A 57671-nucleotide genomic window follows, 5' to 3' on the forward strand; every position below is an offset into this window, starting at 1 on the left:
CCGGGCTTCGCATCGGTTCGGCTCCTATTCACTCTCCACTGCTGACTATTGTCCCGAGATTTGTCGGGTTTTTCAGCAGCGCCCTAGAGGATTAAAAATGGTTGGCTTGGCGCGTTCGGTCTGAACGCCTCCGTAGTCTCCCGGATTCTTCGCCAAACGGCGCATTGAACGGGTTTCGGGGGCGTGCGATTTTCGATTGAAATTCGCGCCGGCAGCGCCGGCCGCCATCCAAGGAGAACACGCCATGCAGGCGTTCAATTGCGACGTCATCGTGCGGCGCCCCCAGCGTGTATCCGCCCCCGATGCCTCGCTGGCCCGAGAGGCGGGGCTGAGGCTCGCCAAGCCCATGCGCGTGAGCCGTGCTTGGGTCGTCGGGCCTGCGGGCGATGCCCGGCATCCCGCACAGCGGCGCTGGGTTTCGGGCTGTCCGTCCATGGGGGAAGAGACGTCAGCTTCGCCCGACAACGCCGAGGAGACGCGCCATGCCGCTGGTTCTCGGTGAAACGGCCCGTCCCCCGCCACCCGAATTGATCGATGTCAGCAGCGGACGGCGTTTCAACGTCGATGCGCTGGCACGGCATCTGGCCGCGCGCGGTTTCGACTGTGGTCCATTGTCGGTACAGCAGTTCGCGGGTGCCAGATCCAACCCGACCTTTCTCGTGTCGTATGGGCGCGGCGCCAGGGCGTCGAAGTTCGTTCTGCGCAAGAGCGCAGCGGACGCCCCGATAGCGGCGTATGCGCTGGATCGGGAGTATCGGGTGATGCAGGCGCTGGCCGACACCCCGGGCGTGCCGGTACCGGCGATGCACGCTTTCTGTGTCGATGAATCGGTGCTGGGCGCGCCGTTCTACATCATGGACTACGTGGCCGGGCGCACCCTGTCCGATTCGAAACTCGACGGCCTCTCGTGTGATGAGCGCGGGGCAGTTTATCGCGGCATGATCGATACGCTGGCGGCCTTGCACAATGTCGATGTCGACACGGTCGGGCTGGCGGAGTTCGGCCGACCGCGGGGCTATCTGGGACGACAAGTCACGGCCTGGCGGCGACAGTACGAGCATACCGCCGGTGACCCGGATCCGGCGATGATGGCGCTGGCCCAATGGCTGGAACAGAATCTGCCGGCGGACGCCGCGCCCGTCATCACGCACGGCGATTATCGCCTGGCGAATCTGATGCTGGCCGCGGAGGGGGCCGAACTGGTCGCCATACTGGATTGGGAGTCGGCCACGCTGGGCCATCCTCTGGCTGATCTGGCCTATGCCTGTCTGCCTTATTACCTGCCGCCGGACATCGATGTGCTGCCCGGCATCTCGGGGCTCGATCTGGTGGCGTGGGGCATTCCCGATGAATCGGAGCTACTGCGGCGTTATAGCCGCGCCCGTGGATTGGCCCCGATCGAACAATGGCCGGCGTTCATCGCCTTTGCCTTGTTCGGTATCGCGGCCTTCGCCCAGGCCGGGCAGGCCCGCGCGCCGGGCGGTCGCCATGGCGACCAGGCCGCGCGTGTGGCCCGTCAGGTCGGTGAACTGGCCGAACTCGGTTGGCAGATGGCCCGTTATTACGACACCGCCTGCTAGGGCCTGTTGCCGTTTCGTGCGCGTCCGCGCCAAGCGCTTCCTGAAAAATTACTAGGGGCGGCAAGACGAGGCGTAGCGAACGTCGCGTAGTCGTTCTACGTGAGAGAGCACCAACGCTGGATTGCGGCAAAACAGCGCTTGTCCCTTCGGGTTGGGCCGCCCATAAAATCAACCAGGGCGCCGATACGGCGTTGCGCGTCTTGATCGTGGCACGCCACGACCGGCGACGCGCGCGTTGTCTCGACCGATTTGCGGTCTCCAACGCGGCACGTGTACGAAACGGCAACCGGCCCTTGTGTCCCGTCACGTCAATTCATCGCCCGACTTCGGCGCCGCGGTGCTTTGCCGTATTCCCTGTCACGGTTCACCGCCGCGACTTGCTTGGCGTGAAAAAACACGCGAAATACAGGGTGCTAATTGGCGCTAGCCCGAAGGCTGGGTAAAGCGATCGTTGAGACGCCGCACCATGGCTTCCTGTTTGTCGCGGATCCTGGCCACGCGGCGTCGGGCGAAGAGGTGCCAGCCCTTGGGTTGCAGACTGAACAGGCCGCGCCACCAGCGGGTATTGCGCCGGAAGGCGCGTCGCAGGTCGAGGCTGAAGGCCTGTTGCGAGGCCGGATCGATCCGGCGCGCGATCTGCTTCGCTGCCAGCGAACGGCTGACGAAATGCAGCGCTCCGAGCAGCACCGCGACGACCGCCACGATCAGCCAGCCGCTGATGGTGTTGCCGAATACACGATCGACCACGCCCATGGCCACGCCATGCGCCCAGATCAAGGCGGCGCCGCAGGCCAGCACGATCGGCAACAGCATCAGGCCGTCGTAGAGCAGCGTGCGCTGGCGCCAGCGCCGCAGATAGCCCTTGAGCCGCCCGACGCCGGCCTCGCCGGCCAGGGTATCGGCCGCGCCGGTCATCAGTTCCACCACGCGATAGGCGCGGTCGACTTCGACGCCTTTCATGCGCCGATGAATCTCGGCGATGTCGGCATCCTTCTTGGCTTTGAAGCGGGCTGCGAGTGATTCGTCCGGGATGGCCTCGGCCGCGCCCTCGTCGTAGATACGCAGGAATCGCCCGGCGGTAAGGCCCGCCGACGCCAGCGCCCGCTGCCAGGCGGCAACCACGTCTTCGGGGTTGTCTTCGCTGGCGGTGGTATCGATCTGGTTAAGCACGAACAGGAACTTGCTCGCGTCGTCACGGTTGATGGTGTCCGAGACCAGGTGCTGCAGGGTGTCGCGCATGGCGCCGGGCTCGGGATGGCGCGCGTCGAAGAACACCAGTACCAGGTCCGACAGATCGATGATGCGATCGGTGATCTGCAGCGTCGCCGAGCGTTGGCTGTCGGCATCGAAGCCGGGCGAATCGAGCAGGATCTTGCCGCGGATCTGTTCGGAATTGCAGGTCTTGAGCTGTAGATAATTGTTGATGCGCCGTCCTTCGCCAGCCGCGACATCCTCGATGTCGCCACTGATCCGGTAGAAGGGAAAGCGCAGATCCGCGTCCAGGGCCGAGCCGGGCAGGGTGCGCGGCTCCTTGTCCTCGCTGTAGCAGATCACCGAGAAGCGATCATCGACCGCCTGGTTGCCGGTGCGTTGCAGTGTGGTGCCGAGATAACTGTTGATGAAGCTCGACTTGCCGGCCGAGAAGGTGCCCAGCAGTGAAACCACGGGCCACCACGGCACGCGCCGGGTGAAGCTCTCGCTCGGCGCCAGCAGCCCCATGCGATGCGCGATGCGATCGAGTCGGCGGAACTCCGCCAGCGGCTCAAGCAGCAGCGGGTTCTCGCGCTTGAGATGGGTTTCGAGCGAATCGGTACGCGTGGCGTGTTTCGAGGATTGACTCATAAGCCCCCTGAGGCTGGCATGCACCGGCGCAGCGCGCCGCGACTTTCATCATAGTATGCCAGCGGCCGCGGCTGTTTCGCCGTGACGTCGGCCGCTGGCCTCCCGGGCAAGCCAACGCCCATGCGCGATCGCGCGCCCGGCCGGGCGCGGTAGCGCAAAGGCTGGCGGATACGGCCCGGGGCGCAACGCCGGAGGACACGAACCCGCGCCGAAAATATGCGATTAGTTTTGTTCGCTCGGGGTCTTGCGCGTCGACGTGCCGTCGCCGGCGTCATCGCTGTCGTTGCTATTGCGCGGCGATGACGCGGTGTCGTGTTGGGGATGCTTGACCACAGGGGACTGCCCCTTGTAGCCGCCGGCGGAATCCTTTTTCACTGGTGACTGCACGTCATAGCCGTGCTTCTTTGCCTCGTAGCCGCCTGCGGCGCCGGCCGCGGCGCCGGCCGCCAGAACACAGCCCTGGAGCGAGGCGCCGAGCACGACAATGGCAGCGGCCAGGGCGGAGGAATGCAGTACTCGTTTCATGACAATCAACCGGTTTCGGCTTGTATCGGCGAGTATAGGCGGCGCGGATGAATACCGACAGAACCCGGCGTGGGTCGGCCACGGGCCACTGTTCTGATGCGCGGCGCGCTGTGAACCGGCAATGCGACCCGGGGAAGCCCGATTCCGGGCAGCCGAAACGACACGGCCCGGATGATCCGTGGGCCGCGGCAGTAGTACACTGCCCGCCTTTGCATTCTACAGTGATTCATCATGAGTGATTCCACCGAGTACACACCCCCGAAGGTCTGGACCTGGGAAAAGGAAAGCGGCGGCCAGTTTGCCAGCATCAACCGGCCTTACGCCGGGCCCCGCTACGAAGCCGAGCTGCCCGTTGGCAAACATCGCTATCAACTGTATTCGTTGGCGACGCCGAATGGCGTAAAAGTCACCACCCTGTTCGAGGAATTGCTTGAAGCAGGCCACGCCGAGGCCGAATACGACGCCTGGCCCATCCGTATCGGTGACGGTGAGCAGTTCTCCAGCGGCTACGTCGCCGTCAATCCGAACTCCAAGATTCCGGTGCTGGTCGACCACAGCCTCTCCGAGCCGCGGCGGGTGTTCGAATCCGGCGCCATCCTGCTTTACCTGGCCGAGCGTTTCGGCGCATTTTTGCCCAACGATCCGGACATCCGCACCGAAACGCTGAACTGGCTGTTCTGGCAGATGGGAAGCGCCCCTTACCTCGGCGGCGGTTTCGGCCACTTCTACAACTACGCGCCGGAGAAGATCGAGTACGCGATCGATCGCTTCACCATGGAAGTCAAGCGCCAGCTCGATGTGCTCGATCGGCGCCTGGCCGATCATGCCTACCTCGCCGGCGACCAATACACCATCGCCGATATCGCCACCTGGCCGTGGTACGGCGCGCTCGCGCTGGGGCGGCTCTACGACGCCGGCGAATTCCTGCAGGTGGCGGACTACGAGCACGTTCAGCGCTGGGCCCGGGCCATCGATGCACGCCCGGCCGTGGTGCGCGGGCGCATGGTCAACCGTCTGTGGGGCGACGAGTCGGAACAGTTGCCGGAACGGCACGACGCCAGCGATTTCAAGCGCCGTCGCTAGACCACATGGATTGCATCGCAATCCATGATGGCCCTGGGATGGGCCAAAATTCGCGCCAAAAAAGTCTTTTTGGCACGGATGGTTGCGATGCAATCCATATCAGCGTCCTGTCTCGTGAGTTTCGTATCAAACGAGCGAGAGCGGTCGGCGTGGCCGGCAAGGCGAGAAACCCAGTCGTATCGGATCATACGGCTGGGTTTCGCAACGCCGCCCGACGCGGTGACGGCCGCGCGCGCTGTAAAATGAGTCCTCTCGTATGGCAGTCGGGGCGGACCGCCACACCGGTCGGTTTGCCAGCAAGGAGGTCGTCGTGAAGATCGGAGTGCTCGGGCTCGGCCGCATGGGCGGCAACATCGCATGCCGTCTGATGGATGATGGCCATGAATGCGTGGTCTTCGACACGCATGCGCAGGCGGTGTCGCGTATCGCGGATGCCGGCGGCGAGGCCGCCGAATCTCTGGCCGGAATGATCCGGGCCCTGCCTCAGCCCCGCACGCTGTGGCTGATGCTGCCCGCGGGCGAAGTCACCGACAACACGGTCGCCGAATTGGCGCCGCTGTTGGCGCCCGGCGATACCCTGATCGATGGTGGCAACGCGAACTTCAAGGACGACGTCCGCCGTGCCCGAATGCTCGCCGAACGCGATATCCGTTACATGGATGTCGGCGTCTCGGGCGGTGTCTGGGGCCGGGAGCGCGGCTACTGCCTGATGATCGGCGGCGACAAGGACACCGTGGAGCGACACGATCCGATCTTCGCCACGCTGGCCCCCGGCCCCGGCGATATCGACGATACGCCCGGGCGCGAGACACTGGAGCCGCGGGCGGCACAGGGTTATCTGCACTGTGGTCCGGTCGGTGCCGGGCATTTCGTGAAAATGGTCCACAACGGCATCGAGTACGGCATGATGGCGGCCTATGCGGAAGGCTTCGATATCCTGAAGAACCGCGCCGCCGATTTCCTGCCCGAGGACGAGCAGTTCGACCTCAACCTGGCCGATATTGCCGAGGTCTGGCGGCGGGGCAGCGTGATCTCCTCGTGGTTACTGGATCTGACCTCGATCGCGCTGGCCGAGGACCAGAGCCTGGCGGCGTTCACCGGCGAGGTCTCCGACTCCGGTGAAGGCCGCTGGACGATCAATGCAGCGATCGAGCAGGCGGTGCCCGCCAACGTGCTGTCGGCGGCGTTGTTCGCCCGCTTCCGCTCGCGCAACACGCCGAGCTTCGGCGACAAGCTGCAGTCGGCGATGCGCCACCAGTTCGGCGGCCATGTCGAGACGCATAACGAATAGGGCCGGTGTCATGGCCCGGCTCCGCGCCGCGGCGCAAAACCCGCCGGTCCCGGGTAACAGGCCCCTAGTGGTCGGGCGATCACGCCCGCAATGAGCGGCGACGTGACCGGCTGATCGATCGGGACGGGTGCAACCCGCGCCGGGTGTACGTTCGTTTTCAAGTCCTGTAATTCGCGGCCGATAAGGTAGCGTACTACCGCGAACTGGCACGCTGGAATGCAGATTCCTGGTCGAGACATCACGATCCATCGGCAGCTCGTTGACGGACTGAGCGATCACGCGATCTATATGCTCGACCCCGAGGGCCGTATTCTTTCGTGGAGCGCGGGCGCCGAGCGTCTGACCGGGTATGCCGAGCGCGAAGCAATCGGCGCCCCCGTGTCCATGCTGCACGAACTCGGGCCGCCCCCGGGAGAGGTGCTGACGGCGGCGCGCCAGCACGGTCGCCGCGAAGGCCGGGTCTGGCGCCGGCGCAAGGACGGCGGCTGTTTCCCCGCTTACAGCGTGACCGAAGCGGTGTTCGATGCCGATCGCCTGACCGGCTTCGCGGTGGTCGAGCGTGCATGCGGCGAGACCTGGCGCAACGGTCACGCGCGCCTGGCCGAGCGCCAGTTTCGATTGCTGTTCGAGGGGGTGACGCTCTACGCCATCCTCATGCTCGATCGCGAGGGTCGGGTCACCAGCAGCAATCCGGGGGTGGCGGCGATCGAGGGGTACGCGCCCGACGAAATCATCGGTCGGCATTTTTCCATCTTCTACAGTCCGCATGATCGCGAGCGCGGCCGGCCGGACGAAATGCTGCGCTGTGCGCGCGAGAATGGACGCCACCAGGCCGAGGGCTGGCGCTACCGTCGTGATGGTACGGCCTTCTGGGCCACCGTGATCGTTATACCGATTCGTGAACACGGGCATTTGATCGGCTATGCCCAGATCACGCGTGACATGACCCGTCGCAAGGAACACGAGAACGAAATCCTCAAGGCCAAGCGAGCGGCGGAGCATCGCTATCGCGAATCGCGCTCGATGTCGGCATTCCTCGACAACGTGATCGGCAATATTCCGATCCGTGTGCTGGTCGAGGATAGCCAGACCGGCCAGATTCTCATGGACAACGCGGCGCGCTCGGCCTCGAGTACGGCGCCGGCCATCGACGCCGATACCATCGTCCGGCGGCTGCGCGGGGCGGCCGCCAAGACGCTCGACGACGACGAGATCCGCGAGATGCGGATCGGCATCGATACGGCCGAGGGCACGGCGCGTCTCAAGTGCCGCGTGTTGCGCGTCAATGACGATGCGGCCGGGGGCGCGGCCAACTTGATGTATCTGGTCGAGGACGTCACCGAGGAGCACCGCGCCCACGAGAAGATTCATTTCATGGCGCATCACGATGCGTTGACGCATCTGCCCAATCGCACCCTGTTCAACAAGCGTCTGAGCCAGGCCCTGAAAGCCACCGAGTACGACGGCACGAGCGTCGGCCTGCTGCTCATCGACCTCGATAACTTCAAGAACATCAATGATGTGCTCGGTCACCCCGTCGGCGATCAGCTGTTGATCCAGGTGGCCTGCCGGCTACGGGCCGCGCTGGATGACACGGCCATGCTGGCGCGCATTGGCGGCGACGAATTCTGCGTGGTGTTGCCCCACTGCAGCAATGCGGGCGAGCTGGAGGCGGTCGCCCGGCGTCTGATCGCCGACATGCACGAGCCGCTCCTGGTGGGCGAGCATATCGTGCAGTCCGGCGTGAGCATCGGGTTGGTGCTTTCCAGCGCCGATGTCGACAACACCGAGGAATTGCTGCGTTGCGCCGATCTCGCGCTCTACGACGCCAAGCGCGGGGGCAAGGGCACCTGTTCGGTCTTTCATCCCGAGCTGCACCGCGCCGCGCGCCAACGACTGGAGATCGAGACCGACATGCGTCGGGCCTACGACGCCGACGAATTCGTGCTGTACTACCAGCCGATCATGGACTCGGACAGTCTGACCGTGTCGGGCATGGAAGCCCTGCTGCGCTGGCATCATCCCGAGCGCGGCGTGGTGCCGCCGCTGGAATTCATACCGGTCGCGGAGGAGACCGGCCTGATCCGGGCCATCGGTGCGCGCGTGCTCATGCAGGCCTGTGCCGAGGCGGCGGACTGGCGCGGCGAGGCAACGATTGCGGTCAACCTGTCGACGGTGCAGTTCGACGATCACGCGCTGGTCGATCACGTGCGCGATGCGCTGTCGAACTCCGGGCTGGCCCCGCATCGCCTGGAACTGGAAATCACCGAGTCGATCCTGCTCGATGCCTCGCGTAACAACATCCGCCTGCTGGAAGCGCTCAAGGCGCTGGGCGTGAAGATCGTGCTCGATGATTTCGGCACCGGCTATTCGTCGTTGCACTATCTGCGCTCGTTCACCTTCGATCGCATCAAGATCGACAAGAGCTTCGTCAAGGAGATCTGCCACGATGCCGAGGCGCAGGCGATCGTGAAGGCGATCACCACGCTCGGTCACAGTCTGCGGATCCAGATCACGGCCGAGGGGGTCGAGCATATCGATCAGGCCACCCGGCTGCGCAGCGACGGCTGCTCGCATCTGCAGGGCTTTTACTTCGGCCGGCCGGAACAGCAAGCCAGCGCCGCATTCACCGCGCCGCTGGAACGACGCGGCTGAGCGTCAGCCGGGCGCCAGCGCGCCGCGCAGGGCGTCGGCCACGCGATCGAGCATGGCGGTGGTGACCGACAGCCAGGCATACATTTCGATCGAGCCGTGAATCACGCCGGGGAAATGAGCGTGATCGCAGGCCACGGCATCATCGCGCAGACGCGTCGCGTAGAGCGCGCCCTCGTCCATGAGCACGTCGGCGCCAACGGTCAGCACCAGCGCCGGGGCGACACCGGCCAGCGAGCCGGCCAGTAACGGTGACACGCGCCAGTCGCCGGTGTCGGTGGCTTGATCGGTGGTATGGCGGCCGAACCATGCCATGAGTTCCGCCGTCAGCGGCGGGATGTGGCTGTTGCGCAAGCGCGAGGGATAGTGCCGGGTGACACCGCGCAGGTCGGTCGCCGGATAGATCAGGGCCTGGAAGGCCAGCGGCCAGCCGTGATCGCGCGCCGCCAGCGCGACCACGGCCGACAGGTGTCCGCCGGCGCTGTCGCCGGCCACGGCCAGGCGCTTCGGGTCGATGTCGAACTCGGCCGCGTGGGTGGTCAGCCATGCAAAGGCCGCGATGGCATCCGCGCTCGAAGCCGGCAATGGGTGCTCGGGTGCCAGGCGGTAGTCCACCGCGATCAGTTGGCAGCCGCAGCGCCGGGCGATCTGCCGGCAGATGCGGTCATGCGAGTCGAGATCGCCCAGCACCCAGCCGCCGCCGTGATAATAGATCACGGTCGGAGCGGCGGCGGTGCCGAGCCCCTCGGGCCGGTAGCGGCGGATGGCGACATCGCCGGCCGGACCGGGTATCCGATGATCCTCGACCGCGCCCATGGCTACGGGCTCGCCGCCGGATCGCGCCAGCGTATCCACGTAGAGCTGGCGCGCCTCGGGCACGGTCAGATCGGTGAATGAAATCTCGGCGCCGTTGAGCTTGTCGACCACGGCCTGTACTTCGGGAAGCAGTGTCATGGAGCATTCGCAGATGGGACAAGGCCACAACGTAGCGCAAAAGCAACGGGCACCATAGTCGACGGGGTGGCAGGCCGAGCGGCCCGGGCCGTCGCCGTGACGGGCCAGACACCCGGTTGACCGCGTCGCCGACCCGCGGTGCCCGGTTCCGGAGCGACGGCATAAGCCACACCCCGGCGGTTGGCGCCGCATGCGACACCCGTCTTCGGCGAGCGATCAGACGATGTCTGCCCAGCGAAAGCCGCGTGCCCACTCCAGCGCCGCGCCGGCGGGCAGGGGGCGACTGTAGAGAAAGCCCTGGCCGTACTCGCAGCCCATCTCGATCAGGCGATTGTGGGTGGCGATATTCTCGATGCCCTCGGCCACGGTCCGCCGCTTGAAGCTCTGGGCCAGACTGATGATGGCGTCGACGATCATTTCGTCGTCGCCATTGTCGCGCATGTCCTGGACGAAGGAGCGGTCGATCTTGATCTCGTGGGCCGGCAGGCGGCGGAAGTAATCGAGCGACGAATAGCCGGTGCCGAAATCGTCCAGCGAGACCTGCACGCCGAGCTCGCGACAGGCCTGCAGCGTTTCGATCACACGATTGGAGTCGTCCAGCGCCGTGGTTTCCAGCAGTTCGAGGATCAGGCGCCCACGCAATCGGACCGGGCAGTCCTGCAGTGCGTGCCAGAGGTCGCTGCAGAAGCCCGGGCTCAGGAAATGGGACGGGCTGAGGTTCACGCTGATGGTGAAATCGAGCGCTTCGTCGTCGAGCCGCTGCAACTGGGTGATCGCGCGCTCGATCACGAAGCGCCCGACCGCCCCGGCGAAATCGGTATATTCGAGATGGTTGAGGAACGAACCCGGCGCGATCAGTCCGTCGGTAGGGTGATTCCACCGCAGCAGGGCCTCGAAACCGGCCACGCGCCGGCCGATGAGGTCGATCTTGGGCTGATAGTGCAATTCGAACTGCGACTCGCGCAGCGCCTCGGCGATGCGGTCGAGCACACGTCCGCGTTCCTGGCGCGAAAAATAACGCGCCAGATCGAAATGCTCATAACGATTCTTGCCCAGTTCCTTGGCGGCGCACATCGCCTGGTCGGCATGACGCAGCAGCAGATCGACGCTCGCATCGTCGTCCGGATAGACCGTCAAGCCCATGCTGGCGCTGATCTGCAGCGTGGTTCGGCGATATCGGATCGGCTCGTGGATCGTGGCCAGCAGATGAGCGTAGGCGCGCTCGTCTTCGACGTCCCGCAGGATGACCACGAATTCGTCGCCACCCAGCCGCCCGACCAGATTCGGTTTGCGTACGCTACGGCGGAGCCGTTCCGCCACGGCGCAGAGCACTATGTCGCCGGCGGCACGGCCATGGGTGTCGTTGATCGTCTTGAAATCGTCCAGGTCGAGCAGGCCGACCGTCAGCCGTGTATTGCGCCGCGCAGCCGCGACCAGCGCGCAACCGAATAACTCGCTCAGGCGATAGCGATTGGGCAGGCCGGTGAGGGCGTCATAGTGGGTGGCGCGCGCCAGGTTTTTCTCCTGTTCGCGTTTTTCGCGATACAGCTGGTCACGCTCGATCAGGTTGCCGACCGTCTGCAGCAGGGGCTCGAGTTCCTGGGCCAGCCCCAGTTCGTAGTCGATGTCGCGGTTGGCCAGGCCCACGAGCCCGATCTGGCGCTCGCCCGAGAACACCGGAATGCCGATGTAGGTCGACATCGGCGGGTGCTCCGCGGGCAGTCCGATGCTCAGCGGTTCGGCGTCGAGGTCTTGCGAGATGACGACCTTGCCGCTGGTCATGGGGGCGCCGACCAGGTTGTCCAGGCGTTCGAAGCGGATGCCGTGCTCACGCACACGCTGGTAGAGCGCCTGGGTGTCCGGCGTCCAGTCGAGGTTGTGAATGGCCTGCACCTTGAGATACGGATTGCCCGCCGCGTCGTGCCGCATCTCGCCGATGAAACCGAACCGGCTGCCGGTCAGCGTGATCAGGTCATCGAGCACCACGGCGTAGGCGCTGCGCTCGTCCACGCCGGCCAGAAATGCGTGCTGGGCGCGCTGGATCGCCGCGGTGAGGTCGGACTGCTGCATGTATCGCCCGCTTGCCGTGGGCGTGGGCCGGTGACGCGCGAGTTCCTCCTCGATGATCGCGCCCAGGCTGTAAAGCACGTCCAGTTCCACCTCATCAAGACGGCGCGGTGCGGTATCGATCACACACAATGTCCCGACCTTGAAGCCGCCGGGTGCGTGTACCGCGACGCCCGCGTAGAAGCGGATGCCGGGCGCGCCGGTCACCCAGGGGTGGCCGGCCAACGCCGGATCGAGGCGGGCATCGGGCACGACGATGGCCTGCCTGTCACGCAGCGCCTGATTGCAAAAAGAGGCCGAACGCGCCACCTCGGATTCGCTGACGCCGGGATGGGACTTGAACCACTGGCGGTCGGCGTCCATCAGCGTGAACAGCGCGATGCCGGTGTGATAGGAGCGCCGGGCGATTCGGGTGAGCCGCTCGAAGCGTTCCTCGGGCGGCGTATCCATCAATTGCAGGCGATCCAGCGCGGCCAGTCGTCGCGTTTCGAGCGTGGATGAATCCATAGAAATGCCCCGGCGTGTTGGCACCGACGCGGCTCGGGTGTCGTATGCGTGTCGATTGATGCCGCTACGTTCGCCAACGCAACACGCCGTCGTTGCAACGCGAACGCCCTCGGTTTCCATGCGTTGATAAACGAATACGGCCGGGACTTGAAGTAAGTTCCAGAACCAGTCCAAATGGTGCGCAATACAATTGCTGCGATAAAAAAGGATGCGCCTGTTATCAACCCGTTGTTATTGAATGGTTTTAATCTCTATTTTCAAGCCATGAAGTTATGGTTGCGAGCCATGGTGTGGCCGGTGAAAGCATCGTCTAATAATTACTGGTCTTCGATTGTTGCGACCTATCGTCGTCGACCCGGACGAACACGGGCGGCGCGGTGCCGCCGGGCGATTGCGGCGGCACCTGCGCGCCGGTCGTGGCACACTGCAACGCCCGTCGTGAACCGAGGATCCCCGGCCGGCGGTACTGCCAGGAGCGCCCCGTGACGCCACGCCCGTCGCCATCGCCTTTTTCGCAACCCACCCTGGGCCTGGGGGCGGCTCTCGGCGCCTTTCTGACCTGGGGCGTCCTGCCGCTGTATTTTCATTTGATCGATCCATCGGTTTCGCCGTGGGAGATCCTGGCGCATCGCATTCTGTGGACGGCGGCCCTGCTCGGGATCGCGGTCGTGCTGTTGCGCCGCACGGACCGGGTGTTGGCCGTGTTCGCCGATCGTCGACTGCTGTCCATGCTGGTGTTGAGCGCGGCGCTGGTGGCCACCAACTGGGGCACGTTCATCTGGGCCGTGGTCAACGATCACGTGATCGAGGCGAGTCTCGGTTATTACATCAATCCATTGCTGAATGTGGCATTGGGCTTCGCGGTCCTTGGCGAGCGCCTGCGCCGACTGCAGTGGGTCGCGGTGGCAGTGGCCGCGGCGGGGGTCGTGTTTTCGGTCGTCGCCTATGGACAGGTGCCCTGGATCGGGTTGATCCTGGCCGGCTGTTTCGGCTTCTATGGCCTGATTCGCAAGCGGCTGTCCGTCGACAGCGTCACCGGCCTGCTGGTCGAGACGCTGCTGTTATCGCCGCTTGCGCTGGTGTGGCTGGGCTGGCTGTACGCCCACGGCGGGGCCGCGTTCGGTGTCGACGGCATGCGTACCGATGCGCTGCTTTTCGGCGCCGGTGTCCTCACGATCGTGCCTTTCACCCTGTTCGCCGCCGGGGCCCGGCGTCTGCCGCTGGCGACCATCGGCATCATTCAGTACATCACGCCGACCCTGCATTTTTTGACCGGTGTCGTGCTGTTCCATGAGCCGTTGACGACGGCCGATATCACGACCTTTGCCTGTATCTGGCTGGCGCTGTCGATCTATACCGTCGATATCGTCCGTGTGCAGTGGGGCGCGTGGACCATGGCTCGCGCGGGATGACGGCTACACCGGGCGCCGCGTCCAAAACCGGTTCGTTCGCGTTTAATGCCATGCCGCGCGCCCCGGGGCGGGCGTGTCCTCTCGGGGCCCGCGACTTATCGCCGATGGTCGCGTTGGCAGCTGGCCAGTACGGAAGGCGGGCCGCGCGTGCGCCGACGTATGTTTTGTTTCGACCCGGTGTGCCCGGCACGTCGTCCGCTGTATCGTCCGAGCGCTGGACCAAATGGATTGCATCGCAATCCATGATGCCCTTGGTATAGGCCTGAATCCGTGCCAAAAAATATTTTTGGCACCGATGTTTGAGATGCAATCCATACCAGTGTTCTGTCGCGTAAGTTTCTTATCAAACGAGCGTGGGCCTTCGGCGTGGCCGGCCAGGCGCGAAACCCGGTCGTATCGGATCATACGGCCTGGTTTCGCAACACCGCCGGACGCGGTGACGGGCGCGCGCGGTGTAAGGTTACTCGCGAGATAGGACACTAGATCGCCATGTCTTTACGTCATCTATCCAGTGGAGACGATACGCGCCGCGCCGCGGTTCTGCGTGTGGTGTTGATACTTCCGATGTTGTTCGGCCTGGTGTTCGTGCCGATCAACCTGCTTCAGGACCGGCGGGCGCTGGCGTTGGCCGAGGTCGGCATGATGATCTACGCGGGCGTGATCTATGGTTTGCTCGGGCGTGGGCTGTCGCTTCGGTCTGCGACCTGGGCCTATCTGGTTCCGTTTTTGTCCGTGCTCGTTTTTGCGCTGGCCACGGCGGCGAATGTGTCGGTATTCGTTTGGGCGCTGGTGATCCCGCTGGTCTCGCACCGCCTGCTCGGGCGCCGAGACGGGTCCATTGTCGGGCTGGTTTTTCTCGCGCTGGCGGCCGCGCTCATGCTCCTGCGTTTCGGCTTCGCGCCCACGGTCGTCGAATGGGCCGAGATGAGCGACGTGCTGCTGTGTGCCGCGGCGCTGTTCGCGATCTCGCTGGCGCACGAGACCGAGATCACGCGCGCCGATCATCAGTTGCGTCAGCGTGCCGATCTCGACAGTCTCACCCATCTGGTCAGCCGCGCGCGATTCCGAGAACTGTTCGATCAGGCCCGACGGGCCGCCCGGCGTGGCGAACCCGGGGCGCCCACCCGCGTCTCGATGGTGCTCGTCGACCTGGACCATTTCAAAAGCATCAACGACCGCTATGGCCACGATATCGGCGACATCGTGCTGGAAGCGGTGGCGATGCGGTTGCTCCACCAGTGTCGCGAGGTCGATATCGTGGGCCGCGTCGGCGGCGAGGAGATGGCCATTCTGCTGTTCGATCTCGATCATGCCGACGCGGTCCAGCAGGCCGAACGGTTGCGTCAAACCGTTGCAGAACCGCCGGTGGCGGCACGCGATCATGCGGTCGCGGTGACCATGAGTCTTGGTGTGGCGAGTTTTTCGCTGGCCGGGCACAGCTTCGAGGAAATCTTCGCCGAGGCCGATGCGCGGATGTACCAGGCCAAGCGCGAGGGGCGGGACCGTACCCAGAGCCAGCCGGTTGCCCCGCAGGCGCGTCAACAGCGCCTACTGGAGCCGTCGCCGGAACGCCGGGACTGATGCGCGCCGAAATGGCAATTACGCCCGACAATACGGCCCCGCCACGCCGGGCAGCATGCGCCCGGCATTCGGGTTTCCCCGCGTCTTGAACGTCCAGAGTTCAGGCAAAGGCTCGATGACGCGATTGCTCGCGCACCTGAAGCAGCAATGCCTTGGTCTGCGTTCTTGTTTGCGCGCATTCGCGTGCATTGGCGGACAGAATGCCCCTGCTTATCCAGCACGCTGCGTGTCGTACGGGATCAAGTTTCGCGTCAATTCATTTTATGATCGCTATCGACATAATCGACCACGCGCCGTAGCGGAAACCCGGGCGCGCCATAATGGCTGTGGTTGCCGTGTGCCTTGGCGACCGCGTCGGGTTCATCGGGCACATGGTCGCCGAATCGGACCGGCGCGAGCTTTTGCGCGGCCGTGTGGATATGCATTACGTATCGCCGCGCCGCGGCGCGAGACAGGGGCTGCCCGGCGGGCGCGCAATGATAGCCGAAGTAAGCCCGGCTCGGTCGTCGCCTTGGGTCGTCGGGCGGGATGTCCCAGGCGCGCACGAAGGCGACACACTGGCGCAGGGCCGCAGACGCCGGCGCGGGCGCCGAGCGTGTGAATCGGGCCAGGATCGCCTTGGCATGGACAGCGCCGTTGCCGACGGGTACCAGATGTTTGCTGTGCCAGGTCAATTGTGCCGGGTCGCGGTTGAATCGCCATTGCTTGGCGGTCAGTGCATGCAGCCGATACACGGAAAAATCGAGCGCGGTCTGGATGCCATTGGCCTCCAGGTACATGGCTTCGGTGATCGCGCCTTGCCGCCGGCGGCGGTGATATTCGTCGTAGCCGCCCGGCGTCCGATACGCAATCGCGATGTTGTGCCCATGGGGGCCGCCAGGCAGCTGCAATTGCCCGGCTGAATGGAGGGGGGCCGTGCCCGTGGCGGCGCTTTGCATCAGCGCGCATCCCGACAACGCCAGCAACCCCAGCATTCCCAGCCAGACCCCGTGGCGGACTCTTATCGTCATCGGTGGACCCATTGGTGTGCCCTATCGCCATGATACGACTGTGCCGAGGTGCCCGGATGCGCTGCGTTGTCAGGCGGCCTCGGCCGCGGCGCGCTGTGTCGGCGCGTGCTCAGGGCGCGCGGGGCTCGGAGGGCGATTACTGGCCCGTGGCAGACTGTGGGTTCTGGGCGGGCGCGCCGCCGTCATGGGCCGGTCGTCGACACGGAAGATCGACACGCTCTTGCCGAGTTCGCCAGCCTGGACACTGACCGACTGTGCCGCCGCAGCGGATTGCTCCACCAGTGCGGCATTCTGCTGTGTCATTTCGTCCATCCGGGTGACCGCCTGACTGACCTGCTCGATGCCGGATTTCTGTTCATCGGCGGCCATTGAGACCTGTTCCATCAGCCCGCTCACCTCGCGAATGGCGGACACGATCTGATCCATGGTTTCGCGGCTGTTGCTCACCAGCGTATTGCCGGCTTCCACCCGGCTGCTGGATGCCTCGATCAGGGTTTTGATCTGCTGCGCCGATTCGGCGGTGCGCCCGGCGAGAGCGCGCACCTCGCTGGCCACCACGGCAAAGCCCCGGCCGTGTTCGCCCGCGCGCGCCGCTTCGACGGCCGCGTTCAACGCCAGCATATTGGTCTGAAAGGCGATGTTGTCGATCATGCCGACAATGGCGCTGATCTCGGTTGACGACTCGTGGATCGACTGCATGGTATGCACCATGCGCCCGATCTCCTCGCCCCCGCGCTCGGCTGTGTCAGAGGCCGTGCGCGCCAGTTCGGAAGCCTGCCGGGCGCTGTCTGCGCCCTGGCTCACGGTCGCCGTGATTTGCTCCATGCTGGCCGCCGTCTGTTCCAGTGAGGCGGCTTGTTCCTCGGTTCGTCGCGCCAGGTCGTTGTTGCCGGCGGCGATCTCGGTGGTGGCCGGCGCCACGATGCCGATACCGTGTTTGACGTCGGTGACGACATGCGTCAGGCCGGCGCGCATGACGTTGAGCGAAGCCACCAGGGCGCCGATCTCGTCGTCGCGGTGCGCTTCGCTCGCGGCGACCAGATTGCCGGCGGCGATCTGACGGCTCAGCGTGAGCGCCGAACGCAACGGCCGGCGGATGCTGAGGCCGAGCTGTACGATCCAGCCGGTCAACACCAGTCCGGATATCGCCGCCAGGGCGATCTGAATGGTGAGCGCGTGCGTGCCGAACACGCCCGACCCCGGGCCGTGGTCCGGGGCCATGGGCGCGATGGAAGTGGTCAGTTCATGCAGTCCGAGCGCACCCGCCGCCGCGGTAGCGCCCAGACCAAGCCATGTCGCCAGCAGCAACAGGCCGAGACGCCAGCCGAGGGTGATATTGCGCAGCCGCGCGACGCGGGCGCGCAAGCTGTGCTCGATAATGACGCCCTGGTCGAGGTGGGCTTTCGGCTTCTCGCCAGCGCGCAGCCGAGCATACACCCGGGTTGCGGTGGCTTTTTCCTCGTTCGTTGCGCCACGCCGAACCGATGCATAGCCCACGGCCCGGCCGTTCTGCATGACCGGTATCACGGTGGCGTGAACCCAATAGAAGTCGCCGTTCTTGCGCCGGTTCTTGACGATGCCGGTCCAGGTTTCGCCAGCGCGTATGGTGGCCCAGAAATCAGCGAACGCTTCCGGCGGCATGTCGGGATGGCGGATGACATTATGCGGCTCGCCGACAAGCTCTTCCCAGTCGAACCCGCTGACCTCGATAAAGGCCGGGTTGGCGAAGACGATGTAGCTGTCAAGATCGGTCTGCGAAATCAGATACTGATCGGGGCCGAGCACATACTCGTTCTGGGTTACTGGCGTGTTATGGCGCATGATTTTCGGACGAAGCTCCGGGTCGGATGGTCTGCACAGCCCGCCGGGAATCGGCGCGTCTGGCGCCTATATTTCGGCCGACGCGCACCTCGATTTAGGTATCCGACGTACTTTTTTTTTCGCCGAGGCGGTATACGGCATCACTAGCCACCGCTGATGGTAGCCAAGCGGCCGGTCGCCGGTTTCATCGCCGCCGCTGCCACGCCGTGCGCCGGCATGTGCCGATAGCTTGTTTCGCATTGGCTGGCCGGCACGGGACGGCAGCCGGGCTCCGGGACGGGGGACAGGCGTGGCAAGCCAGCCGGCCGGGTGGCCGGCCGGGCGGGCTGCGGGTATCCGGGGTCCGCGCGCCTGCCGGAGGGCATTGAAAACAAGGCGTACATTTTTCGTTTCCCCGGGTCGCGCGGGGCCGCTAGACTGCAAACGACAATCTTTATCGTTCGGTATTCCGCATGTTTTATCGCCGCTCCGTTCCCCTTGCCGCGGCCGTCGTTCTGTTTGGCATGATCTTGATGGCCGGTGCCGGCAGTGCCATGGCGGCGGCCACCCATCGGATCCAGCTGCCGCATCAAGGCAGCGGCCTGGATTTCGACGACATGACCTACGCGCCGTCGCTGCATCGCGTACTGGTTCCCGCGGCGCAAAGCGGCGCGTTGGCGCTGATCAACCCGGCGCGCCAGACGCTGAGTGAATGGCGACACATCGTGCCGTCGGGCCAGGGCGCCGATCACGACGATGCCGGCACGACCTCGGCCGATTCCGGCGACGGGCTGGTGTTTGCCAGCGATCACAAGGACGAAGCGATTGTTGCCGTGAATCCGCATGGGGGGCAGGTCGTGGCGCGCGCCAGGCTGGCCTCGGGCCCGGATATCATCCGCTACGTGAAGCCGCTCGATCAGGTGTGGGTCACCGAGCCGGAAACGCATGAAATCCAGCGGTTCAAGGCCACCGCCGGGGCGCATCCGTCGCTGCGACTGCTGGGTGCGATCTCGCTGCCGAAAGGTTCGCCCGAGTTGCTCGCCGTGGACCCGGCCCATCATGCGGTCTATGCCAACCAGCGGCCCGCTACCACGCTGAAAATCAGCCTGCGCTCGTTGCAGGTCGTGGCCTCCTGGCCGAACAGCTGCCAACGTGACCAGGGACTGGCCCTGGCCCCGGCGCGGAACCTGCTTTTCGTCGGCTGTCACGAGGGTAAGGTCGTGGCGCTGGATACGGCGCAAAACGGCAAGGAGGTCAGTCACGCCGCGGTGGGGGCCGGTGTCGACCTGATCGCGTGGAACCCGCACTTGCAACACCTGTACGCGCCCGGTGCGAGCAGCGCCACCCTCAGCGTGCTCAAGCTTGCCGCGCACGACCAATTGCAGAAAGTCGCGACCGTGCCCACGGCCAGGCATGCGCACTGCGTGGCCACCGACGATCACGATCATGCCTACGTCTGCGACCCGCGGCAGGCGGCGATTATTGTGTATCGCGACCACAAGACCGGCTGACGGTGGCGCGGATTGGTGTCGGTTCATTGATTGGCCGGTGCAGCCGCCCGACGCCGCGCCCCGGGTGATACCGCGGCGCGGCGCGCACAAACAGCCGCCTGTTCCATCCTCGGTTGCCCGCTTGCCGAGGGGCCGGGCAAGGCGGATCCCCGGATATCGCCACCATGCCGCGGGCAGCGTCGAGCGGGGCGGGCGGGGGCCGGACAGCCCGCATAGGACGCGCCCCCCCAGCCGGCCGGCCCTCGCCGCTGAAACACGGAACGCTGCCTCGGCCGTGCCCAGGCGGCCAGAGTCATGAGTCGGCCCTTCGGATTGCGGCCCGTCATCGATAGCCCGGGCGCCGGTCTGCAGGGCCGGCCCGCGGAATAGACCGGCCCGCCTGGCTGACCTGCTTTCCGGCCGTCACGCGGCGCGGCGTGAAACGGCAACCGCCGCGACAGAAACACAAGCCGCTCCGGCCGCGTGCTCTCCTTCGCGCAGGCCGGCTTCGCTATCGCGGCCATAGGCTCAAGCTTTCCGCTGACGCGCCGTTACTTTCCGTCCCCTGCAACTTACCGCAGTCCGTTGCCCACGCCTTTCTGTATTGAACCGGCGTATGCGCACGGATGTGGGTCAGCCGAGTTCGCGCTCACGATGAAGCATTTCAAGTCAATCAAGCACTTCGTTGTCCTGGCTGCCGGCGCCTGTATTCTGGGCGTGGTCGCTGTGCTTTTGATTTATAACTATTTTTCGACGACGCGGACGGAGCGGATGGTCCAGGCGCGGACTTCGTCGTTGCTGAAAGCGGGTATAGACAAGCGCCTGACGTCGCTGGCCGATGCCCAGGCCGAGAAGATCAACGGCAAGTTGGAGCAGGCGCTGGATGTGGCCAAGTCCCTGGCCCACGCCAATGAGTTGATGGGGGCCGGGGCGGACAAGAAGCCGGCGCTCGGCATCGGCCGCGACGAGATGTCGGCATTGACCAGGCAGGCGGTGGTCAAGAACCCGTTTCTGCTCGACGCGTTTATCGGCTGGCAGCCGAATGCCTTCGGTGCGGATACCGCCTATGTTCCGCCGCAACAGGACGGCAAGGGCTATGACGGGGGCGGGCGCTTCCGGCCGTGGTGGTACCGGACCAAAAATGGTGACGTCAAGGTGCTGGCGCTCGGTATCCAGAATGGCATGGAAAGCCAGAAGATGCTGCCGTCCGGCGTGCGCAAGGGTGAGTACTATCTGTGCCCCCGGGAAACCCACAAGATCTGCATCATTGATCCGGCCATCTACAACTATGGCGGCAAGAACAAACTGGTAACATCGTTCAACGTCCCGATCATGGTCGACGGTGTTTTCAAGGGGGTGGCCGGGACGGACCTGGCCGTCAATTTCATCCAGTCGTTGCTTTCGCAGGCCAACAAGGCGCTCTACAACGGCGCCGGCCGCATGGCGCTGGTCGCGCCCCTGGGGCGGCTGGTCGCCTATACCGGGGATGCCTCCAAGCTCGGCAAACCGGCCAGCCAGGTGCTGGGCGACGCCAGCATGACGCGCCTCAAGCAGGCCCGGCACAGCGATAAAGCGATACGCATGACGGATCACAAGGCCGGGATGATCGAGCTTTATCACCCCATCCGGGTCGGTAATACCGGCACCATCTGGACGCTGGTGCTGCAATTGCCCGTCTCGGCGGTGATGGCGGATCTCAATGCCATGCACGGTGATCTGACGCAGCAACGCACGCACGACATTGTGGGTATGGCCCTCATCAGCGCGCTGGTCGCGGGATTGGGTCTGGTGTTCATCTGGTGGGTCGGGCGCGGTATCGCGCGGCCGTTGGGCCAGCTCGCGGGACGTATGCGGGATATCGCCACCGGCGATGGCGACCTGACGCAGCGCCTGCCGGTATCCGGGCGCAATGAACTGGCGGCCGTTGCCACCCAGTTCAATTCCTTTGTCGACAAGATCGAGCGGGTCATGGTCGACGTTCGCCATAGCAGTGAGAACGTCAAACTGGCCTCGGTCGAGATTTCCGCCGGCAGCATGGATCTTTCTCGACGTACCGAAAACACGGCGGCCAACCTGGAAGAGTCGGCCGCCGCCATGGAGGAGCTCACCAGTACGGTGGCCAATTCGGCTGAATCCTCGCGTCATGCCGCGAGCCTGGCCGATAGTGCGGTAACGGCGGCTGAAAGCGGCAATGGCCTGATGACCGATGTCGTGGGCACAATGCGCGACATCAGCGCGTCTTCCCAGGAAGTGGTCAGGATCATCGATGTGATCGATTCGATTGCCTTTCAGACCAACCTGTTGGCACTCAATGCCTCGGTCGAGGCGGCACGCGCCGGCGAGCACGGACGGGGTTTCGCGGTGGTGGCCGAGGAAGTCCGGCGCCTGGCCAATCACAGCACCGAGGCTGCGAAGGAGATCAAGACGCTGATCGATACGTCGGCCGAGAAAACAGCCAGCGGCGAAGCCCTGGTCCAGCAGGCCGGCGACAAGATGAAAGACATCGTGGAACAGGTCCAGCGTGTCAATCATCTGATCAACGAAGTCACCTCCGCAGCCGACGAACAGAAAACCGGCATTTCCCAGGTCAATCAGGCCGTCACGCAACTGGACCAGATGACGCAGGAAAACGCGGCGCTGGTGGAGGAGTCCGCAGCGGCATCCGAGTCGCTGAAGCGGGAAGCGTCGCTACTGGCGGAAACGGTGAGCAGCTTCAAGGTCCGCATGTCACTCGACGATGCGGCCGATGCGGATACCGCCGCATCCGCGGCCAGGGGCGGGGCGCCTCGGGACAATGCGATGGCGGATCGCGGCGACGAGGAATTCGGTGAAGCCGCGCCGCAAACGGGCCGGCTGTGAGGTCGGCCCGGGTGCCAACAGCGAGCCGCGCACCTTGTGCGCGGCGCCATCGAGCAACGAGGGCGGTGATCGGGTAGGTGGTGCTGAGGTCGTCGCTCGCGGTCGCCTCGGGCGTGTGGGCAAGGAAGTGTTCCGGGCCCGGGACTCGCCCCCCGCGACGTGGCGACGATCGCCATAGCGATCACTGCGACCACCACCCTCGCCGACGATATACCGCCGGTGGGGTTGGCCGCTTATGCGGCGGCGGCGATCCCGCGCGGATCCGATCGCGACCGGCGTCCAGGGGCGCTATCCTGCCGTTCCTGTTCTTCTGCAATTCCCAGCGGTTGTTGATCAACGTCGGCAGTGGGTACAACGCGGCCCGGGTGATCCTGACCGCCCTGATCGGGTCTCCCCCAGAGCTATCTGCTGACCCGCATGCACCGGTAGCAGCGGAGGGGCGTTGTTGATGCTCAAGCCGGGCGGCCTTGCCGGCGTTCGGGTGCATCGTGCTGCTTGCTGGGCGGTCATTGCTTACCACCGTTGGCGCGGCCAGTCAGGCCCATCGGCGCGGGCGCCGCAACCTCGATAGGGGAGAGGCGCTTGTCGCCGCAGGGCGAAAGAGGCTGTTTGTGCGCCGTTTCGGAATGCCGGCTTGCGCGGCTATACCGGGAGCGGGCCGGTAGGACGGCCTTTGCTGTCCCAGGGTCGCAGCGAATAAAAAAAGGCTTTCCGGAGAAAGCCTTTCAAGGTTCAGGTACTCAATCGTTCAGCTACTGATGGGCACTGTTTTGCCACTGCTGATACTGCTTCCATTGCAGCCATTCGCGGAATTTCCGGTATTGCGGTGAATCCTTCGACATGTGCTGGAAGTTCTGGAACTTCTGATACTTCTCGAACTGACGATATTCCTGTTGTTGCTCCGGGCTCGAGCCAGGTGGCGTCGATGGCGACGCCGCCTGGCTCTGATTGGCCGCCGTGTCCGTGGACTGCTGATTGGCGCTCGGATTGATCAAGGCGCCTTGCCCCGGCTTGTCCGAGAAAATACGCATGCCGCCCTGATAGTTCTGGTCTGTCTTGCGCAAATGAATCAGCCCGGGCCCTTGGGCCATGTGGTCGCCGGAGCCCGGCAGCTGATCATAGCTCTGCATATGCCCATGCAGACCGTTGGCACAGCCAGCGGTTGCGATGATCGCGGCCACCGCCAGGGTGCCCCATCCGTAATGCTTCACAGCAACTCCCCAATACACCGAATAGTCGGCTCAGACTACATGAACTTCAGGCGGACACCGGTATAGATCTGGTTGATGTCCTTGACGCTCGTGCCCAGGCCGCTGGCCGTGTACAGATGGTAGGAGGCATACAGCTGGATGCTCTTGGTCCAGTCACGACGGTAGGCCAGGCCGTACTGGTTGCCCTTGCTGCCATCCATGTAGGCGCCATCCGTACGGTCATAGTTGACCTGGAAATGGTTGTTGCCCTTCACGTAGCCGATGCCGGCGAAGTAGTTGTTGGCGCTGTTGTGCCCGGAGTTCACGTAGTCGCGATGCTTGCCGGAGACGGTGAACACAATACCCGAAGGCAGCAGCAGCGACGCTGACCCACCCATTTCCTTGAAGCGATCCCCGTTAATGTAGGTGCTGGTGGCGTAATTGATTTTCTGGCCATGATCCTGGGAGTCGACATAAACGGCGGCCAAGCCAAATTTGCCCCCGCGCGCGAAGTCCTTCGCATAGCGACCGGCTAGTTCGTAGGCATGGCCGCTGTCGACGCTGGCGGACAACGTCACGCCGCTGAATGTGGGCGAGTCATAGCGAATCGCGTTCTGGCGCGACAGGGCATCGAACTCGTTGAAAACGCGACCGACTGTTGCCGGTTTGCCACTAGAGTCAACGACGTACTTACCGTTTTTGCCTGTGAATGCAACGCCACCCGCATAATCCGCGAAATCGACGCCACCACCCAGGTAGGTCAGGCCGGAATAGTCGACTTCGGAACCGGCATTGGCCGCGCCATCCACCTTGCCCAGCGTGAAGCGACCGAAGTTGCCTTCCACGTAGATATTGGCCTCGCGGTTATCGTAGAAGTTGTTCTGCTCGTTACCCGCATTCTTGATATCCCAGCCGCCGCTGGAGTTGTTGCCGAGCCCGACTTCGTAGTCGAAACCGACCTTCATGCCATTGCTCATCATCTGGTCGCCGGTGAAGCGGAACCGGGTGTTGGAGCCGGTATTGTCGACGAAGCCGACGTCGGTGTTCTTGCCGTTGTCCACGGCGGTCACGGCACGGTCGACCTGACCGGATACCTTGAAATCGAAAGCCTGTGCGGCCGGGGCGGCGACGCCCATGGCGGTAACGAGCGAAACTGCCGACGGCAGCAGGTATTTGTTGATGGAACGCATTGGTTTAGAACCCCCTGAGCATGCTGATTACACGGGCCCCATCGGCCCGAACCCGATTGCTGGATATCCTGCCATGGCAGGCCGTGCCGGGCGTGGCGGACTGGAACGTATCTCCCTGCTTCAGTCCGTACGCCGAGGCACGATTTGATCGGCCGCGCTGCCGCAAGGCTATGTGTCTCGCGAAAGCCGTCATATCCAACTTGCCAAGTGGTATAAGGCGGGGCGAGCAAAAGTGTCAAGTCGCGGTCATGCGATTATGAAAAAATGACAAAGGGATTTGGTATGGGCGGCCGTCAAGCGGCCTTTTTTCGGGCCTTTTCGGGACGATTAATCCGTTAGTCGTATGCGCCATATCGGGTGTGCGGATGCCGTCCTTTTCCTGCCGGTCAGCGCTGGGGTTTCCCCCTTGCCGCCCAGTGGTGAGGCTCCCTCGGGCGCGCTGGGAAGTGGTCTTTATCGGGCGCCAGGCGGCCCGGTTGCTGCGGCGCCGTGTCGGCGACAGTCTTGTCTTGTGGGGCAATGACGGCCACGGTTATTACGCTGGTCCCGCTGCGGCAATATGTATTATGCGGTATCACCGCACGAGTGATCCGAAAACCGTCAGTTTAGTGATCTATTCGCCAAATTCGGCTTTCCGCCCAACAGGCCGGTTGCCCGCCCCGCCCCGCCCGGGACGGTTGCAAGCCTGGTCGCGGTTACCGCCCACGAAGCCCGTCTGGCGTCGAAATGGCGGCTCGCCGCCCAGCTCCGGGCCTCAGACCCCGAGATAACGGCTCATGACGTCCTTGTCGGCGCGTAATTCGCCGGGCGTGCCCTCGTAGACCTTGTGGCCGTTATTGATGACATAGCAGCGAGTGGCCAGGGACAGTGCGGCCGCCACGTTCTGCTCGACCACGACGAAGGTCTGGCCGGCCGCGGCCAGCTCGCCGCAAATCCGGACCAGATCTTTCACGATCAAGGGCGCGAGGCCTTCGAACGGCTCATCCAGCAGAATCAGCTTGGGATTGCGGATCAGTGCCCGTGCGATCGCCAGCATCTGCTGCTCGCCGCCGGACAGGTCCTGGCCGCCGCTGCGGCGCCGCTCCGCCAGCCGCGGGAAGGTGTCGTAGATACGGTCGAAGGACCAGGCGTCGGTCGCGGTCAGTGCCGCCAGCTTGAGGTTCTCGTGGACGGTCAGCGCGCCAATGATGCGCCGTTCCTCCGGTACCAGTTGCATGCCCGCCCGCGCGATCTGGTAGGGCGGGCGGCCCTGGATGGGTTCGCCGTCGAAGGTGACGGTGCCGGACCGGGGCCGGACTACACCCATCAGCGAATTGAGCGTGGTGGTCTTGCCCGCACCGTTGCGACCGAGCAGGGCCACGACTTCGTTGCGCTCCACGTGCAGGTCGAGGCCGAACAGGATATGCGAGTCGCCATAGAAACTGTCGATGCGGTCGACCTCAAGCAAGCTCATTTTCTTCCATCCCTCCGAGGTAGGCTTCCTGGACTTTCGGGTGGCCCTTGATGTGCTCGGGCGTGCCTTCGGCCAGTTTCTCGCCTTCGTAGAACACGGTGATGTGCTCGGCCAGTTCGAAGATCGCATCCATATCGTGTTCCACCACGATCAGCGTGCGACCGACCCGGAGCCGCTGCAGCAATGCCACCGTATCGGCGCGTTCCGACGGGCTCATGCCGGCCAGTGGCTCGTCCAGTAGCAGCACCTCGGGCTCCATGGCCAGCGCCAGGCCGATCTCGAGCCTGCGTTTTTCGCCGTAGGCCAGTACGCTGGTGGGTTGGTCGGCGCGTTCGGACAGGCCCATCAGGGCCATGAGCGAGTCGACCTTGGTGTTGATCTCATCCCAGCGTTCCAGCCGCCGCAGCATGTCGAGGCGGAATGCGCCGCGCCGGCGCGCGAGCACCGGAATGGTCAGATTCTGGCGCACGGTCAGGTTCACGAACAGCTGATTGATCTGATAGCTCTTGCTCATGCCGAGCTGTGAGACCGCCGCGGGGCCGTGCTTGGTGATTCGTTCGCCGCGGAAGAAGATGTCGCCCGCGGTGGGGATGTGTTCGCCGGTGAGCATTTTGAAGAACGTGCTCTTGCCGGCCCCGTTGGGGCCGATCAGGGCGCGCACCTCGCCGGCCCGCACCGTGAAGTCCACGGTGGTGACCGCATGCACGCCGCCGAAGTGCTTGCTCAGGCCGCGTGTTTCGAGCACGACCGGTGCATCGTCGGTCGTCCTCGGTTGGGCTGATACCGGTTGTGCGCCTGCCTGATCTGCGGATCGCGGTCTGGGTGGCGATTCGCTACCGGAGGCGGGCTCGACCGGGCCGCCGGTCGGGCGCGGCTGCATGTAGCGCAGGATCTCGCCGCAGATGCCGCGACGGAACAGGGTCACGAGGATCACGAAAACCGCGCCCAGGATCAGCTTCCAGAGGGCACCGATCTCGGGAATATGCTGCAGTACCTCGCGCAGGTACAGCCAGATCGTGGCCCCCAGCAGCGGGCCGATAAGCGTGCCGCTGCCGCCGATTACCGTCTGCATCACCAACTGGCCGGAGGTTTGCAGGGCGAAGGCGTCGGGTGGCATGTAGGCCTGCAGGATGCCGAGCAGGCCGCCGGCGAAGCCGCCATAGGCCGCCGCCACGATGAATATCGTGAGCTTGTACTTCTGCACGCTGTGGCCGCAGGCGATGGCGCGCGGCGTGTTTTCGCGGATGGCCATGAGCACCGCGCCGAACGGCGATTTGACGATGCGCCGGGCGAGCACGAATCCGACCAGGAACAGTGCAGCCATGAAGCCGTACATGCTCCACTCGCCGGACTTCACGACGATCGTGGCCACGCCGAGATGCAGGACCGGCGCCGGCACGCCGGGCAGGCCGTTCTCGCCGCCGGTGAAGGCCGACAGTGGCGAGTTTTCCAGAAAGAACGACATCTCGCCGAAGGCCAGCGTGATCATGGCGAAATAGATGCCGATCCGGCGCAGTGCGAACACCCCGATCACCGCCCCGTAGACCGCGGCCAGCAACGTGCCGATCAGCAGCGCGGCGTAGACATTGGGTACCAGCCCGTTGACCAGCAGATACGCACTGATGAAGCCGCCCGTCCCGAAGAAGGCGGCCTGGCCGAAGGACAGCAGGCCGGTGTAGCCGAACAGCAGGTCGAAGCCGAGACCGAACAGCCCCCAGATCATGATGCGCGCCATGGTATCGGCGTTGAGCCCGATCCAGGGCAGGATGAAGGGCGCGATGATCAGACCGGCGGCCACCGTCAACTCCACCCGCCAGCCGCCGCCCCCGGCGCCGCGTCGCGGCAATAGCATGCTCATTCCCGCCCCTCCTGACCGAACAGCCCCTGGGGCCGCAGTACCAGGACCAGCGCCATGGCCGCGTAGAGCATGACCTGCGAGTAGGCCGGATTGAACATGGAGGTGAGGCTGATGATCTCGCCGGCGATCAGCCCGCCTAGGATGGCGCCGGGAAAGGAGCCGAGCCCACCGATCACGACCACGACGAACGATTCCACCAGCACCTGCTCGCCCATATCGGGCGTGACCGACACGATCGGCGCGTCGATGGCCCCCGCATAGCCGGCCGCCATCGCGCCCAGGCCGAAGACCACCATGAAGGTGCGCTGCACGTTGAGGCCGAGCATGCCGACCATGCGCTGGTCCTCGATACCGGCCCGCACGACCAGCCCCAGCCGCGTGCGATACAACACCAGGTAGAGGATCAGCAGCGTGACCGCGACGATCACCATCACGATCAAGCGATATTTGGGGTAGATCATGAAGCCCATGTTGAAGATGCCGTTGCCCCAGTCCGGCACCGCCATGCGGCGGCTGATGCCGCCGAACATCAGACGCACGACTTCGACGATCACGATGCCCAGGCCGAAGGTCATCAGGATCTGGTCTTCCGGCGGGCGATCGTAGTAAAGCCGGATCAGGCCGCGCTCGATGATTACGCCGAGCACGAGCACGAACAACGCACCGCAGGTGACGGCCAGCACGAAGGAATGCGTGGTCTGCATCACCGCATAGCCGACATAGGCGCCCACCATGAACAGGGCGCCGTGCGCGAAATTCAGCACGCCCAGCGTGCCGAGAATAATGGTAAGACCGGTACTGATCAGCGCCAGCAGCGTGCCCAGCGCCAGCCCGTTGAACAGCTGCGACAGCAACAGCGAGAGATTCGGCATGACAAGTCCTGTTGAACCCGCGGGACAAGCCCATCAAAGCGCCGGATCAGAGCCCGTGAATCGGGATGATCCGGTATTCGGCAAGAGTGCGGCGCCGGCACGGCGATCGACCGCCGCACCGGCACCGCCGGCGGCACGGGTCTAGGTATAGGAACCGAGCTTGCAGGCAAAGGTGCCGGGCGGCGGCATGACATCCTTGCCCGGCGTGACGCCGACGATCTCGAAGTAGTCCTCCTTGCTCTTCATCTGGCTCTTGCTCTTGCCGACGACCACCGGCACTTCACGCACCATCTGGTGGTCCTCGGCGCGGTAGTAGACCTCGCCCAGCGTGCTCTGGATGTGCTTGCCGCTTTCCAGGGTCTTGATCACCTCGGGCGGATAGAAGGTACCGGCACGGGTGACCGCATCGGCCCAGATCATCGACTGCAGATAGGCGATGTGGGCCGTCCACCGCGGCTTGGAACCGTATTTCTTCTCGAACGAATCGACGAAGGTCTTCGCGTAGTCGTTGCGATCGGCCATCGTCCACCAGAAATCGAGCGTGCCGTAGACGCCGGCCATGATGTCGGGGCCGAGCTCGGAAGCCTGGAAGGGCGAGATGTTGGGCACCACCATCTTCATCTTGTCGAGGATGCCGAACTGCTGGGCCTGCTTGCTGGAGGCCACCGAGTCGTTGCCGAAGCACACGTTCACGAACACATCGGCGCCGCTGTTGGCGATGTTGAGCAGGTAGGAGCTGTAGTCGGAGGCCCCCACCGGCACCAGCACTTTCGATACCGTCTTCCAGCCCTGTTTCTCGGTGAACTCGCGGGTGGAGTCGAACACGGTGTGGCCGTAGGTGTAATCGGGCACGAGGTAAGCGGCCTTGACGTTGGTGCCGATTTCCTTGGCCACGACCGGTGCCAGCGCCTTGCCGGCCATATAGGCCGAGGGCTGCGAGCGGAAGCCGTAACGCTGGCAGTCCTTGCCGGTGGTGTCGTTGGAGCCGCTGGCCCCGACCATGTTGACCACTTTCTCGCGCTGGGCGAGTTTCTCAAGCGCGATCGCCACCGCACTGCTCGAGCAGCCGCTGATCATGATCGCTTTCTTTTCGTGGATGAAACGCGTCTGCACCTGGACAGCACTGTTGGGCTTGGTCTCCGAGTCGCCGATGCCGTACTCCACGTGCTTGCCGAGCACGCCCTGGCTGCCCTTGAGCGAATCCATCATCGCGGCCATGCCGGTGCCGTTGTTGATGTGCTCGAAGGCCAGCTCGTAGCCCTTCTTCTCATCCTGGCCGGCGGTGGAATAGGCGCCGGTCAACGGCACGCTCAGGCCGACGAAGACACTGTCGCCGCTCGCCCCGGCCGGGAAGGTCCCGAGGCTGGGGTAGTCCTTGGCCCAGGCGGTATTGAGCAGTGCGCCGGGCAACATCAGCGCGCCCGCCGCGCCCAATCCGGTCTTCATGAAGGCGCGGCGGCTCGTGGCCGGTCCGAACCCGTTCGATCTACGAGTTGACATGATTTTCGATTCCTCCGATAGGCGGCACCCGGGGTGCCGTACAGCCTTTGACGTCGCGCCCTGCCGGCGTCCGTTGCAACCTGGATTCAATAGACGGCGACGATATGCCGATCCGCGGATCGGCGAGCGGCCCCATGGCGTCACGCGTTATCTGGCTTACGCTCTTGTCACGGCCGTATGCGCCGGTGACCGAAGTCATCCGCGCGCATCCGGTGCCTTTGCAACAAGAGGGTTTTGTTGATTTATTTTCGCGTCACCCACTGAGCTACTGTCGGTGCAGCCGAGACCGGGGATCAACAGAGACTTCGTTAATGGTCTTATCTTAAGCCTAAGAGTAATGAGGATTCATAGGGTTGCGTTTTTACTTATAGACGGAAGTCGTAGCGCCGGGCGCGGTGCTGTGTGAGGCAGCAACACGCCTTGGTCCCGACTCCCAGCAGCCCCATGCGTTGCCCATCATGGCGTGAACTTGCCTTACCGGACTTTTCGGTCGGGATCGGCGGGGGCGCTTTCGAACGCCTGCGCCAGCCATTGGGCGGCCCGTAAAAGCGCGGCATCCCCGTCGCGCGATCCGATCAGCTGAATGCCGACCGGCAGGTTATTCGGGCCGGTCAGGCCGGGCACGTTGACGCAGGGCACGCCGAGCAGCGTCCAGATCCGATTGAAAACCGGATCGCCGGTGCCCGAGGTCGCCAGCGGCGCCTCGCCGGGCGCACTGGGCGTAAGCAACACATCCACCTCGGCCAGGCAATCCGCAAACGCAGCGCGACACTGCGCGGCGAGACGGCGCGCGGCCTCGTAGTGGCCGGCGGCGATCGTCGCCCCGTGATCGAGCAGCGCGGCCAGCCGGTCACTGAGTTGGCGGCGGTGCCGGTCGTGCTCGAACGCCAGGCAGCGCGCGGCTTCGAAGGCCATGATCGTTTCCTGGGCCGCAAGCAGGTCGTCGAAGATAGCCGGCAGGGTCACGGTCTCGACATCGCCGCCGGCCGCGGTTACACGGTTGATCGCCGTATCGCAGGCCGTGCGCGTGGCCGAACGGGCTGCGTGCCATTGCGGGGTACGGCAAAAGCCAAAGCGCGGCAGCGTGCCGGATGCGGTATCGATTCTCAGATCGCGGCCACTGAGCACGCTGCCAAGTAGCGCGGCACCGGGGACATCGGCGGCGAAAACGCCCACGGTGTCCAGCGACCAGGCCGCGGGCTTGAGGCCGGCCGGGCTGATCCAGCCGTAAGACGGCTTGTAGCCGACGATACCGCAGAACGACGCCGGCCGAATGACCGAGCCCGCCGTCTGGGTGCCGATGGCCAGCGGTACCTGACCGGCAGCGACCGCGGCCGCCGAGCCGCTGGACGATCCCCCCGGTGTGCGTTGGCAGTCGTGTGGGTTGCGGGTCTTGCCGGGATTGAAGAAAGCGAACTCGGTGGTCACCGTCTTGCCCATGACGAGCCCGCCGGCCTGTCGGATCAGAGCGACCGCCGCGGCGTCCGCGGCCGGCGTGCGCCCGGTATAGATCGGCGAACCGTAGGCGGTGGGCATGTCGTGGGTATCGAATATGTCCTTGATGCCCACGGGCAGCCCGTGCAACGCCCCCTGCACCGGCACACGGTCGAGCTGCCGGGCGGCGTCCAGCACGGCTTGTGGATCGCAGTTCGTCCAGGCCCGGATCCCGGATTCGCGGGCTTCGATACGCGCCAGGCATTGCCGGGCCAGGGCTTCGCAGGACAGCGCGCCGCTCGCGATGTGGTCGCGGGCCGTGGTGGCGGAGAGAACCGGTCCGGTGTTGCTGGTCATCGGGCTTACTCTTGGCTGTCGGTGGACTGAGACGTCCAAGCGCAATATGGCGGGGAGAGGTCGGGCATCACGAGGCCGAGGGATGGCTTGCGGTTGTCGAAACCATCAGCCATGCCAAGCCTGCTCATGTTCCATGCCGATCTTAGCCCGGGAGAACGCCGGGTGATATTCCAGTGCTGCGCACATGGCTTGAGCCGAGTCCGAATCGATCGCCGCTGTTGCAGGCACATCCACGACGGGCATCCCACAGATCAGCGCGCTATGTTTTGCAGCAATTACCGGGGCAGTCTTGTGTTGTGCAAATATTTCAATTCAAGATCTGGCCTGAAGGTTAAAAAGGGGTGGGCAGACCGCTGGGTTGGAGTCGGGAATCAGGATGCTGATGTGATTAAAGGCTAATCCATTCGGTAGCCATGCACGCCACAAGACATGGCTCCAAAGGTTCGAAACGGCGGAAAGTCGATTGTTGTGCCGCTATGGGTTATGTCTCGTCATCACCGAGCTCCGACATGCGCAGTAATTGGCTGCCGCGACGTACAGTCAGAATATCGACCTGATCCCGGGCGCTGTAAATCACTCGATACGCACCCAATATCAGCTCCCTGATACGAGGCGACCCCACCTCGGGAACGATACGCCCACTTTTGGGGAAATCAGCTAATCGCTCTACCTTGGCAAATAAATCATCCACCCAGCGTGCCGCCGCATCGGGGGCGTCCTCCGCAATATAGCGAGCTATATCCTCGATACGCTCCAGCGAAAGCGGGGACCAAACAATTGTCACCGGGTGAGGCCGCTCATAACCCGAGCCTTCGCGTCTTCATGCGTAATACCTCCCCCGGAAGCGATCTGCTCTTCGGCCTTATAGACCTCTTCCAGTATTTCAAGACGCTCCTGCATCTTCTCGTACTCATGCACATCCAGCAGTACGGCAACACCACGACCTCTCTGCGTGAGTACCATAGGGCGGCGGGTTTCATGGAGCTGCTTTACAAACGTGGCCACCCCGGCCCGGAACTCGGACAGGGGACGGATATCTTCATCCACTCGAACCCTTGACACGGCATTACCTCGGTACGTTTTAGTGTACAGAAAAGAGTACGACATTGCCGTTCGCTAGGCAAGATGCTTAAACAAGGTCCCGGATGCTCAGGGTCAGGTGTTGCCTCGTGCGTCTGGTTGGTCACGCAAATCCGCATTTTCCGCCTCTAACTCCGCCACTCGTCGCTCCAGCTCCGCAATCCGCTCCTTATCGGCAAAGCCTCCCGAGCTTGCGGCGGCTGTTTCGGCATAGGCGTCCAGATCGACTGCGCCGCAAAGCTGGTGCATGAACTCGGCGTCCTTGCGGCCTTTCATGCGCGGCAGTTCGACGAGCAGCGAGTTGTCGAGGTTGTCCTCATCGACCAGTTCCCGAGCGGCGACCTCGGAAAACCGGCCGGCCCGGGAGCGGATTTCACCGGGCGTTTGCGGCCCACTCAGCAGCAGCAGGGTGAGGATCGAACTGGGCTTTGGTGAGCTTGATGTCGGTGAGCCGGCCCGTGCCGCACATCCGCCGTTTGTATTTCTCGATACCGCTTTTGAGGTTCTCGTCGATCTGATGGTATTCGGTTCGCAGTGCGTCCAGGCCCGGATCTCGGGCTCGCAGGCTTCGATACGCGCCAGGCATTGCCGGGCCAGGGCTTCGCAGGACAGTCGATACGGTCGCGCGCAGTGGTGGCGTAGAGAGGCAAAAGGCAAGACCTGACCCCAAATGCATACGGAAAACCAGATGCACCAAATCGTGACCACATTCGCCCAAGTGGCTGAACGTATGGACGGCCTCAATACAACCAGCCAGCAACAGCATATCGGCATCGAAACGCTCAACGCCGCCATTCTCGAGTTACAGGACGCCCTGAGCCAGTCGGACCGTTCTATAGCCGACAGCCGCGTGGCCGCGGGTCAACTGCAGACCGAAGCCAGTCGGCTCGCCGAGTCCATTGGCGCATTCAAGCTCGAAAGCGACCATCATGATGGCGGCGACAACCAGCGGCGAAAACCAGCGACGCCCCCGATCGCCGCTGAAACTGACGACGCCCCAGGCACGCTAGCGGCCTGAGCCCGCGTGCCGCAATTCAGCGTTAGCGCGCCGCGTGTAGGTTCCCGACCCGTACTCGCGGCGCCTCGGGTCCGGGATGCCGGCCAATGCGGTCGTCGCCGAGCGCCCGAGCTTGCGGCGGCTGTTTCGGCAGAGGCGTCCCGATCGACTGCGCCACAAAGCTGGTGCATGAACTCGGCCTCCTTGCGGCCTTTCATGCGTGCCAGTTCGACGAGCCGCGAGTTGTCGAGGTCGTCCTCATCAACCCGTTCCCGAGCGGCGACCTCGTAAAGCCGCCCGGCCCGGGAGCGAATTTCACCGGGCGTTTGCGGCCCACTCAGCAGCAGCAGGGTGAGGATCGAACTGGGCTTTGGTGAGCTTGATGTCGGTGAGCTGGCCCGTGCCGCACATCCGCTGTTTGTATTTCTCGATACCGCTTTTGAAGTTTTCGTCGATCTGACGGTATTCGGGGCGAAGTGCGTCCAGGCCTGGACTCCGGGTTCGCGGGTTTCGATACGCGCCAGGCATTGCCGGGACAGGGCTTCGCAGGACAGTCGATACGGTCGCGCGCAGTGGTGGCGGAGAGAGGCAAAACGCAAGACCTGACCCCGAAGGAGAGGAGCGTGAAATCCAAGAGGGTATCTGACCCCGAAGCCCTCCCTCGTGCTTCCTCCATACTTTCTTGGAGACGCCAAAGACTTATTCGGCCGCTCCTTGAACAAGGTCCAGCGCATCTCTGTAAAGGAAAGGCACCCAATATTCTGGCGCGTCGCGAGTTCCTCGCGGTTCGAATAAACCGACTTCAGCGAGCTGCTCAGCCACATGTCGCGTAGCTTCCTCTTGCAAATTCCATATTGGCAATAGCGTCGCTAGTCGCTGGGATGTTTTCTGTCCTCGCAGTGCCTCAATATAGTCGCGAAGTTCCGGATGCTCAGCATATAGGGTTTGAGTAAGCCTCACTTCGGACACTTCAGGCAAAGCTTGCTTGAACGCTGCGCGCGCGAAGAGAGACTCTCCATCCGGGTCAGGCTCGCCCAGCTCGAAGCGACGCATTTGCTGCGTACGAAGAGAACTTAAAAGATGAATCAATTCTCGCGGTGCGTTGGTTTGAATTCCGTCACGAGTTCGTCCCAGCATCCAATCGAGGGTTGTCGGCTTATTAGAGCCTACGTCCACTTGGTCTGGACATAGTCTCAAGAAGAAGTTTTCTTGAGATCTTGTTGATGCCAACACTTCGACCGCATCGATATCGTAATACTCCGCTATTGCTCGATTAAATAGTGCGCGTCTGATGACCAAATTTAGGAGCGAACTTCTGTCCCAATTAATAGTGACGTGTCGAGTAATGTGACTCGCCTCGCGAAACCCGCCCTCGGTAATGCGCTTCCAAATGTCGGTACGTAGAAAAATCTTAGTGCCGATTTGATCGTAGTCCAAGAGGTCCAAGTAGACGCGGAATAAAGCCCTCAAAGCATTTTGTTCAAGTTCAAGACTCTCGGCGAAGGCGACATCTAAGCGATCGAGAACTATCCATACATTGTATTTTGCGTATCTTCTTAGAGCTGAGTTCGCCAACTCAAGTAGCGAGTCCACTGATTCAACTCCGCACTCTCGCGCCGCGAGAGATGGCTCACCGAATATTATTTTTCCCGTAAAACCGATAGGGAGTTGCGTTGCAGGATCGACATTTACGCCGCCTTCAATCGCTTGGGGGCGTAGAAGCCGTTTAACGTAATCTAAAACAGTATGTACTAGCGACTGCAGTGACCTTTGACCCTTCACCAAGCCATCATCTGCTAGCCGCTCTTTTAATTGCGTAGCCTCACTATTTTCAATGCCGTACTCATCGAAGGTCGCTGAAAGAAGCGATAGAAAATAAAGTTTCCACAAGCTAGTGAATTCTGCTTCTGTCGCCGGCGGGTCTGCAACAAGATCACGGAACGCTGGCGTTCCCCGCGGCTTTTCCCCTGCGATCAATAATACGTTTCTATCGAAGAGTTCATCTGACCGAGCTAGAAGGAGAGCATAGAGGGCACTTTTCCCCGAACCTTTAGGGCCATATACGACGTCAATCTCGCCAGAAAAAAGACGGCGCCAGTTATCCGTCTCGACGAAATAGCCTGAGAGGGCGGCAACTTCCTCCTCTGCAACACGTTGCCCAAAGTTCGTAGCGGCAAGTACTTCATGCTTCGTCATGCAAAATTAATCCTGTTCTTGGCGACAAACCGCAATTCGGTAACGTTTGTAGATACCTGATTTAGGTTTCTGTCGATCTCGCGCCGACTCCGGCGTCCGTTAACGTGTTCATCGCGACTACTCGCTTCCAGGCTCAGGCCTTGCTCTGTGCATCAAGCTGCTCCCACAACTCCGCATTCTCCGCCTCCAACTCCGCAACCCGTTTCTCCAATTCCGCAATCCGCTCCTTATCGGCCGACCGCCCCGGTCCTTCGGCCGCCATCCCGGCATAAGCCTCCATATCCACGGCGCCACAGAGCTGATGCATGAACTCGGCCTCCTTGCGGCCTTTCATGCGCGGTAGCTCGACGAGCAGCGAGTTGTCGAGGTCGTCGTCATCAACCAGTTCGCGAGCGGCTGCGGCGACATCTTCATTGGTTGCGAAGTCGTGGAGGCGGCCGGCCCGGGAACGGATTTCGCCGGGCGTCTGCGGCCCGCGCAGTAGCAGCAGGGTGAGGACTGCGAACTGGGCTTTAGTGAGCTTGATGTCGGTGAACTGGCCGGCGCCGCACATCCGCTGTTTGTATTTCTCGATACCACTTTTGAAGTTTTCGTCGATCTGAACGAGGCTGCGCGCGGCCAGGGCGCGGGCGGCGCGTTGCACTTCGATCTTGGTCAGCGACATGACCGGTTCGCGGGCCGACTTCTGGTTGGCCGCGTTGGTGAGCGCGTTGAGGGTGAGCGGCATCTGGTCGGGCGTGGTGACGGATTTCTCCATCAGGCAGCCGATGATGCGGGCTTCGATGTCGGTGAGGGTGGGGAGCATAGGCAGGGTGTTGTGGGATCCGCCCCCATGCTACGCATAAAGCGGGCGGGATGGGGTACCCGGCCCGCGTGAATTCGCGCTACGGCTTGAAGGCGACGGTCCAGCTGTCGTTGGCCAGTGCCAGGACGGTGTCGATGGCCTCGGCGGGCACGCCCTCGCGGTTGCCCTGTTCGAGCGGGTCGTAGTGGAACACGAACAGGCGCGAGGCGAACTGGTGGAAGGGCAGGCTGGCCTCGCCATGGCGTTCGCCGTGGCCGTGGGTGTCGGTGCAGATCCCCTGGCCCCAGTCCTGGCCGCTGTCGTTGTTGGGGTTGAAGAAGTAGACGCGCATTTCGCCGTCCGGGTCGAGCGCGACGCGGCGGATGGCGATGGCGTGGCGGCCGATGTAGCGGGCGGCGCTGTCGGTGGCGGCGATGCCGGCCGGCTGCGGGTGGATCACCGGCACACCGCCGTTATAGGCCGGGTGGTAGCTGGCGTAGAAATCGCGGATGAAGGCGGCGTGGTCCTGGATCTGATCGGTGCCGGCGTTGGCGACGACGCGAAAGCCGTTGCCGACCCACCAGCCGTAGAACTCGGGATGAATCCAGCGGTGCAGGTCGTCGTCGCGCTCGCCGCAGAGCCGGCCCATTTCGATATAGATGCGGTCCAGATGCGGCACCAGAATCATTGACACCGGGTCCACGTCCAGCGGGCGCTGTTTGGCCAGCCCGGCCGCCAGGCCCTTGGAGGAAACGATGTCGCCCTCGAAGCGCAGCAACACTTCGTCGTCGCGCGCGGCCCAGGCGATGAGCTGGAGCAGGTAGTCCGGATCGTTGTCGGCCCACATCGACAGGCCGATCACCGATTGGCAGGTCGGGTTGTTGCCCTGGCCGACGCCGAGCGGCTGGCCGAGCAGGTTGAGCACGCCGGCCATGAGCCATACGCGCGGCGCGCGGCGCGCGCCGAAGGCGGTGCTGAGCGTGGCCTCCGTCTCGGCCGACAGGGGCAGGCGCAATTGGCGCGACAGGCCGGCGGCGACCGGGCCGTTGAACAGGGTGCCGCGCTCGAGCAACTGGGCGAGGCCATAGACCGACTGGGCGGTCTCGACGAAGATGATGTCGTCGATGATTTCGTGCACCAGCGCGGTATGGCACTGGTAGGCATCGGTACCGGTACGGCCCAGCCCGAGCGTGACCGGGATCAGGTGCTCGCCGCCGATTTCGGGGGTCCGCAGGTGGCGCAGGAACACGGCGTTGTACACCGAGACCAGCCCGGTGTCGTGCATGGCCTGGGCAAACCCCTGGGCTTCGGCGCGCAGCTCGTCGTCGGTGAAGGTCGGCAGGCGCATGCGGTAGACATCCACGCCGGGGTCTTCGGCGCAGCCGGGCGTGGGCGCGAACAGGCAGTTCACGAGCTGCTGGGCGGCGGTGTTGTCGGTATCCAGCTTGGGGTCGAACAGGCATTCGGCGATCTGGATGACCATTTCGCGCACGTCGTCGACGTCGATCGGGCGTTGTTCGAGAATACGCCAGACTTCCGCCACCAGGCTGTCGAGGATGCTCTCGTAGCCCATCGCCTCGACCTGGAACTGGTACAGCGCGGCCACCATCGGCCCGAGGGAAAACGGCCGTTCGCGGTCGGCCTCCCGCAGCTGGCCGGAGAGCAGGTCGAGGTTGAGCGCCATGACCTGGGTGATGAACTGGCGCGCGTGCTCGGCGGTGATGCGCGGGTGCGCATAGTCGCCGCGCGCGACGGCCAGCAGGCGCAGCTGGCTGAGTGCTTCGATGACGGTGGTCTGCGCATCGCCGGTGCGTAGCGAAAGCTTGGCGATATCGGGCTGCAGAATGGCCGGGTGGTCCCAGTCGGTGCCGCGAAATACGCCCGCCGATTCAAAGCGTTTGACGCGATGATAGAGGGCGGCGGGGCCGCCTTCCTCGGCCAGCACCATGCCGGCGGCGGCCAGCGCCTGGGCATTGGAAGCATTCGGGTCGGCCTGGCGGGCCTGGCCCAGCGCCATCAGCGTCTGGTCGAACTGGGGGGTGCTCGGCGTGCTGGAGGTCATGCAGGGATATCGGCTCAAATGAAGTCGCGCTGCCGACGGGTGCCGGCGGGGCGTTGGCCACCATACACCGATTCACGGGCCATGCGGGCCCCGGGGTGGGGTGTCAGAGCATGCCGCGCAGCTTGTCGGCCCAGGCTTTCAGATCCAGCAGCAGTTGCAGCCGGGCCGGATCGCCCTGGACGCGTTCCATGAGCGCGGCGACGACGTCGTCGTATTCGTCCAGTGTCAGGCCGCCGTCGGGCGCGAACTCCAGCCGCTTGGCGACCCAGTTGCGCCAGTCGTCGCGTTCGGCGCCGGTCAGCGAATCCGGGAAGTGGCGGGCGCGGTAGCGGAACAGCAGTTCGTTGAGCCGGTTGTCGGCGAACACGATGGCCCCGTCGGCCAGTTCGGCGGGGGCGGTGGCGCGTACCGCGTCGGCCCGCTTGCGGTCGTCGTTGGAGACGAAGCCGTCGTACAGGGCAGCCTCGGCATCGGACTCGGCATCGAACACGCGGGCATCGAACACCGCCGTGGCCTTGGCCTCGACCTCGGTCAGCCGGTCGTGGATCGCCTTCCAGTGGCGCCGGCACTGGTTGATGTCGAGATTCAGCCGGGCGGCTTCGCTCTCGCGCATCATCTCGAACGGCGCCAGCACCGGGCATTTGTTCAGATGCACGCCCTTGAGCGCGACTCTCGGCGTGTCTTCCGGCAGATCCGCGCTGGGGGTGAAGATGCGCTCGTGGATTTCGTCGGGGGCCAGTTCCAGCAGCGGCGCCGGGTCCGCCCGCAGGTCGTAGACGATGAGGCAGTTCTTGTTCGATGGGTGGGCCGCGATCGGCATCACCGGCGACAGGCAGCCGTTCTCGGCCGGGAATTTGGACGAGACGTGCAGCGCCGGCTTGCGCGTGTCCATGTCCAGCAATTGGCGGGCGCTGGTCTTGTCGCGGTGGTTGAGGACGTAGTCGTACAGCCGCGGCTGCTTGTCGCGGATCAGCCTGGCCAGGCCGATGGTGGCGTATACGTCCGACAGCGCATCGTGCGCGCGCTCCTGGACCAGGTTGTTGGCCGGGGCGAGCTGGTCGAGCCTGAAGCTCGGGGCGCCATCCTCGCGCTTCGGCCACTCGATGCCGTCCGGGCGCAGCGCATAGGTCAGCCGCACCATGTTGATGATGTCCCACCGGGAACAGCCGTTCTGCCACTCGCGGGCATACGGGTCGAAGAAATTGCGCCACAGGGTATGGCGGGTGACTTCGTCGTCGAACGCCAGGCTGTTGTAGCCGACGCTGCAGGTGCCCGGTCGCGCCATTTCGGCGACGATGGTTTCGATGAACTCGGGCTCGGGCACGCCGTGTTCGGCCGCGTACTGCGGCGTGATGCCGGTGATCAGCGTGGCCTCGGGGTGGCCGAGCATGTCAGCCGACGGCTGGCAATACAGCACCAGCGGGTCGCCGATGATGTTGAAATCCAGGTCCGTGCGAATGCCGGCGAACTGGGCCGGCTTGTCGCGCCTGGGGTCGGCGCCGAAGGTTTCGTAGTCGTGCCAGAAGAAGGTCGGCTCGGCCATCAGGCAGCGCTCGTTTCGGCTTGCAATGCATCCAGCGCTTCGGCGTGTTCCATCCAGTTCGCCTCCGCGGTATTGAGCTGCTTGCGCAGCCGGGCCTGTTCCTGCGACAGCCGTGCGGACTCGGTCGGGTTTTCGTACACGCTCGGCCTGGAGAGCTCGGCTTCGACGTTATCGATCTGCTTGGCCAGCCGCTCCATTTCGTTCTCGGCCTTCTTCAGCGCGTTGCGCAAGGGTTTTTCCTTCGCCCGCTGTTCGGCCGAGCTGCGCCGGTTGGCCGCGCCCGTGGCGCCGGCGGCGGTGGTCTTTTTCGTATCGCTGCCTTCGCGCGCCGATGCCTGGCGCGAGATCCATTTTGCGTAGTCGTCCAGGTCGCCGTCGAACGGTTCCAGTGAGCCGTCGGCGACGCGCCAGAGCTGGTCGCAGGTGGCGTCGATCAGGTGGCGGTCATGCGCGATCATCACCACCGCGCCGGTGAAGCCGGCCAGGGCGGTCTCGAGCGCATGACGCATGTCCAGATCGAGATGGTTGGTGGGCTCGTCGAGCAGCAGCAGGTTGGGTTGGGTATGCACGACCAGCGCCAGCGCCAGTCGGGCCTTCTCGCCGCCGGAGAACGGGCCGATCGGCTCCAGCGCCTTGTCGCCGCGAAAATCGAAACCGCCCAGGAAATCGCGGATATGCTGTTCGGAGGCCTTCGGGTCCTGGCGCTGCAGGTGCTGGGCGGCACTGGCCGAATCGTCCAGCACTTCGAGCTGGTGTTGGGCGAAATAGCCCACATTGAGATACTTGTCGTACTGCACGTCGCCGCCCATGGGCGCGAGTTCGCCCGCCAACAGTTTCATGACGGTGGATTTGCCGGCGCCGTTACGCCCGAGAATGGCCAGCCGGTCGCCGGGGATGAGCCGCAGCTTGATGTCGGCCACCAGCGGTTCATCGCCATAGCCGACATCGGCGTCGTCCACGCGCAGCAGGGTGTCGGGCAGGCGGTCGGGCTTGAGGAATTGGAACGAGAACGGCGTATCCCAGTGTGCCGCCTCGACTTTCTCCATGCGCTCCATCTGCTTGAGCTTGGACTGTGCCTGCCGGGCCTTGGTGGCCTGGGCCCGAAAGCGGTCGACGAAGCCCTGCAACTGGTTGAGCTTCTTCTGCTGGTTTTCGAAGGCGGCCTGCTGCTGGGCCTTGGCTTCGGCGCGCATCATCTCGAAGCGGGAATAGTTGCCGGTGTAGAGGACCGCCTTGCCGTGTTCCAGATGCAGCGTATGGGTGGCCAGCGCATCGAGGAAATCGCGGTCATGCGAGATCACGACCAGCGTGGCGGGGTGGGCGCCGAGATATTCCTGCAGCCAGAACACCGCATCCATGTCGAGGTGGTTGGTCGGCTCGTCGAGCAGCAGCAGGTCGCAGCGACGCATGAGTGCTGCGGCCAGATTCAGGCGCATGCGCCAGCCGCCGGAGAAATCGTCGAGCGGGGCGTCGTGCGTCGACGGCGCGAAGCCCAGGCCGTGCAGCAACCGCGCGGCCCGGGCACGGGCGGCATAGCCGTCGATCTCGGCCAGGCGCCCGTGCAGCTCGGCCATGGCGTTGCCGTCGCCGGTGGCCTCGGCCTCGGCCAGACGCGACTCCACCGCGCGCAATTCGACATCGCCGTCGAGCACGAACTCGATCGCCGGCTGGGCGCCGGCCGGCGCATGCTGGCGCACGGTGGCAATCTCGACGCTGGCGGGAATATCGATCTCGCCGGCGTCGGGCGCGAGTTCGCCGAGCATCATGGCGAGCAGGCTGGATTTGCCGGTGCCATTGGCACCGACGATGCCCACGCGCTGGCCGGCCTGAAGTCTCAGGTCGACATCTTCGAGGAGTTTGCGCGGGCCGCGGCGGAGGGTGACGTGTTTGAAGGCGATCATGGGCGCGATTGTAAAGGATCGCCGCGGCTGAACCGACCGCAATCGGCGATTCATCGGCCCGGGTGGCGCATGCGCGCGGGTTTGCGGGCCCGGTCCGACGCATCATCCGGGCGACCGGGCGCTATTGCGGTCGCCCTGTGCGCAGGCTAATTTGAAGCCCTGGGGTTCTCACAGGGGGCGGCCATGACGGCCCATCGCAGGTTCTACGGCGCGGCCTACGCGATCGCGAGTCTCGTGTTGCTGGTGGTCGTCACCCTGCCGATCTACTGGCTGCTGGTGGTCGCCGGCGCGCCCTACGCTCTGTGCTACTGGGTGATGTCGTTTCTGATCAGTGGCGGTGTTTATCTCGCGCTGTGCCTGTATCGCGAGCATGCGCTCGAAACCGGGCCGTTCTTTGCGCTCACGTTATCTTTCGCCACGGCGATGACAGTCATGTATGTGTTGTTCGCCGGTACCAGCACGCTGACCGGCTGACGCGGCGCCCATGAAAAAAGCGCGCCAGGCTCGAAGCCCGACGCGCCTTGCGGGCGCCGCATCGATGGCCGAAGCGCATCAATGCCGGCGGGCCGCGATCAGTTGGGCGCGCCGTTGCCCTGGCGCTGGCCGCCGCGACCGCCACGCTTGCCCCGGCGGGTGCTGCTGCGCCGCGGTTTGTCGCTGCCGTCCTCGTGGCGCGCGCGCTCGTGATGCGGCTGGCCCTGACGTGGCGCGCCCTGGTCGCCATTGGCGCGGGGCTTGTTGTCATTGCCGGGCCGCCCACGGGAGGGCTTGCCGTTGCCCGGGCGACGCGCCGGCCGGCGATCGTCTTCGTCCGTATCGGTGCTGCCCTGCGGTGCGCGCAGGTCGATGCCTTCCGGCTGGAAGCGCTCGATCTGACGGCCGATCAGCTTCTCGATGCTCTTGAGATCCTTGCGTTCTTCCGGGCCCACCAACGACAGGGCTTCGCCCTCGGCGCCGGCGCGGCCGGTGCGGCCGATGCGGTGCACATAGTCCTCGGGCACGTTGGGCAGCTCGTAATTCACTACATGCGGCAGCGAGTCGATATCGATGCCGCGGGCCGCGATATCGGTAGCCACGAGCACGCGAACCGTGCCGTTCTTGAAGCCGTCCAGCGCCTTGGTGCGCGCGTTCTGCGACTTGTTGCCGTGCAGGGCGGCGGCGGTCAGGCCGTCGGTTTCCAGCTGTTTCACCAGCCGGTTGGCACCGTGCTTGGTGCGGGCGAACACCAGCACCTGCGACCAGTTGTTGGAACCGATCAGATGGCTGAGCACGGCGCGCTTGCGCGGCTTCTCGACCATGATCACGCGCTGGGCCACACGCTCGGCGGTGGAGTTGCGCGGGGCGACATCGATCTCGATCGGCCGGGTCAGCAGCGAACCGGCCAGCTTGCGGATATCGTTGGAGAAGGTTGCCGAAAACAACAGCGTCTGGCGCTTGGCCGGCACATACTTCAGCACGCGCTTGATGTCGTGGATGAAGCCCATGTCGAGCATGCGATCGGCTTCGTCGAGTACCAGCGTGTTCAGATTCGACAGATCGATGTGGCCATTCTGCAAATGATCGAGCAGGCGGCCCGGTGTGGCCACGATGATGTCCACGCCTTTCTTGAACGCAGTGATCTGCGGCTGATAGCCGACGCCGCCGAACACGACGGTGCGCTTGAGCTGCGTGTTGGCGCCGTAGGTGCTCACCGATTCGGCGACCTGGGCGGCCAGTTCACGGGTGGGGGCGAGCACGAGTACGCGCGGCTTTTTCTCGTGGGTCTGGCCGAGGCGCTGGAGGATCGGCAACACGAAGGCCGCGGTCTTGCCGGTGCCGGTCTGGGCCGCGCCCAATACGTCGGCGCCGTCGATGATGGCCGGAATGGCCTTGGATTGAATCGGGGTAGGCGTGCTATAGCCCGAGTCGGCGACTGACGCCAGCAGATGCGGCGACAAGCCGAGGGAATCGAATGACATGCATTGTCCTGGTGGTGTGAATAGCAGACCGACCTGGATTGTTGTGCAGTGTCCGTGTCGATCTTCGGCGGCCAAGCGGAAGGCTCGGCGGCGCGGCTTCGGTCGGGGCCCGTGCGATGGCATATGGGTGGAACCGACCGGCTTAAGTATAACGCGTACCGGGCGTCACGTCATCGCGGGCAACGCCCCGGTTTTATGGCATCGTGGCGTTCAACCTTCCCAGCCATGGAATGCTCGACCCATGAGCGATGAATTCGCGCCGCTGCGAATTGCGGTGTTGACCGTATCCGACACCCGTACCGAGGCTACCGACAAGTCCGGCCGCGTTCTGGTCGAACGCCTGCAGGCGGCCGGCCACATCCTGCACGATAAGCGTATCTGCCCGGACGATGTGTACGAATTGCGCGCGATCGTCGCACGCTGGATCGCCGATGACGCCCCGGACGTGGTGATCACGACCGGCGGCACCGGGCTGACCGGGCGCGATGTCACGCCGCAGGCGATCGAGGTACTGTTCGATCGGCGTATCGATGGCTTCGGCGAGATGTTCCGGATGTTGTCGTACGACGCCATCGGCACCTCCACGCTCCAATCGCGCGCGATCGCCGGCGTGGCCAGGGCCACGTTCATCTTCTGCCTGCCGGGTTCGTCGGGCGCGGCGGCCGACGGCTGGGACAAGCTCATTGCCGACCAGATCGATATTCGCACGCGGCCGTGCAATCTCCATGAGCTGCGGCCGCGACTGCTGGAGCGTTGATTGTGCGCCGCCGGTGATCGTCGCCCGTGTGGGCGTTGGCCGGCACGCCGGCATGCCGACGTGGCCCGCGTCGCCAGAAAAAAGCCCCCGCCGAGCGCTCGGCAGGGGATTTTCATCGCGCGAATGCCGGCCATTCGGCCGGGCATCGGATGGCGCGCCAGCGATCAGCCCTTGTTGTAGGCCTCGATGGATTTCTCGATCTCGGCCTTCGCCTTGTCGACGCCTTCCCAGCCGGTGATCTTGACCCACTTGCCTTTTTCTTCGTCCTTGTAGTGTTCGAAGAAGTGCTGGATCTTGTTCTTCAGGCGGTCGTCGATGTCGCCGAGATCGCGCACGTCCTTGTAGTAGTCGGTGCTGATCTTGTCGGTCGGCACGGCCAGGATTTTGGCGTCCAGGCCCGATTCGTCCTCGGTGCCCAGCACGGCCACCGGGCGGCACTTGATCACCGCGCCCGGCACGATCGGCTCGGGGGTGAGCACCAGCACGTCGACCGGGTCGCCGTCGTCGTACAGGGTCTTCGGCACGAAGCCGTAGTTGGCCGGATAGTGCATCGCGACGTTCATGAAGCGATCCACCATCAGGCAGTTGCTGTCCTTGTCCACTTCATACTTCACCGAGGAGGAGCCCTCGACGATTTCGATGATGACGTTGATTTCTTCGGGCGGGTTCTTGCCCGGCGTCAGTGCTTCGTAGCCCATCTGCGCCTTCCGTTGTGATTGGTGGATTGAGAATCGGGCGTTAGTGTACCGAAGGCGGGGCGCAAACCCGAACAGCGCGCGACACCGGCGCAAGCCCGCCGGGATGCGCCGGGCCGGCCTTGATGTGCGCTGGCCCCGGCCGGGCCAGCCGGCGACCCCGCGTGAAACCTCGATCAGGGGCGGCGCACCGGGTCCGGCCGCAAGTCGATGCCTTGGTGCCGCCGGCTTGCCGACCAAGAATGCGGTTATCTCAATAGGCTCAAAAAGCCTAAGCCGAGTCTGTCTGAACCGCCGTCGGGCAACGGATTCAGACCTCGAATGCGGTATTCAGCTTCTTCGGCACCGCCTGGTTCCTGAGCCGGGCATAGTCCGGCAGGCCATCCACATAGGGCGGATAGTTCTCGCCGGCGATCAGCGGCTTGAGGTAGCGGCGCGCGGTCTCGGTGATATGGAAGCCATCTTCGCTGATGAAATTGCGCGGCATGAATTTCTCGACGTTGGCCACATCGGCCAGCGGCGCCTCGCCCAGCGACCAGCGATAGGGCGCGTCCGATTCGCGCTTGATGGTCACCATGACGCCGGATTTGCCCGCCACCGCGTACTCGACCGCAGCACGGCCGACGGCGTAGGCCTGCTCGACATCGGTTGCCGAAGCAATATGGCGTGCGGCCCGCATCAGGTAGTCGGCAATGGCGTAGTGGTACTTGTAGCCGAGCCCGGATTTGACCAGCTCGGCGATCCGGGGCGCGACGCCGCCCAGTTGTACATGGCCGAAGGCATCGGCCTCGCGGCCGTCGCCGCGTTTGAACTCGGCCCCGATCTCGACGCCTTCCGAGGCCACGATCGTGCAGTAGCCATACGTCTTGACGGTTTCATCGACCCGGGCCAGGAACTTCGCGCGATCGAACGCGATTTCAGGGAACAGCAGGATATGCGGCGCATCGCCCGCCTCCTCGGCGGCCAACCCGCCGGCGGCAGCGGTCCAGCCGGCGTGCCGGCCCATCACCTCGAGGATGAACACCTTGGTCGAGGTACGGCACATGCTGTGCAGGTCGTAGCCGGCCTCGCGGATCGAGACCGCGGTGTACTTGGCCACGCTGCCGAAACCGGGGGAGCAGTCGGTGTGCGGCAGGTCGTTGTCCATGGTCTTGGGGATATGGATCGCCTGGATGGGATAACCGAGGGCGTCGGCCAGCTGGCTGATCTTGGCGCAGGTATCGGCCGAGTCGCCGCCGCCGTTATAGAAGAAGTAGCCGATGTCGTGGGCCTTGAACACCTCGATCAGGCGTTCGTACTCGGCGCGGTTTTCCTCCAGGCCCTTGAGCTTGTAGCGCGCCGAGCCGAACGCGCCGGCGGGCGTGTGCCGCAGCGCCGCGATGGTGGCGTCGTCCTCGGCCGAGGTGTCGATCAGGTCCTCGGTGAGCGCGCCGACAATGCCGTCGCGGCCGGCATAGAGCGTGCCGATGGTATCGCCGTGCTCGCGGGCCGCCTCGATCACGCCGGCGGCCGATGCGTTGATCACGGCGGTCACGCCGCCGCTCTGGGCATAGAAGGCGTTCTTCTTCGTCATCCGTGTCTTTCCTTTTGAGCTGGCCGGCGCCACGGCCGACGGTCGGGCCCCGGCTTGAACTCCGGCTGTCGAAGCGCGCGAGCGGCGGGTAAGCCGCGACCGGCGCAATCGTCTGCGGGCAAGCATACGTGAGCCCGAGAGCCTGAGACAATTGACTTGCCCGGGGGCAGACAGTAACGTCGAGCGTCGGCCAGCGCATCGGACGTCGCAGTCTGCGCGGCGGCCTCCACCCTAGAAATTTAAAGGTCTTTTGGCGGGGATATCATGCTGAAAATCGTGCTGCTGGGCGCGCCTGGCTCGGGTAAGGGAACGCAGAGCGCCAAGCTCGTCGAGGGATATGGCGTGCCGCAGATCTCGACGGGTGATCTGCTGCGCACAGCGGTGGCGGAGCAGACCGAGTTGGGTTTGAAGGCCAAGGCGGCGATGGATGCCGGCGAGCTCGTGTCCGACGATATCGTGGTGGGCATGATGCGCGAGCGGCTCAACCAGCCCGACACGGAAAATGGCTTTATCCTCGACGGATTCCCGCGCAGCGAGGCCCAGGCCGAAACCCTGGACGAGCTGCTGACCGAGCTCGGCCGCCCGCTGCAGTGCGTGGTGCATCTCAAGGTCGACAACGAAGAACTCGTGAGTCGCCTGATGGCGCGTGGCCGGGCCGATGACAACGAGGAAACGATCCGCAATCGGCTGTCGGTTTACCAGGAGCAGACCCAGCCGCTCGTGGCTTATTATGAGCAGCGCGGTCTGCTCAAGCCGGTGGCCGGTGTCGGCGCGGTCGACGAGATATACGCGCGCATCAAGGCCGCCCTGGCCGACGTCTGAAGCGCGGTTTTGCGCGCATCAGCGCCGGTATCGCCGATCTCCGGTACCGGGCGCGCCCGGCGTCATTTACCCGGCCCGGAAATAGATGATTTCGGGTTGATGGCGCGAGTATGCGACCGCATGATCGCCGCGGCCATTGGCCGCGAAGCCTTTGAAAATAAAAGACGAGCAGGTGCCGTCGTTTGTTTTTGAAGGCGTTGAAAACAGCTGATGAAGTCAGCTGTTTTGATGCCGGATTAACAGCCCCGGGCCGCGTCGGTGCGGGCGCTTTCCACCGCCTCGACCACGGCGCGTCCGGCAACTTCCGCGCGCCACCCCCGGAGCAGGCGGCCATCCCGCCGACCGGCCACGATCGCCGCCACGTCGGCCCGGCTGGCCACCGCGGCCGGTGGTATGTCGGCCGCTTCCGCGGCCCGGGCCAGGGCGCGCATGCCGGTCTTGATCCGGCGTCGCGTGGCTTCGTCCGGCGGTCCGGCGTTCGGGTCCAGCACCTCGGCCGGGCGCGTCAGCCCGCGCGCCACGCAGTTCAGTAGCGCATCGCCGTGTCGCTCCAGCGTGCGCACGGGCAGATCCGGCGTGTCCGCCAGGTCGATATCGCGGGTGGGCTGGCTTTCGGCGATGGCGATCAAGGGGGCATCGGCCAGAATCCAGCGCCGCGGCCGATCGGCGGCCATGGCCTCGCGCTCGCGCCAGTCGGCGAGCTCGGCCAGAACCTGTTGCGCGACCGGGGCGAGCCGGTTCCAGGCCTTGATCCGTCGCCAGGCGGCGCGGGTATCGACGTCGAAACGATCCGGCTCGACCATGCGCTCGAAGTCGCCGGCCAGCCAGTCGAGCCGATCGGCGGCGGCGAGCGTTTCACGCAGCATCGGGTAGGCGACAGCCAGATAGCGGACATCGTCGGCGGCGTAGTCGAGCGCGCCGTCCGGCAGCGGACGGTGGCTCCAGTCGGTGCGGGTGTGGCCCTTCGGCAGTTTCTTGTCGAGCAACGCCTCGACCAGGCGGGCATAGCCCATCTGGTCGTCGAAGCCGAGCAGCGGCGCGGCCACCTGGGTGTCGAAGATCGGCGCCGGCATCGTGCCGAAGCTCTGGTAGAGCACCTCGAGGTCCTGTTCGGCGGAGTGAAACACCTTGCGCACACGCGTATCGGTCAGCAGTCCGGCCAGTGGGGTCAGGTCGGAGAGCGCGAGGACGTCGATCAGGCCGATGTGATCGGTGTCGGCGATCTGCACCAGACACAGCTTCGGATAGTAGGTGCGCTCGCGCAGAAACTCCGTGTCGACGGCGATCCAGTCGCGATCCGCCAGTCCGGCCACGAACGCGGCCAGGGCGGCGTCGTCCTCGATCGTGACGACGCGCTGCGGCGCCTTCGGTATCATGCGCTTGGCTTCATCGAGCTTGTCGTTCATAGGGATTTCGCGTTGACCATGGATTTTGTCCGCCGACTCGTCGACCTCATGCTGTTTCGCCGCGGGCCGCAGGACATGCCCGGCGATCAGACAACATTGGTGGTCAGCATAGCGGCTTATTGTATCGTTCTGTTCGTTCAGGTCGCGCTGGTCGGCCCGTTGGCGGCGGCGCTGGTCCAGGCGGGCCTGGCAACGCTCATGCTCGGGCTGTACGTGGCGGTGATCCTGCGTCTGCGCCATTTGTCGAATCGCTTCAACCAGACCGCGACCGCCTTGTTTTCCTCGGGGACGGTGCTCACGCTGATCATGCTCGCCCCCACGCGCGCCCTGCGGCCCTATCTGGATGCATTGCGCAGCGCGACCGATCCGTCGCAGGTGCCGATGCCGTCGCCGCTGTTCGCGCTGGCTTATCTGGTGGTCGGGATCTGGGGCCTGGCGATCTATACCCATATCTATCGGCATGCGCTCAACGTGCCGATCTTTTTCGGCGTGACCGTAACGCTCGGCTTCGAGTTGTTGTTGATGCTGGTCTTTTCGGCCCTCGGCTAGCGCTCGCGATGCACATCCATATTCTGGGAATCGGCGGCACGTTCATGGCCGGTGTGGCGCTGCTGGCGCGGGCAGCCGGGCATACGGTCACGGGCTCCGATCAGGGTCTTTATCCGCCCATGAGCACTCAGCTGGCCGAGGCCGGCATCGCGGTCATGGACGGCTATGCGCCGAGCCATCTGCAGCCGCCGCCGGATCAGGTCGTGGTCGGCAACGCCATGGCCCGCGGCAACCCCGCGGTCGAGTACATGCTCGACGCGGGGCTCGCTTATACCTCGGGCCCGCAGTGGCTGGCGGACAACGTGCTCGCCGATCGCTGGGTGCTCGCGGTGGCCGGTACGCATGGCAAAACCACCACCGCGAGCATGCTCGCGCACATACTGGTCGACCAGGGGGCCGCACCCGGCTGGCTGATCGGCGGCATCGCCGCGGATCTGGGGGCCTCGGCAGCGATCGGTGATTCCAGGTTGTTCGTGGTCGAGGCCGACGAGTACGACACGGCCTTTTTCGACAAGCGCTCGAAGTTCGTTCACTACCGGCCGCGCACGCTGATTCTCAACAATCTCGAGTTCGATCACGCCGATATTTTCGATGACCTGGCCGCGATCCAGCGCCAGTTCCATCATCTGCTTCGCACCGTGCCGGGCTCGGGGCGTATCGTGCACAACGCGACCGACGCGGCGCTCGATACCGTCATCGCACAGGGCTGCTGGACGCCGCGGGTGCCGTTCAACGGCACGGCGGGGTGGCATGTCGAGCCCCTGCACCCGGATCATGGTCGGCTGTGCATTCATTGGGGACCCGAAGTCGTCGGCGAACTGGCCTGGGCGCTCAAGGGCGCCCACAACGCCGCGAATGCCTGTGCCGCGATCGCCGCAGCCGAGCATGCCGGCGTCGAGCCACGCGCTGCCATCCGCGCGCTGGCCGGATTTCGCGGCGTCAAGCGGCGGCTGGAACTCCGCGGCACGCCGGGCGGGGTGGCGGTCTATGACGATTTCGCTCATCACCCGACCGCCATCCGCACCACGCTGGATGGTCTGAGCGCGGGGCGGTCGCAAGGCCGTGTGCTGGTGGCCTTCGAGCCGCGCTCGAATACCATGCGGGCCGGCGTGCACGAGCACACCCTGGCGGCCAGCTTCGAAAGCGCAGACCGTGTTTACGGCTACGATGCCGGCATCGACTGGGACCTGGCCGGCGCCATGCGCGCCCTCGGCGACCGTTTCCGTGCCATCGATGATATCGACGCGCTGGCGGCGGCGATCGCGGCCGAGGCGCGCCCGGGTGATGTGGTCGTGGTGATGAGCAATGGCGGCTTCGGCGGTATCCACGACAAACTGCTCACCGCGCTCGAACCCCGCGCCTGACGGGCGCACCCGGCCGCGGCACAAGCACCAGTTGAAACAGGCGCCACGGGTATCCTGCGACCGGTTCGCAAGGCGGCCCGGGCCGTCGGCGCCGGCGCGTTGAGACACCGGCCCCGGGGCGGGCATAAAAAAGGCCGCGATTCGCGGCCTTGAGAGGGCGGGTGACCCGCCCGTGCTTTTCTTCTTTGATAATCCGCCGAGTCGGGCCGGGCTACGCCGAGGCACGAGGGGGGGGACCGGGAGAAACTCCGGCCCAACCGGCGAAACGGGTGCGTGGCTGCGCTGCAGGACATCGGAATAATTCGCACTGGCCGGGCCGTTAACGCCGAGGCACGAGGGGGGGACCGGGGAAACCGGCCCGACCAGGCGAAACCATGTCGCGCAAGCACGCGAACTCTGTTGAACAAACCACCAGGCGCCGGCTCGACTGGGCGGTGGCCGACGATCCGTGGGTTGTTCCGACTGTTCAAACTCCTTTGTTGCGATCCGATGGCCGCTTGCGGCAGTCATCCGCCCGAATAGCCGAATCCTCGACATGACGGCGACGCTCATCGCCAGTCCGTGCCACCCCGGGCGCTGGAAGCGTGGGGCGGCGGTCTCGAAGCCTTTCGGCCGATTGGCTATCGCTGCTGCAAGTGCGGTCTGTCGTCCGAATTTGATCAGGGTTTAGCAACCGCCGTGCCAAAAAATAAAAATATATTAATATCAATAAATTATAAATTAAATCGGGCCCTTGAGGCGCGTCCGGCCAGCGGATCGGACCCGGTGGCGCGGAAAACCGTCGCTGATCAACGACGGATCACTCAGGAATTAATTAAGTTATTGAATATTAATATAAAAATATGTCGCCATAGAGCGACATCAAGCACGGGAACGGCGCCAATGGTTGTCGTCTACAGGCAACAGCCGGATTCAGGACTTGAACTGCCCCGGATCGACATCGTGACGCGCCAGCAGCTTGTAGAATTCGGTGCGGTTGCGCTGGGCGAGCCGGGCGCTTCGGGCGACGTTGCCTTCGGTGATGCGCAATAGCTGGACGAGGTAGTCGTGCACGAACTCGTCCCGCGCCTGTGCCAGGGGCCGGATGCTCGAGGCCGACGCGTCCGGGCCGCCGTGCTGGGCCAGCGCCTTGTCCACGGCGGCACGGCCGATCACCGGGCCGCGCGTGAGCGCGACATTGTGTTCGACGACGTTGGACAGTTGCCGAATATTGCCCGGCCAGCTGTACGCCGTGAGCCGTTCCATGGCTTCCGGGGCATAGACCTTGGCCCGTCGCCCCGACCGGCGCGCGAGGCGATCCAGGAAATGCCGCACCAGCGGCGCGATGTCTTCGGGTCGCTCGGCGAGTGAGGGCAGGGCCAGGCTGACCACCGCCAGACGATAGTAGAGATCCTCGCGGAACGTGCCCTCGTTGATGGCCGTATCCAGATTGCGGTGGGTGGCCGAGATCACACGCACGTCCACCGGGATGCTGTGCCGGCCGCCGACCGGCCGGATCTCGCGTTCCTGGAGGACGCGCAGGAGCTTGACCTGAAGAGCGATCGGCATATCGCCGATTTCGTCCAGAAAGAGGGTGCCGCCCTCGGCCGAGCGGAACAGCCCCGGCTGGGCGCTCTTGGCATCGGTGAATGCGCCTTTTTCGTGGCCGAACAGTTCCGACTCCAGCAACTGCTCGGGCATGGCGCCGCAGTTCAGCGCCACGAACGCGCGCTGGGCACGCGGGCTGGCTTCATGCATGACACGCGCCATGACTTCCTTGCCGGTGCCGGATTCGCCGGTGATCAGCACGCTGGAGTCGGTCTCGGCCACCATTCGGCCCTCGGCCAGCCGTTCCCGCATGAGCGGCGAGCGGGTCACGATGCGCGCCTGCCAGATCGATTCCCAATCGCGGCTGGGCAAGCCGCCCTGGGCCAGGGCCTGGTCGACGCGGGCCAGCAGCGTTTCCTTGTCCACCGGTTTGGACAGGAAATCGAGCGCGCCGGCCTGGGTCGCCGACACGGCTTCGGGGATCGTGCCGTGGGCCGTGATGACGATGACCGGAATATTGGGGTGATTGGCCGACAGCCGTTGCAGCAGGTCGAGCCCGTCCATGCCGTCCATGCGCAGATCGGTGATCACGCACTCGGCGGCGAAGTCGCCCAGGATGTCGAGTGCGCGGTCGGCGCTTTCGACGCTGGCCACGGTGTGTCCGACGCCTTCGAGGCGAATCGTCATCAGGCGGCGCAGGCTCGGGTCGTCGTCGACCAGCAGCAGCCGGCCCTTTCGGTGTTCGGTCACGGGTGTTTCTCGACGGTATCCAGGCGGTCTTCGATGTTCGACAGCGCCTTGAGTTTGTTCTGGGCTTTCGCCAGGCGCGCCTTGAGATCCGCGATCTTCTGCGCCGCGTCACTGGGCTCATCGCCGTTGGCCTGGGTCAGCTCACCGTAGAGGCGGGCATAGTCGCTCAGGTACTGGCGCGCATCCGGATCCCAGGGCGCCGGCTTGGTGTTGAGCGCCAGCCTGGCGTAGCGCGCGGCCTCGTCTGGCGTATACAACCGCTGGTGCGGTGATCCGAGCGCCAGCGCCAGATAGGCATAGCTGATCGCGCTCGGGCTGGTCCGAACCTGGCGCCGGGCTGCGCGTACGGCGGCTTCGCGCCCGGCCGGCGTTGTGTCCGCCAGCCGGCGGGCATAGCCGAGCAGGGTCAACGCGGGGGCGGACATTTCAGGCGGTGTCTGCGCGGTTGCCAGCGGGTTGCCCTTGTCGTGCGCGCAGCCCGATACGGCCAGGGCCGCAGCCAGAGCGAGCGCGACCGCCAGCCCCCGTGGTGGCGGGCGCTGCTCAGGCGCGCCCGTTCCAGGGCGGGATATGCACATGGAAAACGCTGTCGCGAGGCCCGCGCTCCACGACCTGCGCGCAGCCGCCATGGGCTTCGGCGCAGTCGCGCACCACCGACAGGCCGATGCCGGTCCCCTTGACCGCGGACTTGCCGCCGGGCGTGCTGCTGCCGCGGACGAAGGCTTCGAAGATACGTTCTCGTTCGGCTGTCGCCACGCCGGGCCCGTCATCCGATACATATAAATCCGTCCCCTCTGTCGGGCCGTGTTCGACCTCGATACGGATAGTGCCGCCCATCGGCGAAAATTTGACTGCATTCGCCAGCAGATTATCCACGATCAGGTGCAATCGATCCCGGTCGGCGCTGAGTACGATCGGTGACCGCGGTCGCTCGACGCGCAGATCGCGTGCCTCGATGGCCAGCTTCTGGCGTTCGACCATGCGTTCGATCAGCGCCGTCAGATCGAATTCGGTGTACTCCAGGCGCGCTCGCTGTTGTTGCCAGGTTGCCGAGTTGAGCAGATTGTCGATCAGAGCCGCCAGATCCTGGCTGTTGCTCTGCAGAATCGTCGCCACCTCGCGCTGCGCCTCGCTCAAAACGCCGACCGAGCCGTCGGCGAGCAGTTCCGTGCCTTCGCGGATGCTGGCCAGCGGTGTCTTGAGTTCGTGCGACATGTGCCGGATGAACTGTTGTTTCTCCTCGTCGAGCGTGGCCAGGCGCTGGCGCATCCAGTCCAGGCGTTCACCCAGGCGATCGAGCTCGGCAGCCGGCGCGACGATCGACACCGGGCGCGAGAAATCGCCCGTGCCCAGATGACCGACGGCATCCAGAATCTGGCGCAGCGGCCGCGCGATGACAAAGGTCAAAAATAACCCGAGCGCCATGGCCGCGGGAATCAGGGCAAACACGCAGACGAGCAGGAACAGGCGCGCATGGCGCGCCGTGCGCTGCAGATGATCGAGCTCCTGGTCGACGAACCGGGCGCCCTGGTCGGCGATGGCATTGGTCGAATCGCGGATCGTGTTCAGCGTGCTGATGACCTGGTCGGTCTGCTTGTCGCCGGTGCCGAGTCGCCGGGCCAGGCCGGCCACCTGCTCGCGCAGCGCTGACAGGTTCCAGCTCGGCACCGTATCCAGATGCAGGCGGGCCAGGGACTTGAGTTCGCCCTCGAATGCCCGGGCCTGCGAGCGGAAGCGAGCGACCAGGTCGGCCTGGCCGAGTACGCGATACTGGCGGGCGCTGCGTTCCATGCTGATCAGCAGGCTGTTGAGGCGTTTGCTGTCGCGCGTGACGGCGACCCCCTGCATCACCAGCCGCTCGCTCTGGGCATTGAGCTGATTGACATAGACCACGCTGGCCACGATCGCGACCATCAGCGGCGTGGCCACGACGGCGAAGCTGGCCAGCACCAGGCCGTTGATCGAGCGCGGACGCAGCAGCACGCCGAGCAGCCGGCGGCGGGCCGAGGTCTCGTTGTGGGAATCGCCTCTGGGCATGCCGTCAGCATAACCGCTCGCCGCACCGCGCGCTTATTGCGCGGGGGGCCGTGCGCCCGCTATTTTGGCGGTTTGCCTGCCCGGATCCTGCTGCATGACCGATACCCTTGCCGTACCTGCCGACTCCCGTGAACTGCCCGGCGCGGACGCGCTCCGCGAATCGCTGACTTCCATGCTCGACCGCGCGGCCGCGGCCGGCGCGGATGCCGCCGAGGCGAGTCTGTCGGCTTCGCGCAGCCTGTCGGTGTCGGTGCGCGATCGGCATCGCGAATCGCTGGAATATGAAGGCGATCGTACGGCGGCGGTGACGGTCTATCGCGGCCGCGCCAGCGGCAGCGCCTCGACCACCGACCTGACGCCGGCAGGCCTGGCCGCCGCCCTCGATCAGGCGCTGACCATCGCGCGTTTCACCGAGCCGGATGCGTATGCGGGCCTGGCCGATGCCGCTCTGATGGCGCGCGACTGGCCGGATCTGGGCCTGTACAACCCCTGGGCGCTGACCCCGGCGGCCGCCCAGGACCAGGCGCTGGCCGTGGAGGCGGCCGCGCTCGCCACCGACCGGCGCATCGTCCAGACCGAAGGCGCGACCGTGGCCACCCAGGATGCGATCAGCGCCTATGGCAACAGTCATGGCTTCATCGGCATCGAACGCGCCAGCCGGCATGCGGCGTCCTGTACGGCGATCGCCCGCGATGCGGCCGGCCGCATGCAGCGCGAGATCGCGTTCTCGCAGGCGCGCCGGGCCGAGCAGCTGTTCGCCCCGGCCGAGATCGGCCGGCTGGCTGCCGATCGCGCGCTGGCCCGCCTCGGTTCGCGCGCGGTGCCGACCCTGACGGCGCCGGTGCTGTTCACGCCGCGCGTCGCGCGCAGTCTGTGGGGCCATCTGTTCGGCGCGATCAGCGGCGGTACGCTGTATCGCAATGCCAGTTTCCTCAAGGACAGGCTCGACCAGCGTATCGCCGTGCCCGGATTGACGTTGCGCCAGGTCCCGCACCGCCGGCATGGACTCGCCAGCACCGGCTTCGACGATGACGGTGTGGCCACTGTCGAACGCGATCTGGTGGCCGAAGGTGTACTGCGCTCGTATCTGTTGTCGGCTTACTCGGCGCGCCGGCTGGGGCTGGCGAGCACGGGCAACGCCGGCGGCATATTCAACATCGATG

At 64.6% G+C, this 57671-nt stretch carries 45 protein-coding genes (1 of these 45 running past the window's edge); 16 read left to right on the top strand and 29 right to left on the bottom strand.

Going from position 1 to position 57671, the window contains the following annotated elements:
* Positions 1-244: 244 nt before the first annotated feature.
* Both ACS8YF_RS10560 and ACS8YF_RS10565 read left to right on the top strand, forming a co-directional pair.
* On the top strand, positions 245-502 hold the full coding sequence (locus ACS8YF_RS10560; RefSeq protein ID WP_440850184.1) for a hypothetical protein: 258 nt from the start codon (positions 245-247) through the stop codon (positions 500-502).
* Positions 483-1580: a phosphotransferase family protein gene (locus tag ACS8YF_RS10565; protein ID WP_440850185.1), complete on the top strand. Its 1098-nt coding sequence runs from the start codon at positions 483-485 to the stop codon at positions 1578-1580. The genes ACS8YF_RS10560 and ACS8YF_RS10565 overlap by 20 nt, the downstream gene beginning before the upstream one ends.
* A 423-nt stretch (positions 1581-2003) precedes the next feature.
* Here ACS8YF_RS10565 and ACS8YF_RS10570 read toward each other — a convergent pair whose 3' ends face one another.
* Entirely contained in the window at positions 2004-3422 is a 1419-nt protein-coding gene (locus ACS8YF_RS10570) for a dynamin family protein (protein WP_440850186.1), read from the bottom strand.
* 222 nt (positions 3423-3644) lie between these two features.
* The gene (locus tag ACS8YF_RS10575) at positions 3645-3947 is read right to left on the bottom strand and encodes a hypothetical protein (RefSeq protein WP_440850187.1); all 303 of its coding nucleotides are present in this window, start codon (positions 3945-3947) and stop codon (positions 3645-3647) included.
* Between the two features lie 231 nt (positions 3948-4178).
* On the opposite strand from ACS8YF_RS10575, the gene yghU reads away from it, so the two are divergent.
* The 3 genes from yghU (at position 4179) to ACS8YF_RS10590 (ending at position 8976) form a co-directional block, all read left to right on the top strand.
* Entirely contained in the window at positions 4179-5030 is an 852-nt protein-coding gene (gene yghU / locus ACS8YF_RS10580; protein WP_440850188.1) for a glutathione-dependent disulfide-bond oxidoreductase, read from the top strand.
* A gap of 310 nt (positions 5031-5340) precedes the next feature.
* Positions 5341-6321: a phosphogluconate dehydrogenase (NAD(+)-dependent, decarboxylating) gene (gene gnd / locus ACS8YF_RS10585; protein WP_440850189.1), complete on the top strand. Its 981-nt coding sequence runs from the start codon at positions 5341-5343 to the stop codon at positions 6319-6321.
* 216 nt (positions 6322-6537) lie between these two features.
* Positions 6538-8976 carry a sensor domain-containing protein gene (locus ACS8YF_RS10590; RefSeq protein ID WP_440850190.1) on the top strand — a complete coding sequence of 813 codons (2439 nt, stop codon included), beginning with the start codon at positions 6538-6540 and terminating at the stop codon, positions 8974-8976.
* A gap of 3 nt (positions 8977-8979) precedes the next feature.
* On the opposite strand, the gene ACS8YF_RS10595 is transcribed toward ACS8YF_RS10590, so the two are convergent.
* Both ACS8YF_RS10595 and ACS8YF_RS10600 read right to left on the bottom strand, forming a co-directional pair.
* A complete protein-coding gene (locus ACS8YF_RS10595; RefSeq protein WP_440850191.1) occupies positions 8980-9927 on the bottom strand; it encodes an alpha/beta hydrolase in 948 nt (315 codons plus the stop codon).
* 216 nt (positions 9928-10143) lie between these two features.
* Positions 10144-12501: a sensor domain-containing phosphodiesterase gene (locus tag ACS8YF_RS10600; protein ID WP_440850192.1), complete on the bottom strand. Its 2358-nt coding sequence runs from the start codon at positions 12499-12501 to the stop codon at positions 10144-10146.
* Positions 12502-12983: 482 nt separating this feature from the next.
* Here ACS8YF_RS10600 and rarD point away from each other — a divergent pair, with 482 nt between their 5' ends.
* Positions 12984-13913, top strand: a complete 930-nt coding sequence (gene rarD / locus ACS8YF_RS10605) for an EamA family transporter RarD (RefSeq protein WP_440850193.1) — start codon at positions 12984-12986, stop codon at positions 13911-13913.
* A gap of 489 nt (positions 13914-14402) precedes the next feature.
* Positions 14403-15494 carry a GGDEF domain-containing protein gene (locus ACS8YF_RS10610; protein ID WP_440850194.1) on the top strand — a complete coding sequence of 364 codons (1092 nt, stop codon included), beginning with the start codon at positions 14403-14405 and terminating at the stop codon, positions 15492-15494.
* A gap of 251 nt (positions 15495-15745) precedes the next feature.
* Here ACS8YF_RS10610 and ACS8YF_RS10615 read toward each other — a convergent pair whose 3' ends face one another.
* Both ACS8YF_RS10615 and ACS8YF_RS10620 read right to left on the bottom strand, forming a co-directional pair.
* Complete coding sequence (locus ACS8YF_RS10615; protein ID WP_440850195.1) at positions 15746-16504, bottom strand: hypothetical protein; 759 nt, start codon at positions 16502-16504, stop codon at positions 15746-15748.
* Positions 16505-16573: 69 nt separating this feature from the next.
* A complete protein-coding gene (locus ACS8YF_RS10620; RefSeq protein WP_440850196.1) occupies positions 16574-18325 on the bottom strand; it encodes a methyl-accepting chemotaxis protein in 1752 nt (583 codons plus the stop codon).
* Positions 18326-18828: 503 nt separating this feature from the next.
* Between ACS8YF_RS10620 and ACS8YF_RS10625 the strand changes: the two genes are divergently transcribed.
* Both ACS8YF_RS10625 and ACS8YF_RS10630 read left to right on the top strand, forming a co-directional pair.
* Positions 18829-19815 (top strand): hypothetical protein, encoded by a 987-nt coding sequence (locus ACS8YF_RS10625; RefSeq protein ID WP_440850197.1) that lies wholly within the window; start codon positions 18829-18831, stop codon positions 19813-19815.
* 633 nt (positions 19816-20448) lie between these two features.
* Entirely contained in the window at positions 20449-22653 is a 2205-nt protein-coding gene (locus ACS8YF_RS10630; protein WP_440850198.1) for a methyl-accepting chemotaxis protein, read from the top strand.
* 752 nt (positions 22654-23405) lie between these two features.
* Here the strand turns inward: ACS8YF_RS10630 and ACS8YF_RS10635 are convergent.
* The 10 genes from ACS8YF_RS10635 to ACS8YF_RS10680 form a co-directional block, all read right to left on the bottom strand.
* Complete coding sequence (locus ACS8YF_RS10635; RefSeq protein WP_440850199.1) at positions 23406-23864, bottom strand: hypothetical protein; 459 nt, start codon at positions 23862-23864, stop codon at positions 23406-23408.
* 35 nt (positions 23865-23899) lie between these two features.
* Entirely contained in the window at positions 23900-25033 is a 1134-nt protein-coding gene (locus tag ACS8YF_RS10640; protein ID WP_440850200.1) for a porin, read from the bottom strand.
* 754 nt (positions 25034-25787) lie between these two features.
* Entirely contained in the window at positions 25788-26486 is a 699-nt protein-coding gene (locus tag ACS8YF_RS10645) for an ABC transporter ATP-binding protein (RefSeq protein WP_440850201.1), read from the bottom strand.
* Positions 26473-28338, bottom strand: a complete 1866-nt coding sequence (locus ACS8YF_RS10650) for a branched-chain amino acid ABC transporter ATP-binding protein/permease (protein ID WP_440850250.1) — start codon at positions 28336-28338, stop codon at positions 26473-26475. Before ACS8YF_RS10650 ends, ACS8YF_RS10645 begins: the two co-directional genes overlap by 14 nt.
* Before the next feature lie 2 nt (positions 28339-28340).
* The gene (locus tag ACS8YF_RS10655) at positions 28341-29216 is read right to left on the bottom strand and encodes a branched-chain amino acid ABC transporter permease (protein ID WP_440850202.1); all 876 of its coding nucleotides are present in this window, start codon (positions 29214-29216) and stop codon (positions 28341-28343) included.
* Between the two features lie 141 nt (positions 29217-29357).
* Positions 29358-30716, bottom strand: coding sequence for an ABC transporter substrate-binding protein (locus ACS8YF_RS10660; RefSeq protein ID WP_440850203.1), 1359 nt, complete (start codon positions 30714-30716; stop codon positions 29358-29360).
* 474 nt (positions 30717-31190) lie between these two features.
* Positions 31191-32507 carry an amidase gene (locus ACS8YF_RS10665; protein WP_440850204.1) on the bottom strand — a complete coding sequence of 439 codons (1317 nt, stop codon included), beginning with the start codon at positions 32505-32507 and terminating at the stop codon, positions 31191-31193.
* Positions 32508-32988: 481 nt separating this feature from the next.
* Positions 32989-33291 (bottom strand): type II toxin-antitoxin system RelE/ParE family toxin, encoded by a 303-nt coding sequence (locus tag ACS8YF_RS10670; RefSeq protein ID WP_440850205.1) that lies wholly within the window; start codon positions 33289-33291, stop codon positions 32989-32991.
* Positions 33288-33569, bottom strand: coding sequence for a type II toxin-antitoxin system Phd/YefM family antitoxin (locus tag ACS8YF_RS10675; RefSeq protein ID WP_440850206.1), 282 nt, complete (start codon positions 33567-33569; stop codon positions 33288-33290). Before ACS8YF_RS10675 ends, ACS8YF_RS10670 begins: the two co-directional genes overlap by 4 nt.
* A 93-nt stretch (positions 33570-33662) precedes the next feature.
* Positions 33663-34244, bottom strand: a complete 582-nt coding sequence (locus tag ACS8YF_RS10680) for a DUF480 domain-containing protein (RefSeq protein WP_440850207.1) — start codon at positions 34242-34244, stop codon at positions 33663-33665.
* A gap of 13 nt (positions 34245-34257) precedes the next feature.
* On the opposite strand from ACS8YF_RS10680, the gene ACS8YF_RS10685 reads away from it, so the two are divergent.
* Entirely contained in the window at positions 34258-34605 is a 348-nt protein-coding gene (locus tag ACS8YF_RS10685; RefSeq protein ID WP_440850208.1) for a hypothetical protein, read from the top strand.
* Here ACS8YF_RS10685 and ACS8YF_RS10690 read toward each other — a convergent pair.
* From ACS8YF_RS10690 to ACS8YF_RS10715, 6 genes are all read right to left on the bottom strand, one after another.
* Positions 34515-35318 carry a DUF480 domain-containing protein gene (locus ACS8YF_RS10690; RefSeq protein WP_440850209.1) on the bottom strand — a complete coding sequence of 268 codons (804 nt, stop codon included), beginning with the start codon at positions 35316-35318 and terminating at the stop codon, positions 34515-34517. The genes ACS8YF_RS10685 and ACS8YF_RS10690 overlap by 91 nt on opposite strands.
* On the bottom strand, positions 35284-36780 hold the full coding sequence (locus ACS8YF_RS10695; RefSeq protein ID WP_440850210.1) for a P-loop ATPase, Sll1717 family: 1497 nt from the start codon (positions 36778-36780) through the stop codon (positions 35284-35286). Before ACS8YF_RS10695 ends, ACS8YF_RS10690 begins: the two co-directional genes overlap by 35 nt.
* A gap of 133 nt (positions 36781-36913) precedes the next feature.
* Entirely contained in the window at positions 36914-37585 is a 672-nt protein-coding gene (locus ACS8YF_RS10700; RefSeq protein WP_440850211.1) for a YceH family protein, read from the bottom strand.
* A 79-nt stretch (positions 37586-37664) separates the two neighbouring features.
* Positions 37665-39626: a hypothetical protein gene (locus tag ACS8YF_RS10705; RefSeq protein WP_440850212.1), complete on the bottom strand. Its 1962-nt coding sequence runs from the start codon at positions 39624-39626 to the stop codon at positions 37665-37667.
* A 103-nt stretch (positions 39627-39729) separates the two neighbouring features.
* The gene (gene sbcB / locus ACS8YF_RS10710) at positions 39730-41169 is read right to left on the bottom strand and encodes an exodeoxyribonuclease I (protein WP_440850213.1); all 1440 of its coding nucleotides are present in this window, start codon (positions 41167-41169) and stop codon (positions 39730-39732) included.
* Positions 41169-43070 (bottom strand): ATP-binding cassette domain-containing protein, encoded by a 1902-nt coding sequence (locus ACS8YF_RS10715; protein WP_440850214.1) that lies wholly within the window; start codon positions 43068-43070, stop codon positions 41169-41171. The genes sbcB and ACS8YF_RS10715 overlap by 1 nt, the downstream gene beginning before the upstream one ends.
* A gap of 183 nt (positions 43071-43253) precedes the next feature.
* On the opposite strand from ACS8YF_RS10715, the gene ACS8YF_RS10720 reads away from it, so the two are divergent.
* On the top strand, positions 43254-43544 hold the full coding sequence (locus ACS8YF_RS10720) for a hypothetical protein (protein ID WP_440850215.1): 291 nt from the start codon (positions 43254-43256) through the stop codon (positions 43542-43544).
* 98 nt (positions 43545-43642) lie between these two features.
* Here ACS8YF_RS10720 and ACS8YF_RS10725 read toward each other — a convergent pair whose 3' ends face one another.
* Positions 43643-45028: a DEAD/DEAH box helicase gene (locus ACS8YF_RS10725; RefSeq protein WP_440850216.1), complete on the bottom strand. Its 1386-nt coding sequence runs from the start codon at positions 45026-45028 to the stop codon at positions 43643-43645.
* A gap of 241 nt (positions 45029-45269) precedes the next feature.
* Between ACS8YF_RS10725 and moaB the strand changes: the two genes are divergently transcribed.
* Positions 45270-45785, top strand: a complete 516-nt coding sequence (moaB, locus tag ACS8YF_RS10730) for a molybdenum cofactor biosynthesis protein B (protein ID WP_440850217.1) — start codon at positions 45270-45272, stop codon at positions 45783-45785.
* Positions 45786-45949: 164 nt separating this feature from the next.
* On the opposite strand, the gene ppa is transcribed toward moaB, so the two are convergent.
* Together ppa and ACS8YF_RS10740 are read right to left on the bottom strand one after the other, a co-directional pair.
* Positions 45950-46483: an inorganic diphosphatase gene (ppa, locus tag ACS8YF_RS10735; protein WP_109993932.1), complete on the bottom strand. Its 534-nt coding sequence runs from the start codon at positions 46481-46483 to the stop codon at positions 45950-45952.
* 307 nt (positions 46484-46790) lie between these two features.
* A complete protein-coding gene (locus ACS8YF_RS10740) occupies positions 46791-48053 on the bottom strand; it encodes a 6-phosphofructokinase (RefSeq protein WP_440850218.1) in 1263 nt (420 codons plus the stop codon).
* A gap of 264 nt (positions 48054-48317) precedes the next feature.
* On the opposite strand from ACS8YF_RS10740, the gene ACS8YF_RS10745 reads away from it, so the two are divergent.
* Positions 48318-48875 (top strand): adenylate kinase, encoded by a 558-nt coding sequence (locus tag ACS8YF_RS10745; protein WP_440850219.1) that lies wholly within the window; start codon positions 48318-48320, stop codon positions 48873-48875.
* A 236-nt stretch (positions 48876-49111) separates the two neighbouring features.
* On the opposite strand, the gene rnd is transcribed toward ACS8YF_RS10745, so the two are convergent.
* Positions 49112-50281 carry a ribonuclease D gene (rnd, locus tag ACS8YF_RS10750; RefSeq protein WP_440850220.1) on the bottom strand — a complete coding sequence of 390 codons (1170 nt, stop codon included), beginning with the start codon at positions 50279-50281 and terminating at the stop codon, positions 49112-49114.
* A gap of 18 nt (positions 50282-50299) precedes the next feature.
* On the opposite strand from rnd, the gene ACS8YF_RS10755 reads away from it, so the two are divergent.
* Together ACS8YF_RS10755 and mpl are read left to right on the top strand one after the other, a co-directional pair.
* The gene (locus tag ACS8YF_RS10755; RefSeq protein ID WP_440850221.1) at positions 50300-50830 is read left to right on the top strand and encodes a hypothetical protein; all 531 of its coding nucleotides are present in this window, start codon (positions 50300-50302) and stop codon (positions 50828-50830) included.
* Between the two features lie 8 nt (positions 50831-50838).
* Positions 50839-52194, top strand: coding sequence for a UDP-N-acetylmuramate:L-alanyl-gamma-D-glutamyl-meso-diaminopimelate ligase (gene mpl / locus ACS8YF_RS10760; protein ID WP_440850222.1), 1356 nt, complete (start codon positions 50839-50841; stop codon positions 52192-52194).
* A gap of 912 nt (positions 52195-53106) precedes the next feature.
* Here the strand turns inward: mpl and ACS8YF_RS10765 are convergent.
* The 3 genes from ACS8YF_RS10765 to ACS8YF_RS10775 are packed head-to-tail and all read right to left on the bottom strand — an operon-like array spanning position 53107 to position 56508.
* Positions 53107-54471 (bottom strand): sigma 54-interacting transcriptional regulator, encoded by a 1365-nt coding sequence (locus tag ACS8YF_RS10765; RefSeq protein WP_440850223.1) that lies wholly within the window; start codon positions 54469-54471, stop codon positions 53107-53109.
* Positions 54468-55049, bottom strand: coding sequence for a hypothetical protein (locus tag ACS8YF_RS10770; RefSeq protein WP_440850224.1), 582 nt, complete (start codon positions 55047-55049; stop codon positions 54468-54470). Before ACS8YF_RS10770 ends, ACS8YF_RS10765 begins: the two co-directional genes overlap by 4 nt.
* Complete coding sequence (locus ACS8YF_RS10775) at positions 55015-56508, bottom strand: ATP-binding protein (RefSeq protein ID WP_440850225.1); 1494 nt, start codon at positions 56506-56508, stop codon at positions 55015-55017. Before ACS8YF_RS10775 ends, ACS8YF_RS10770 begins: the two co-directional genes overlap by 35 nt.
* Before the next feature lie 94 nt (positions 56509-56602).
* Between ACS8YF_RS10775 and pmbA the strand changes: the two genes are divergently transcribed.
* Positions 56603-57671 carry the 5' portion of a metalloprotease PmbA gene (gene pmbA, locus ACS8YF_RS10780; RefSeq protein ID WP_440850226.1) on the top strand. The gene runs 296 nt beyond the window's last position, so only the first 1069 of its 1365 coding nucleotides appear in the window; it begins with the start codon at positions 56603-56605; its stop codon lies off the right edge, out of view.

This window comes from Salinisphaera sp. SWV1, from assembly GCF_052044155.1.
In the GTDB taxonomy this organism is placed as follows: Bacteria; Pseudomonadota; Gammaproteobacteria; order Nevskiales; family Salinisphaeraceae; genus Salinisphaera.

Bases quoted from the DNA above. Each gene is read 5' to 3' on its own strand.
- ACS8YF_RS10705 (WP_440850212.1), bottom strand. From the start codon at position 39,626: ATGACCTCCAGCACGCCGAGCACCCCCCAGTTCGACCAGACGCTGATG.
- ACS8YF_RS10755 (WP_440850221.1), top strand. From the start codon at position 50,300: ATGGATTTTGTCCGCCGACTCGTCGACCTCATGCTGTTTCGCCGCGGG.
- sbcB (WP_440850213.1), bottom strand. From the start codon at position 41,169: ATGGCCGAGCCGACCTTCTTCTGGCACGACTACGAAACCTTCGGCGCC.
- ACS8YF_RS10560 (WP_440850184.1), top strand. From the start codon at position 245: ATGCAGGCGTTCAATTGCGACGTCATCGTGCGGCGCCCCCAGCGTGTA.
- ACS8YF_RS10600 (WP_440850192.1), bottom strand. From the start codon at position 12,501: ATGGATTCATCCACGCTCGAAACGCGACGACTGGCCGCGCTGGATCGC.
- ACS8YF_RS10685 (WP_440850208.1), top strand. From the start codon at position 34,258: ATGCATACGGAAAACCAGATGCACCAAATCGTGACCACATTCGCCCAA.
- ACS8YF_RS10595 (WP_440850191.1), bottom strand. From the start codon at position 9,927: ATGACACTGCTTCCCGAAGTACAGGCCGTGGTCGACAAGCTCAACGGC.
- ACS8YF_RS10695 (WP_440850210.1), bottom strand. From the start codon at position 36,780: ATGACGAAGCATGAAGTACTTGCCGCTACGAACTTTGGGCAACGTGTT.
- ACS8YF_RS10665 (WP_440850204.1), bottom strand. From the start codon at position 32,507: ATGACCAGCAACACCGGACCGGTTCTCTCCGCCACCACGGCCCGCGAC.
- ACS8YF_RS10615 (WP_440850195.1), bottom strand. From the start codon at position 16,504: ATGACGATAAGAGTCCGCCACGGGGTCTGGCTGGGAATGCTGGGGTTG.
- ACS8YF_RS10630 (WP_440850198.1), top strand. From the start codon at position 20,449: ATGAAGCATTTCAAGTCAATCAAGCACTTCGTTGTCCTGGCTGCCGGC.
- mpl (WP_440850222.1), top strand. From the start codon at position 50,839: ATGCACATCCATATTCTGGGAATCGGCGGCACGTTCATGGCCGGTGTG.
- ACS8YF_RS10690 (WP_440850209.1), bottom strand. From the start codon at position 35,318: ATGCGCTGGACCTTGTTCAAGGAGCGGCCGAATAAGTCTTTGGCGTCT.
- ACS8YF_RS10640 (WP_440850200.1), bottom strand. From the start codon at position 25,033: ATGCGTTCCATCAACAAATACCTGCTGCCGTCGGCAGTTTCGCTCGTT.
- rnd (WP_440850220.1), bottom strand. From the start codon at position 50,281: ATGAACGACAAGCTCGATGAAGCCAAGCGCATGATACCGAAGGCGCCG.
- ACS8YF_RS10620 (WP_440850196.1), bottom strand. From the start codon at position 18,325: ATGCGCCATAACACGCCAGTAACCCAGAACGAGTATGTGCTCGGCCCC.
- ACS8YF_RS10700 (WP_440850211.1), bottom strand. From the start codon at position 37,585: ATGCTCCCCACCCTCACCGACATCGAAGCCCGCATCATCGGCTGCCTG.
- ACS8YF_RS10725 (WP_440850216.1), bottom strand. From the start codon at position 45,028: ATGTCATTCGATTCCCTCGGCTTGTCGCCGCATCTGCTGGCGTCAGTC.
- ACS8YF_RS10715 (WP_440850214.1), bottom strand. From the start codon at position 43,070: ATGATCGCCTTCAAACACGTCACCCTCCGCCGCGGCCCGCGCAAACTC.
- ACS8YF_RS10625 (WP_440850197.1), top strand. From the start codon at position 18,829: ATGATCTTGATGGCCGGTGCCGGCAGTGCCATGGCGGCGGCCACCCAT.
- ACS8YF_RS10570 (WP_440850186.1), bottom strand. From the start codon at position 3,422: ATGAGTCAATCCTCGAAACACGCCACGCGTACCGATTCGCTCGAAACC.
- ACS8YF_RS10645 (WP_440850201.1), bottom strand. From the start codon at position 26,486: ATGAGCTTGCTTGAGGTCGACCGCATCGACAGTTTCTATGGCGACTCG.
- ACS8YF_RS10660 (WP_440850203.1), bottom strand. From the start codon at position 30,716: ATGTCAACTCGTAGATCGAACGGGTTCGGACCGGCCACGAGCCGCCGC.
- ACS8YF_RS10655 (WP_440850202.1), bottom strand. From the start codon at position 29,216: ATGCCGAATCTCTCGCTGTTGCTGTCGCAGCTGTTCAACGGGCTGGCG.
- ACS8YF_RS10650 (WP_440850250.1), bottom strand. From the start codon at position 28,338: ATGCTATTGCCGCGACGCGGCGCCGGGGGCGGCGGCTGGCGGGTGGAG.
- ACS8YF_RS10745 (WP_440850219.1), top strand. From the start codon at position 48,318: ATGCTGAAAATCGTGCTGCTGGGCGCGCCTGGCTCGGGTAAGGGAACG.
- moaB (WP_440850217.1), top strand. From the start codon at position 45,270: ATGAGCGATGAATTCGCGCCGCTGCGAATTGCGGTGTTGACCGTATCC.
- ACS8YF_RS10590 (WP_440850190.1), top strand. From the start codon at position 6,538: ATGCAGATTCCTGGTCGAGACATCACGATCCATCGGCAGCTCGTTGAC.
- yghU (WP_440850188.1), top strand. From the start codon at position 4,179: ATGAGTGATTCCACCGAGTACACACCCCCGAAGGTCTGGACCTGGGAA.
- ACS8YF_RS10565 (WP_440850185.1), top strand. From the start codon at position 483: ATGCCGCTGGTTCTCGGTGAAACGGCCCGTCCCCCGCCACCCGAATTG.
- ACS8YF_RS10775 (WP_440850225.1), bottom strand. From the start codon at position 56,508: ATGCCCAGAGGCGATTCCCACAACGAGACCTCGGCCCGCCGCCGGCTG.
- ACS8YF_RS10740 (WP_440850218.1), bottom strand. From the start codon at position 48,053: ATGACGAAGAAGAACGCCTTCTATGCCCAGAGCGGCGGCGTGACCGCC.
- ACS8YF_RS10610 (WP_440850194.1), top strand. From the start codon at position 14,403: ATGTCTTTACGTCATCTATCCAGTGGAGACGATACGCGCCGCGCCGCG.
- ACS8YF_RS10575 (WP_440850187.1), bottom strand. From the start codon at position 3,947: ATGAAACGAGTACTGCATTCCTCCGCCCTGGCCGCTGCCATTGTCGTG.
- ACS8YF_RS10720 (WP_440850215.1), top strand. From the start codon at position 43,254: ATGACGGCCCATCGCAGGTTCTACGGCGCGGCCTACGCGATCGCGAGT.
- ppa (WP_109993932.1), bottom strand. From the start codon at position 46,483: ATGGGCTACGAAGCACTGACGCCGGGCAAGAACCCGCCCGAAGAAATC.
- ACS8YF_RS10770 (WP_440850224.1), bottom strand. From the start codon at position 55,049: ATGTGCATATCCCGCCCTGGAACGGGCGCGCCTGAGCAGCGCCCGCCA.